The organism is Streptomyces sp. NPDC031225, assembly GCF_055570355.1.
The window spans coordinates 148402-206072 of record NZ_JBVIHJ010000002.1 but is presented as its reverse complement, the minus strand read 5'-3'; the positions used below and the strand labels follow the sequence as shown (position 1 = coordinate 206072).

The 57671-nt window shown below is 72.0% G+C and carries 41 protein-coding genes (1 of these 41 running past the window's edge); 27 read left to right on the top strand and 14 right to left on the bottom strand.

Annotation, left to right across the window (positions count from 1 at the left end):
• The 7 genes from ACZ48Z_RS03745 to ACZ48Z_RS03715 form a co-directional block, all read left to right on the top strand.
• A protein-coding gene (locus ACZ48Z_RS03745; RefSeq protein ID WP_468734162.1) for a protein kinase crosses the window boundary here: on the top strand, positions 1-2653 show its 3' portion. It extends 227 nt beyond the left edge of the window; only the last 2653 of its 2880 coding nucleotides appear in the window; the start codon falls outside the window, past its left edge; its stop codon occupies positions 2651-2653.
• A gap of 237 nt (positions 2654-2890) precedes the next feature.
• On the top strand, positions 2891-4633 hold the full coding sequence (locus ACZ48Z_RS03740) for a serine/threonine-protein kinase (protein WP_468734464.1): 1743 nt from the start codon (positions 2891-2893) through the stop codon (positions 4631-4633).
• 58 nt (positions 4634-4691) lie between these two features.
• Positions 4692-6332 carry a serine/threonine-protein kinase gene (locus tag ACZ48Z_RS03735; RefSeq protein WP_468734161.1) on the top strand — a complete coding sequence of 547 codons (1641 nt, stop codon included), beginning with the start codon at positions 4692-4694 and terminating at the stop codon, positions 6330-6332.
• Between the two features lie 91 nt (positions 6333-6423).
• Positions 6424-8067 carry a serine/threonine-protein kinase gene (locus ACZ48Z_RS03730; protein WP_468734160.1) on the top strand — a complete coding sequence of 548 codons (1644 nt, stop codon included), beginning with the start codon at positions 6424-6426 and terminating at the stop codon, positions 8065-8067.
• Between the two features lie 292 nt (positions 8068-8359).
• Complete coding sequence (locus ACZ48Z_RS03725; protein WP_468734159.1) at positions 8360-9988, top strand: serine/threonine-protein kinase; 1629 nt, start codon at positions 8360-8362, stop codon at positions 9986-9988.
• A 146-nt stretch (positions 9989-10134) separates the two neighbouring features.
• Entirely contained in the window at positions 10135-11748 is a 1614-nt protein-coding gene (locus ACZ48Z_RS03720) for a succinic semialdehyde dehydrogenase (protein WP_468734158.1), read from the top strand.
• A gap of 74 nt (positions 11749-11822) precedes the next feature.
• Entirely contained in the window at positions 11823-13601 is a 1779-nt protein-coding gene (locus tag ACZ48Z_RS03715; protein ID WP_468734157.1) for a GMC oxidoreductase, read from the top strand.
• A gap of 117 nt (positions 13602-13718) precedes the next feature.
• Here ACZ48Z_RS03715 and ACZ48Z_RS03710 read toward each other — a convergent pair whose 3' ends face one another.
• Positions 13719-14744, bottom strand: a complete 1026-nt coding sequence (locus ACZ48Z_RS03710; protein ID WP_468734156.1) for an LPXTG cell wall anchor domain-containing protein — start codon at positions 14742-14744, stop codon at positions 13719-13721.
• Positions 14745-14957: 213 nt separating this feature from the next.
• On the opposite strand from ACZ48Z_RS03710, the gene ACZ48Z_RS03705 reads away from it, so the two are divergent.
• Positions 14958-16070, top strand: a complete 1113-nt coding sequence (locus ACZ48Z_RS03705) for a hypothetical protein (protein ID WP_468734155.1) — start codon at positions 14958-14960, stop codon at positions 16068-16070.
• Positions 16071-16683: 613 nt separating this feature from the next.
• On the opposite strand, the gene ACZ48Z_RS03700 is transcribed toward ACZ48Z_RS03705, so the two are convergent.
• Complete coding sequence (locus tag ACZ48Z_RS03700; RefSeq protein WP_468734154.1) at positions 16684-16965, bottom strand: chorismate mutase; 282 nt, start codon at positions 16963-16965, stop codon at positions 16684-16686.
• Between the two features lie 321 nt (positions 16966-17286).
• Here ACZ48Z_RS03700 and guaA point away from each other — a divergent pair, with 321 nt between their 5' ends.
• Positions 17287-18861: a glutamine-hydrolyzing GMP synthase gene (gene guaA, locus ACZ48Z_RS03695; RefSeq protein WP_468734153.1), complete on the top strand. Its 1575-nt coding sequence runs from the start codon at positions 17287-17289 to the stop codon at positions 18859-18861.
• Positions 18862-18878: 17 nt separating this feature from the next.
• On the opposite strand, the gene ACZ48Z_RS03690 is transcribed toward guaA, so the two are convergent.
• Positions 18879-19346, bottom strand: a complete 468-nt coding sequence (locus ACZ48Z_RS03690) for a pyridoxamine 5'-phosphate oxidase family protein (protein ID WP_468734152.1) — start codon at positions 19344-19346, stop codon at positions 18879-18881.
• 139 nt (positions 19347-19485) lie between these two features.
• Here ACZ48Z_RS03690 and ACZ48Z_RS03685 point away from each other — a divergent pair, with 139 nt between their 5' ends.
• Entirely contained in the window at positions 19486-20292 is an 807-nt protein-coding gene (locus ACZ48Z_RS03685) for a class II aldolase/adducin family protein (RefSeq protein ID WP_468734151.1), read from the top strand.
• Here ACZ48Z_RS03685 and ACZ48Z_RS03680 read toward each other — a convergent pair.
• Positions 20289-21188: a DUF4429 domain-containing protein gene (locus ACZ48Z_RS03680; protein ID WP_468734150.1), complete on the bottom strand. Its 900-nt coding sequence runs from the start codon at positions 21186-21188 to the stop codon at positions 20289-20291. The two genes, ACZ48Z_RS03685 and ACZ48Z_RS03680, sit on opposite strands and share 4 nt — an antisense overlap.
• Positions 21189-21503: 315 nt before the next feature.
• Here ACZ48Z_RS03680 and ACZ48Z_RS03675 point away from each other — a divergent pair, with 315 nt between their 5' ends.
• Together ACZ48Z_RS03675 and ACZ48Z_RS03670 are read left to right on the top strand one after the other, a co-directional pair.
• Entirely contained in the window at positions 21504-22793 is a 1290-nt protein-coding gene (locus ACZ48Z_RS03675; protein ID WP_468734149.1) for a hypothetical protein, read from the top strand.
• Between the two features lie 100 nt (positions 22794-22893).
• A complete protein-coding gene (locus tag ACZ48Z_RS03670; protein WP_468734148.1) occupies positions 22894-23424 on the top strand; it encodes a DoxX family protein in 531 nt (176 codons plus the stop codon).
• Positions 23425-23530: 106 nt separating this feature from the next.
• Here the strand turns inward: ACZ48Z_RS03670 and ACZ48Z_RS03665 are convergent, their stop codons facing one another.
• Positions 23531-23800 carry a hypothetical protein gene (locus ACZ48Z_RS03665; protein ID WP_468734147.1) on the bottom strand — a complete coding sequence of 90 codons (270 nt, stop codon included), beginning with the start codon at positions 23798-23800 and terminating at the stop codon, positions 23531-23533.
• Positions 23787-25355 (bottom strand): PspC domain-containing protein, encoded by a 1569-nt coding sequence (locus tag ACZ48Z_RS03660; RefSeq protein ID WP_468734146.1) that lies wholly within the window; start codon positions 25353-25355, stop codon positions 23787-23789. Before ACZ48Z_RS03660 ends, ACZ48Z_RS03665 begins: the two co-directional genes overlap by 14 nt.
• Positions 25356-25533: 178 nt before the next feature.
• On the opposite strand from ACZ48Z_RS03660, the gene ACZ48Z_RS03655 reads away from it, so the two are divergent.
• Both ACZ48Z_RS03655 and ACZ48Z_RS03650 read left to right on the top strand, forming a co-directional pair.
• Positions 25534-26826, top strand: a complete 1293-nt coding sequence (locus ACZ48Z_RS03655; RefSeq protein ID WP_468734145.1) for an ATP-binding protein — start codon at positions 25534-25536, stop codon at positions 26824-26826.
• Positions 26823-27548, top strand: coding sequence for a response regulator transcription factor (locus tag ACZ48Z_RS03650; RefSeq protein ID WP_328749797.1), 726 nt, complete (start codon positions 26823-26825; stop codon positions 27546-27548). Before ACZ48Z_RS03655 ends, ACZ48Z_RS03650 begins: the two co-directional genes overlap by 4 nt.
• Before the next feature lie 3 nt (positions 27549-27551).
• Here ACZ48Z_RS03650 and ACZ48Z_RS03645 read toward each other — a convergent pair whose 3' ends face one another.
• Positions 27552-28613: a C40 family peptidase gene (locus tag ACZ48Z_RS03645; RefSeq protein WP_468734144.1), complete on the bottom strand. Its 1062-nt coding sequence runs from the start codon at positions 28611-28613 to the stop codon at positions 27552-27554.
• Positions 28614-29075: 462 nt separating this feature from the next.
• On the opposite strand from ACZ48Z_RS03645, the gene ACZ48Z_RS03640 reads away from it, so the two are divergent.
• Positions 29076-29429 carry a hypothetical protein gene (locus ACZ48Z_RS03640; protein WP_468734143.1) on the top strand — a complete coding sequence of 118 codons (354 nt, stop codon included), beginning with the start codon at positions 29076-29078 and terminating at the stop codon, positions 29427-29429.
• A gap of 238 nt (positions 29430-29667) precedes the next feature.
• On the opposite strand, the gene ACZ48Z_RS03635 is transcribed toward ACZ48Z_RS03640, so the two are convergent.
• Complete coding sequence (locus ACZ48Z_RS03635; protein WP_468734142.1) at positions 29668-30798, bottom strand: C40 family peptidase; 1131 nt, start codon at positions 30796-30798, stop codon at positions 29668-29670.
• A gap of 551 nt (positions 30799-31349) precedes the next feature.
• Here ACZ48Z_RS03635 and pcrA point away from each other — a divergent pair.
• Complete coding sequence (gene pcrA / locus ACZ48Z_RS03630; RefSeq protein WP_468734141.1) at positions 31350-33869, top strand: DNA helicase PcrA; 2520 nt, start codon at positions 31350-31352, stop codon at positions 33867-33869.
• A 33-nt stretch (positions 33870-33902) separates the two neighbouring features.
• Here the strand turns inward: pcrA and ACZ48Z_RS03625 are convergent, their stop codons facing one another.
• Both ACZ48Z_RS03625 and ACZ48Z_RS03620 read right to left on the bottom strand, forming a co-directional pair.
• Positions 33903-35462, bottom strand: coding sequence for a M23 family metallopeptidase (locus tag ACZ48Z_RS03625; protein ID WP_468734140.1), 1560 nt, complete (start codon positions 35460-35462; stop codon positions 33903-33905).
• Between the two features lie 275 nt (positions 35463-35737).
• The gene (locus ACZ48Z_RS03620) at positions 35738-36619 is read right to left on the bottom strand and encodes a lipase family alpha/beta hydrolase (RefSeq protein ID WP_468734139.1); all 882 of its coding nucleotides are present in this window, start codon (positions 36617-36619) and stop codon (positions 35738-35740) included.
• Between the two features lie 569 nt (positions 36620-37188).
• Between ACZ48Z_RS03620 and ACZ48Z_RS03615 the strand changes: the two genes are divergently transcribed.
• Positions 37189-37599 (top strand): cobalamin B12-binding domain-containing protein, encoded by a 411-nt coding sequence (locus tag ACZ48Z_RS03615; RefSeq protein WP_468734138.1) that lies wholly within the window; start codon positions 37189-37191, stop codon positions 37597-37599.
• 417 nt (positions 37600-38016) lie between these two features.
• On the opposite strand, the gene ACZ48Z_RS03610 is transcribed toward ACZ48Z_RS03615, so the two are convergent.
• A complete protein-coding gene (locus tag ACZ48Z_RS03610; protein ID WP_468734137.1) occupies positions 38017-39633 on the bottom strand; it encodes a DUF5691 domain-containing protein in 1617 nt (538 codons plus the stop codon).
• Positions 39634-39674: 41 nt separating this feature from the next.
• Positions 39675-41030 (bottom strand): SWIM zinc finger family protein, encoded by a 1356-nt coding sequence (locus ACZ48Z_RS03605; protein ID WP_468734136.1) that lies wholly within the window; start codon positions 41028-41030, stop codon positions 39675-39677.
• A 157-nt stretch (positions 41031-41187) separates the two neighbouring features.
• Here ACZ48Z_RS03605 and ACZ48Z_RS03600 point away from each other — a divergent pair, with 157 nt between their 5' ends.
• The 7 genes from ACZ48Z_RS03600 (at position 41188) to sucD (ending at position 51264) form a co-directional block, all read left to right on the top strand.
• Entirely contained in the window at positions 41188-42318 is a 1131-nt protein-coding gene (locus ACZ48Z_RS03600) for an ATP-binding protein (protein WP_468734135.1), read from the top strand.
• Between the two features lie 839 nt (positions 42319-43157).
• Positions 43158-45638, top strand: coding sequence for a DUF5682 family protein (locus tag ACZ48Z_RS03595; protein ID WP_468734134.1), 2481 nt, complete (start codon positions 43158-43160; stop codon positions 45636-45638).
• On the top strand, positions 45635-46822 hold the full coding sequence (locus tag ACZ48Z_RS03590; RefSeq protein ID WP_468734133.1) for a VWA domain-containing protein: 1188 nt from the start codon (positions 45635-45637) through the stop codon (positions 46820-46822). The genes ACZ48Z_RS03595 and ACZ48Z_RS03590 overlap by 4 nt, the downstream gene beginning before the upstream one ends.
• A 283-nt stretch (positions 46823-47105) precedes the next feature.
• Positions 47106-48083, top strand: a complete 978-nt coding sequence (locus tag ACZ48Z_RS03585; protein ID WP_468734132.1) for a hypothetical protein — start codon at positions 47106-47108, stop codon at positions 48081-48083.
• Positions 48084-48215: 132 nt separating this feature from the next.
• Positions 48216-48401 (top strand): hypothetical protein, encoded by a 186-nt coding sequence (locus ACZ48Z_RS03580; protein WP_468734131.1) that lies wholly within the window; start codon positions 48216-48218, stop codon positions 48399-48401.
• A 777-nt stretch (positions 48402-49178) separates the two neighbouring features.
• Positions 49179-50357, top strand: a complete 1179-nt coding sequence (gene sucC, locus ACZ48Z_RS03575; protein WP_468734130.1) for an ADP-forming succinate--CoA ligase subunit beta — start codon at positions 49179-49181, stop codon at positions 50355-50357.
• A 22-nt stretch (positions 50358-50379) separates the two neighbouring features.
• Positions 50380-51264: a succinate--CoA ligase subunit alpha gene (gene sucD, locus ACZ48Z_RS03570; RefSeq protein ID WP_468734129.1), complete on the top strand. Its 885-nt coding sequence runs from the start codon at positions 50380-50382 to the stop codon at positions 51262-51264.
• Positions 51265-51482: 218 nt separating this feature from the next.
• Here sucD and ACZ48Z_RS03565 read toward each other — a convergent pair whose 3' ends face one another.
• Positions 51483-52403, bottom strand: a complete 921-nt coding sequence (locus tag ACZ48Z_RS03565) for a SigE family RNA polymerase sigma factor (protein ID WP_468734128.1) — start codon at positions 52401-52403, stop codon at positions 51483-51485.
• A 96-nt stretch (positions 52404-52499) separates the two neighbouring features.
• Between ACZ48Z_RS03565 and ACZ48Z_RS03560 the strand changes: the two genes are divergently transcribed.
• Complete coding sequence (locus ACZ48Z_RS03560; RefSeq protein WP_468734127.1) at positions 52500-54176, top strand: cell division protein PerM; 1677 nt, start codon at positions 52500-52502, stop codon at positions 54174-54176.
• 49 nt (positions 54177-54225) lie between these two features.
• Here ACZ48Z_RS03560 and ACZ48Z_RS03555 read toward each other — a convergent pair whose 3' ends face one another.
• Positions 54226-55029: a hypothetical protein gene (locus ACZ48Z_RS03555; protein ID WP_468734126.1), complete on the bottom strand. Its 804-nt coding sequence runs from the start codon at positions 55027-55029 to the stop codon at positions 54226-54228.
• Positions 55030-55325: 296 nt separating this feature from the next.
• Here ACZ48Z_RS03555 and purN point away from each other — a divergent pair, with 296 nt between their 5' ends.
• Entirely contained in the window at positions 55326-55973 is a 648-nt protein-coding gene (purN, locus tag ACZ48Z_RS03550; protein WP_468734125.1) for a phosphoribosylglycinamide formyltransferase, read from the top strand.
• Complete coding sequence (gene purH / locus ACZ48Z_RS03545) at positions 55970-57544, top strand: bifunctional phosphoribosylaminoimidazolecarboxamide formyltransferase/IMP cyclohydrolase (RefSeq protein ID WP_468734124.1); 1575 nt, start codon at positions 55970-55972, stop codon at positions 57542-57544. Before purN ends, purH begins: the two co-directional genes overlap by 4 nt.
• Positions 57545-57671: the final 127 nt, after the last annotated feature.

The following is a 57671-nucleotide window of genomic DNA, read 5'->3' as shown; positions in this document are numbered from 1 at the left end:
GGGGCGGGGCGGTACCCGCCGGCCCACGGAGCCCGCGGTTCGGCGAGCCGTGGACGCCGCACAGGCCGCCGCGCGGATCCCCGACCATCCCCGGCTGGACCAGGTCTTCGACGTGTTCGCCGAGGGCGGTTCGCTGTGGGTCGTCAGCGAACTGGTGTCCGCACGGCCGTTGGCGGCGCTGCTCGCCGAGAAGCCGCTGTCGCCGTACCGGGCGGCCGAGATCGCCTCCGACGTCCTCATGGCACTGCGGGTGCTGCACGCGCACGGCTGGGTGCACCGCAATATCACCGCCCGCACGGTGCTCGTCTGCGACGACGGCCGGGTCGTGCTGACGGGTCTCGCGGTCGGCGCGGCGGAGGAGGCACTGTGCGGCTACGACCCGGTGCCGGCCGAGGCGGGCGAATGGGGCACAGGGGACGGCGAGTTCGGGACCGGGACGGGCAGCGGCGTCGGATCCGGGGCGGGTGACGGGTCGGCCGGGGGGAGTGCGGGCCCGGTCGAGGCTGCCCTTGGGCCGGACGGCGGGTTCCGTGGCACCGGCGGCCAGGGCGGAGCCGACGGCTGGGCTGTGACCGACGGTCGGGGCGCGGTGGACGGCCGCGGTGTGATGGATGGCCGGGGTGCGGCGGACGGGCGTAGGGGATCCGGTGGATACGGAGGGCCCGGGCAATCCGTGACCGCGGCCGGTGTGCCTGGCGGAGCGGGCGGTCCGGGGGCGAGTGGCGGGGCGCCGGGTGGTTCGGCCGGCTTCGGCGAGACCGATTCCGACCCCGAGGCGGCCCGGCGGGCGGCGATCGAGGCACGGGAGGCCCGTGGGCTGCCCAGCGCCGGAGTGGAGACCGCGGACGGGGGCGGTTCGTCTGCCGCACTGGTCCGACGGGAGGCCGACGGCGGTACGGACATCAGGGCGGCGCGGGCGGGAGCGATCGCCGCGTACCGCGCGGGCGCGCGGGCGGCGGCCCGGGTCCAGGAAGCGCAGAACAGCCGACCGGCGCTCTCCGGAGCCCGTCCGGTACCGGACGACGACCCGGCCGCCCAGGGCAACGGCACAGCTCGGACATACCCGTCGGCGGACGCCGCGGGCCAGTCGCCGTACCCGTCGGCGAACGGTTTCGCTCCGTCGCCGTATACCGCGACGGGTGGTGTGACACAGCCCCCGTATCCGGCCGGGAGCGGGGTGGAGCACCTGCCCGGCCGCCTTCCCCAGGGGCAGACCTCCTGGCACGGGGCCGCGCCGCGCAGCGGGGTCGCCGGGGTGGCACACGGGGGCGCGGCACCCGCGGTCGAAGGGCACGGTCCCGCGCTCGGCGCCGTGCCCGCCGGTGGTCCGGCGGCCGAGCGCTCCGGAGACCCCGCCCCCACCCGCTGGGAGGACCTCACCCCCGTGGCACCCCCCGCCCGCCGCGGACCGGCCACCGCGCTCGCCGCCGAGCGGGCCCGGCAGGCCCGGATGGCTGTGGTCGGGCCGGTCACCGAGCGGTGGGCGCCGGAGCAGGCCGGGCCGGTGCACGAGAACTGGCAGCTCGCCGCGCCCATCGGGCCCGCGACCGACCTGTGGGCTCTCGGGGCGTTGTTGTTCCGTGCCGTCCAGGGGCATGCGCCCTACCCCGAGGAGTCGACGGCCGAGCTGGTGCAGCTGGTGTGCGCCGAGCCGCCCGCCTTCGCGGAGGAGTGCGGGCCGCTGAGGCCGGTCGTGGAGTCGCTGCTGCGGCAGGACCCGACCGAGCGGCTGGAGTTCGAGGAACTGCGGGGCTGGCTGCGGTCGTTGGTGCGGTCCGCGCCGGAGCCGGAGGCCGGCGTGCATGTCGTCGCCGCGCCGCCCATGAACGCGAGCCGGCTGCCGATCGTGCGGCGCCGGGGCGAGTTGGTGCGCCGGCGGCGTGCCGGGCTGCCCGCGACCAGTGCGCACGGACGGCACAAGCGGGCCCGGGAGGAGGCCGCTCCGTCGCCTCGTCGCCTCGGCCGCAACCTGCTGCTGTTCATCCTCCTGGCGCTGGCCGCGGCGATCGCGTACGCCATGTACTTCATGCCCAGGTCGGACCCCGAGGACGAGGGCGCCGCCCAGCAGACCGGTGCCACCAGTCAGGCCGGTCCCGCGCAGTCCCCGGAGGCCAGCAGCGAGCCACGGCCCGACCAGACCACCCCCGAGCCGTCGAGGTCCGGCGGCGCCGCCGAGACGCAGACCGCAGGGCCCGAGGTCGCCGACGGGTTCGCCCTGCGCACGGACGCCGAGGGCTTCAAGGTCGCGGTGGCCAACGGCTGGGCCCGCACCCCGAGGAACGGCCGCGGCCAGGTGGTCTACTCGCAGGGCAGCTTCGAACTGATCGTCATCCCGGGCCGGGACACCGCGGCAGCGGACGGCAGCGACCCGATGGTCTATCAGCGCGAGAAGGAACCCGAGCTCCAGCCCTACCGTGACTCCAGCTGGGCCACCGCCACCGGGCTCAAGTCGATCCAGGTGGGCACGAAGAGCATGGCCGAGGGGCAGTTCACCTGGACCGGTGACGACGGGCGCGAGCTGTACGTGCGCAACCTCGCGATGCTGATCGGCGGGAAATATCACGTGGTGCAGGTCCGTGGTCCGGAGGCGGAGCGGGACGAGGTGAGCCGGCTGTACGAGCAGGCTTCGGCCACGTATCAGGTGACTGGCTGACGGTCGTCGGGGTCGTCGGGCACCGGGTGCCGGACGTCGACAGGCGGTCCTCGCGTGCAGGTCGGCGGCTGAAGAGTGCTGCCGTCGGACGCCGTACCGGCGCCCTCGGTTCACTGGTGCTTCGCGGAAGCGACAACCGTCACAGTGAGGTCTCCTTGACGCCCCCCTGGTTCCCCTCGACGGAGGCCGGTCCTTAGTCTGACTGGGTCAAGAGCATTGCGGGGAAACGTGAATCAGATGCAGGGCCTGCTCCTCGCGGGGCGCTACCGGCTCGCCGACCCGATAGGCAAGGGCGGCATGGGCCGGGTCTGGCGCGCCCACGACGAGGTGCTGCACCGGGCCGTGGCGATCAAGGAGCTGACCGCCGCGCTCTACGTTTCCGAGAGCGACCAGGGCGTCCTGCTCGCCCGTACCCGCGCCGAGGCCCGCGCGGCCGCCCGGATCAACCACTCGGCCGTCGTCACCGTGCACGACGTGCTCGACCACGACGGCCGGCCGTGGATCGTGATGGAGCTGGTCGAGGGCCGCTCCCTGGCCGACGCCGTCAAGGAGGACGGCCGGGTCGAGGCACGTGAGGCGGCCCGGATCGGCCTGTGGGTGCTGCGGGCCCTGCGCGCCGCGCACTCCGCCGGGGTGCTGCACCGGGACGTGAAGCCCGGCAACGTTCTCCTCGCGCAGGACGGCCGCGTCCTGCTCACCGACTTCGGCATCGCCCAGATCGAGGGCGACACCACCATCACCCGCACCGGAGAAGTCGTCGGCTCGGTGGACTACCTCGCCCCCGAGCGGGTCCGCGGCGCCGACCCAGGCCCGTCCGCCGACCTGTGGGCGCTGGGTGCCACGCTGTACACGGCGGTCGAGGGGCGGTCGCCGTTCCGCCGTACGACCCCGCTGACCACCATGCAGGCCGTCGTCGACGAGCAGCCCGACGAGCCGCGCAACGCCGGAGCGCTCGGGCCCGTCATCGCCGCCCTGCTGCACAAGGACCCCGCCGTACGGCCCGACGCGGTCGAGGCCGAGCAGATGCTCGCCGAGGCGGCGGAGGGGCGGCGGCCGAACGCGGCCCAGGCCTATGTGCCGACGCAACATGTGGGTTCCCACCATGAGCCGGGGGCGTACAGCGGATCCCCCAGCGGATCCCACGGCGGGCTGAACACATCGGCCACGGGTGCGCCGGTCAGCGGTGCGGCGTACCCCCCGGGCTCGGGACAGACGTACTCCTCGGGCCCCGGACCGACGTATGTCACCGGCACCGGCGCGCCGTACCCCCAGGGGACCGGTCCCACGACCATCGGGCCCCCGCACCAGGCCGGCACCGGTCCCGTGGCTCGGTCCGGGCGCCGTCGCCTGCGTTCCCTCGCGCTGGTCGTCGCCCTCGCCGCGATCGTCAGCGCGGGGACCGCGATCGCACTGCAGACCTGGGACGAGGGGCGCGACAAGGGCGGTTCGCCGACCTCGTCGAGTTCCTCGCCCAGCTCCACGCCGACGACGGACACAGGTGGCATCCCGGCCGGCTGGCAGCCGTACAAGGATCCCGTGGGCTTCACCGTGTACCTGCCCAAGGGCTGGAAGCGGTCGGTCTTCGGGACCCCCGCCAACGGACTCACCCAGATCGACTACTCGCCGGACAACGGCAAGCACTTCCTGCGGGTCGCCGAAGACACCTCGCCGGACTTCCTCGATCCCCTCGCGCACCAGCGCAACCTGGAACTGACGCTCAAGGGGCTCAAGGACTACGACCGCGTGGGCATGGTCGAGAACACCTACCGGGACCGCCCGGGCGCCCGGTGGGAGTACACCTGGACCGCGCTGGCGAAGGACGTCGACTTTCCCGGACCGCGCCGGGCCGTGGAGGAGACGTACATGTCCCGGGACGGCGTCGAGTACGCGATCTACATGTCGTCGCCCGCGGAGAGCTGGCCGACCACCAGAAAGCAGTTCAAGACGGTGCTCCAGAGCTGGATCGAGCCGAACAGCTGATGGAGTTGGCCGGTCACCGCCCCGGAGGGGATTCGTCCGCTGCGGCATGATGGGGCGCATGGGGACCGAGGGGGACACCTTCCGTGTGATCGCGGGCCGATACCGCCTGGAGGCGAGGATCGGGCGCGGCGGCATGGGCGTGGTCTGGCGGGCGACGGACCAGCTGCTCGGCCGGCAGGTCGCCGTCAAGGAGATCCCGCTCGACGAGACGCTCTCCGCCGAGGACGCCCGGCTCCAGCGTGACCGCACCCTGCGCGAGGCCGGTGCGGTCGCCCGGCTGCGGCATCCGCACATCATCGTGGTCCACGACGTCGTCGAGCAGGACGAACGGCCTTACATCGTCATGGAGTTGATCGACGGCGGTTCCCTCGCCGACCGGATCTCCGCGCAGGGTCCGGTGGACGCCGCCGAGGCCGCCCGGATCGGCGCCGACCTGCTGAGCGCGCTGCGCGCCGCGCACACGGCCGGGGTGCTGCACCGGGACATCAAGCCCGCCAACGTCCTCGTAGAGTCCGGCACCGGCCGGATCGTCCTCACCGACTTCGGCATCGCCCAGGTCGCGGGCGCCACCACGCTCACCGAGACCGGCTCGTTCGTCGGCTCGCCCGAGTACACCGCGCCCGAGCGGATGTCCGGCGCCGGCACCGGCCCGGAGGCCGACCTGTGGTCGCTGGGCGCGCTGCTGTGCACGGTCCTGAGCGGTGAATCGCCGTTCCGCCGCGACTCGTTGGGCGGCATCCTGCACGCCGTCGTCATCGACGAGATCCGGCCGCCCGCACAGGCCGGGCCGCTCCTTCCCGTCGTACGCGGCCTGCTGGAGCGGGATCCCGAGCGGCGGCTGGACGCGGTGGAGGCCGAGCGGATGCTGCGGGCGTTCCGGGAGACGGGGCGTACGCCGCCGCGCCGGGCGCCCGAGCGGTCGTACACGCCGACCCAGCGGGATGTCCCGCTACGGCGGTCCGCGGCCCAGCGTGAGTCCTCGCCGCGGCGGTCCGCGGCACCGGAGCGGTCGGGGGACGGCGGGTCCGCGGGACCGGCGCGGTCGGGGCGGCGCGTGCTCATGGCGGGGCTGCTGGTGGCCGTGGTGGCGGGCGCGGGGGCGTCGGCGGCGTTGCTGATGGACCGGGGAGACGGTGGCGGCCGTACGGCGACGAGCAGTTCGGCGCCCGGGACGCCCACGGGAGGTTCCGCGCCAGGGACGCCCACGAGCGGGTCGCCGGGAACGGCGCGGCCCACGCCCACCGCGACCCTCCCCTCCGCCCCGTCCGGCTACCGCGTCGCCGAGGAGCCCGCCGGGTTCGCGCTCGCCGTGCCGGACGGGTTCACCCGTCAGCCGCAGGGGGAGCGGGTCTTCTACCTGTCGCCCGGGGAGGTTTTCCGCCTCGGCATCAAGGTCACCGCCCCGCAGGCCGGCGGCCCGCTGGAGGTGATGCGGCGCGCCGCGGCCAAGGGTCCCGAGAGCAACCCCGGTTACCGTGCCGGCCGGGTCACCCCGACCACGCACCGCGGACACCCCGCCGCCCTCTGGGAGTTCACCTGGGACGGGTTCAGCGCGGCCGAGGGCGCCCGGCACACCTACGACCTGTGCTGGGAGGAGGACGGGCGGATGTACGACGTGTGGGTGTCGGCGCCGGTCGGGAAGGTGCGGGAGGCGAAGGAGTACTTCGATGTCGCGTTGGACACCTTCGTGCGGACATAGGGGGTGATAGGCCGCGTCGTGAGTCACGGGTCTGTGACCGGAATGCGTTCCCTGTGGAAGCGGAGGCGTCCGGCGCGATATGGATGAACCCATGAGCAGCAGCGGGGGAGTCGGCCATGAGTCCGACGACACGACGAGTTACGTTCTGCAACCTCCCAGGCCTCCGTTGGCCCAGACGTCGCCGCAGACGTCGGCCCCGCAGTCGGACGCGCATCCGGACCTGCGGTCCGCCGTGCAGCCCGAGCCCGGTGTCGGCAGGCTGATCGCGGGTCGTTACCGGCTGCTCGCCAAGCTCGGACACGGTGGCATGGGCACGGTGTGGCGGGCCAAGGACGAGACGGTGGACCGTGAGGTGGCCGTCAAGGAACCCCGCATCCCGGACCATCTTCCCGAACGTGAACAGGCGAACGCCTTCGAGCGGATGCGGCGCGAGGCGCGTGCCGCGGCCCGGCTCGACCATCCCTCCGTCGTGAACGTGTACGACGTGGCGGTCGTGGACGGCCGGCCGTGGATCGTGATGGAGCTGGTGAGGGGCCGTTCGCTGGGCGACGCGTTGCAGGAGGGCACGCTCGGGGCGCGGGAAGCGGCGAGAATCGGCCTCGACGTGCTCGGCGCACTGGAGGCCGCGCACGCGGCGGGCATCCTGCACAGGGATGTGAAACCGGACAACGTCCTGCTCGGCCGGTACGGCCGGGTCGTCCTCACCGACTTCGGCATAGCCCAGATCGAGGGCGAGACCAGCCTGACCGACACCGGAGGCTTCGTCGGCTCGCCCGAGTACATCGCCCCCGAGCGCGTCCTCGGCCAGCGTCCCGGCCCGGCGTGCGACCTGTGGTCCCTGGGTGTGGTCCTGTACGCGGCGACGGAGGGCGTCTCGCCGTTCCGCCGCAGCAACACCCCCGCGACCCTGCAGTCCGTCCTCAACGCCACACCCGCGCCGCCCGCCTCCGCGCACGGTCCGCTCGCCGACGCCGTCAACGGCCTCCTCCAGAAGGACCCGGCCCGCCGCCCGAACGCCGCGCAGGTCCGCGTGCTCCTGGAGGCCGCCGCCGATCCGCCCGCTCCCGAGCCCACGCAGCCCGTCCGGCTCGCGCAGGACCCACCGCCCGCCCGGGGCGTCCGGCTGGGCCGCAAGGGGTGGCTCGGGCTGGGGGCGGCGGTCGTCGCGGCCTCGGTGGCGGCCTATCTGCTGCTCGCGGATCCGTTCGCGGGACCGCTGCCGGACGGCTGGACGAAGAAACACACCAAGGACGTCGCCGCGACACTGGCGGTGCCGAAGGACTACCAGGCGGCCACGCCCGACCGGAAGACGGACAAGGGCCACTGGATCACGTACGCCGACTACAGCGGCAGCATCTGGATCGGCCTGAAACTGGAGCGCAGGGCCGAGGACACCGCCCACGGCATCGCGGGTTCCGCGGCCGCCGAGATGTACGACGACGACAGCAGGTTCAAGGAGAGCGGGGACTACGACCTCAGCATGCCGGAGGCGCCGAGGACCCGCCCCGAGGACCAGACGTACCAGGGCGGGAAGGCCGCCAGGAACACCGTCACGTACAAGACCACCGACAGTCAGTACTCCCGCCCGCGCGAACTCCAGATCTTCTACTACCGGACCGCCGCCGGCGACATGTACAAGCTCACCGTCAGCTATCCCGGCAAGGGCGACTTCACCCGGCGGGGGCGTGAGGTGGCGAGGGCGGCGATCGCGAACCTGGACGTGGACAAGCTCTGACCGCCGGGACCGGCACGCCAATTGCGTTGCCAGCGGCGGAAGTTGAGGTCCCCCTCTTCTGGGGCCGATGACGAGACGGCGGCCCAGCTGCGGCTGTACGTGGGCCTGGCGGGCGAGGTCGACGGCCTCCACACCTACACCGGAGTGCGCACCGCCACCCAGCTCGCGATGCTGCGTCCGGGCGGTACCGACGTCCGGCGCGAACCGGCCGGGCGATACGGGCGCACTCGCCCCCGCCACCGGACCGGGACCCGCGTCGACAAGAGGCGGCCCTGCGGGGTACTGATGAGGCATGAGTGATGTCGGGGGCTCCAAGGACCCCAAGGGCGTTCTGGTCGGCGGCCGTTACCGCCTCGTCGAGCGCATCGGTTCCGGCGGGATGGGGACCGTGTGGCGGGCCCGGGACGAGCTGGTGGAGCGTGAAGTCGCCGTCAAACAACCGCGGTTGCCCGGCGAGCCGGAGGACGAGGCGCATCGGCGGGCCGCGCACCGGCTGCACCGCGAGGCCCGCGCCGCCGCGCGGGTGGAGCACCCCTCCGCCGTGACCATCCACGACGTGGTGGTCGAGGAACAGGACGGGGAGGGCGGACTCCCCTGGATCGTCATGGAGTTGGTCCGGGGCGAGTCCTTGCACGAGGCGATACGGCGGGGGCCGCTCGGGCCCGCCGAGGCCGCCCGTATCGGCCTCGCCGTCCTCGGAGCCCTGCGCGCCGCGCACTCCGTCGGCATCGTGCACCGGGACGTCAAGCCCGCCAACGTCCTGCTCGGCCCGCACGGCCGCGTCGTCCTCACCGACTTCGGCATCGCCCAGGTCCAGGGCGAGGAATCCCTCACCGCGAGCGGGGAGTTCGTCGGCTCCCTGGAGTACGTCGCCCCCGAGCGCATGTCCGGCACGAACGCCGGGCCCGCCTCCGACCTGTGGTCCCTGGGCGCGCTCCTGTACGCCGCCGTGGACGGCCGGGCCCCTTTCCGCCGTACGACCCCGGAGGCGACCCTCGCCGCGATCCTCACCGAGGACCCACCCGAGCCGGAACGCGGAGGCCCGCTCACGGAGTTGATCGCCGGCCTGCTGGCGAGGGAACCGGAGGAGCGGCCGGGGGCGGAGGAGGTCGCACGGGTACTGACGGAGGTGTCGGGTCGCGTCGAGCCCGATCCCCACGTGAGCGACACCGAGGGCGAGCCCGACACGAGCGCCGCCGAGGCCGTCGTACCGGAAGACGCTCCCCCGACCGCCGTACCGGAGGAAGCCCCCACGACCCCCCTCCCGACCGCCGTACCGGAAGAGGCCCCCACAACCCCCCTCCCGACCGCCGTACCGGAGGAAGCCCCTACCGCCTCCCTCCCCCGAACACGCCCCCGTGCCCTCCTCCGTCTCGCGGTCGGCCCGGTCGGGATTCTGCTCGCCGGTGGGATATGGCTCGGTACCTCCTTCGCCGACGGGGCGGCGGGCGGGCAGGGCGGCTGGGTCGCGCACCGGGAGGCGAACGCGGACGCCGTCCTCTACCTCCCCCGGCAGTACCACTGGATGTACCTCACCGGCGAGGCAGGGGACTCCACCCGCCTGAACATCTACGGCGACGGCGAAGGCGACGGCGGCATCCGGGTCCTCCTCGCCGAGTACGACAAGGCCCCCGGGTCACCCCTGGACGAGGCCCGTGACACCGCGCTGGGCTGGGAGGGGCACGAGCGGTCCACCGGCCAGTACACCCGGACCTCATTCCACGGCGCCGAAGCCGCTCTCTCCGACGTCACCTACGACCCGCACGACCGGCCGACCCGGGTGATGCGGCTCATCGTCCGCACCGACGACGACCGCATGTACCAGCTGCGCGTCGACATGCCCAAGGGCACTCCCGAGGAGAAGAAGGGCACCGAGCTCTTCAAGGGCGCCCGCGACCGGCTTGAGATCGGGAGAATGTGAGACCCGGGTGATCCGGGTGATCGTCTCCGCACAACGCGCTGATCAGCAGGTTCTCTGCCACCGATCACTGGCGGTGTGTGTGCGGGAGGTGAATGCCCGTTACCGACGGGTACCCAAAGCCTCCGCTCCCGAATACCCTGCGGCTCATGACGGACGCGCAGGCCCCGGCCAAGACCGGCACGAACCCCACAGCCCCCGCCCCGGCGGGCGCCCGTACCGCCGCCGACGTGGTCACCCCGGAGCTGGTCGCCCAGCTCACCAAGGGAGTGACCGGTTCCGGCCGTACCGCCAACCACTCGCCGCTCACCGGCGAGAAGCTGGCCGATCTGCCCGAGTCGACGCCGGCGGACGTGGAGAAGGCCTTCGCGGCGGCCCGCAGGGCGCAGGCGGTGTGGGAGCAGACCCCCGTACGGCAGCGTGCGGCCGTACTGCTCCGCTTCCACGACCTGGTCCTGGAGCGCCAGGCCGAAGTTCTCGACCTCATCCAGCTGGAGACCGGCAAGGCCCGTCTGCACGCCCACGAGGAGGTCCTGGCCGTCGCGGTCGCCGCCCGGCACTACGGCCGCAAGGCCCCCGCCTATCTGAAGCCCAAGCGGCACGCCGGCGCGATGCCCACGCTCACGCGCGTCACCGAACTGCGTCACGCGCGCGGAGTCGTCGGCCAGATCGCCCCCTGGAACTACCCCCTCGAACTGTCCGTCGGTGACGCGCTCCCCGCCTTCGTCGCGGGCAACGCCGTCGTCATGAAGCCGGACACGGAGACCTGCCTGACCGCCCTGTGGGCCCGCGACATCCTCGTGGAGGCCGGCCTTCCCGCCGATGTCTTCCAGGTCGTCCTCGGCGAGGGCCCGGTCGTCGGCCCCGAGGTCGTCCGGCACGCCGACTACGTCTCCTTCACCGGCTCCACCCGCACCGGCCGCGAGGTCGCCCAGAGTGCCGCCGCCCGCCTGGTCGGCGTCTCCCTCGAACTCGGCGGCAAGAACGCCATGCTCGTGCTCGATGACGCCGACATCGAGAAGGCCGCCGCCGGTGCCGTCCGCGCCTGCTTCTCCTCGGCCGGCCAACTCTGCATCTCCATCGAGCGGTTGTACGTCCACGAGTCCATCGCGGACGCCTTCCTGGAGCGCTTCGCCGCCCGCACGAAGGCCATGCGGCTCGGCACGTCCCTCGCCTACGGCGCCGACATGGGTTCCCTGGTGGGGGAGCGGCAGCTGGACACCGTCACCCGGCATGTGGACGAGGCCGTCGCCAAGGGGGCCAAGATCGTCGCCGGCGGGGTGGCCCGCCCCGACATCGGCCCGTACTTCTTCGAACCGACCATCCTCGACGGCGTCACCGAGCCGATGGCGGTCTGCGGCGAGGAGACCTTCGGCCCGGTCGTCTCCATCTACCGCTTCAAGACCGACGACGAGGCGATCGCCGAGGCCAACTCCACGTCGTACGGCCTGAATTCCTCGGTCTGGACGAAGGACGGCAAGCGCGGCCGCGCGGTCGCCGCCCGCATCCGCACCGGCACGGTCAACGTCAACGAGGGCTACGCGCCCGCCTACGGCAGCGTCCAGTCCCCGATGGGCGGCATGAAGGACTCCGGTCTCGGCCGCAGGCACGGCTCCGAGGGCATCCTCAAGTACACCGAGGCCCAGACGGTCGCCCAGCAGCGGCTGCTGCCGATGGCCCCCTCGCTGGGCATGGACGACGAGGCGTACGCCCAGTTCATGAACCGGAGCCTGCGCCTGATGAAGGCCTTCCGGTTCAGGTAAGCGCTGTTGGGGGCGCGGGGAACTGCGCGACCAGCCACGAATCACCCGCACGCGAGACTCAACGAGGAGCACCCGTGCCTCAGGACACCTACGACTACGACGTACTGGTGGTCGGCTCCGGCTTCGGCGGCAGCGTCACCGCCCTTCGCCTCACCGAGAAGGGCTACCGCGTAGGTGTCCTGGAAGCGGGCCGCCGCTTCACCCGGGAGTCCCTCCCCAGGAACTCCTGGGACCTGAAGAACTACCTCTGGGCGCCGAAGCTCGGCATGTTCGGCATCCAGCGCATCCACCTGCTCGGCAACGTCATGGTGCTCGCGGGGGCGGGTGTGGGTGGCGGCTCGCTCAACTACGCCAACACCCTCTACGTCCCCCCGAAGCCCTTCTTCGACGACCCCCAGTGGCGTGACATCACCGACTGGCAGGGGGAGTTGACGCCGTACTACGACCAGGCCCGGCGCATGCTCGGCGTACGGCTCAACCCGACGATGACCCCCTCCGACGTCCACCTCAAGTCCGCCGCCGAGCGGATGGGCGTCGGTGACACCTTCCACATGGCGCCGGTCGGCGTGTTCTTCGGCGACGGCGAGGACGCCGGGGGCAAGAGCAGGGCGGCCCCGGGCGAGCAGGCAGAGGACCCGTACTTCGGCGGCGCGGGCCCCGCCCGCAAGGCCTGCATCGAGTGCGGCGAGTGCATGACCGGCTGCCGGCACGGCGCGAAGAACACCCTGAACGAGAACTACCTCTACCTCGCCGAGAAGGCGGGCGCGGTCGTCCACCCCCTCACCACCGTCGTGTCGGTCACCGACGACTCCCAGGGCGGCTACGCCGTCGCCACCCTCCCCACCGACGACCGCCGCAAGGACAGGGGTCGCACCTTCAAGGCCCGCCAGGTCGTCATCGCCGCCGGCACCTACGGCACCCAGACCCTCCTGCACCGCATGAAGGCGGGCGGTCAACTGCCGTACATCTCGGACCGGTTGGGCGATCTGACCCGCACCAACTCCGAGGCCCTGGTGGGCGCCCAGACCGACAACCGCCGCTATCGCAGGGCGACCGGCGCGCCGAAGGTCGACTTCACCCGGGGCGTGGCCATCACCTCGTCCATCCACCCGGACGAGAACACCCACGTGGAGCCGGTCCGCTACGGCAAGGGCTCCAACTCGATGGGCGGCCTCTCCATCCTCCAGGTCCCGTACGCGGAGGGCTCGTCGCGGGTGCTGGCCTGGCTGCGCAACGCCGCCCGGCACCCCCTCCTCGTCGCCCGCTCCCTCTCCAACCGCCGCTGGTCGGAGAAGACCATCATCGGCCTGGTGATGCAGTCGCTGGACAACTCCCTGACGACGTACCTGAAACCGGACGGCGTCGGCAAGGGCCTGCTCACCGCCCGGCAGGGCCACGGCGCCCCCAACCCCAAGCAGATCAAGGCGGCTTCCGAGAGCGCGTCCGCGATCGCCGCCGACATCAACGGCTTCGCCGGTTCCAACGTCGGCGAGCTGATGGGCACCCCGCTCACCGCCCACTTCCTCGGCGGCTGCCCCATCGGCTCCTCCCGCGACAGCGGCGTCATCGACCCGTACCACCGGCTCTACGGCCACCCCGGCATCTCGGTCGTGGACGGCGCCGCGGTCTCCGCCAACCTCGGCGTGAACCCCTCGCTGACGATCACGGCCCAGGCCGAGCGCGCGATGGCGTACTGGCCCAACAAGGGTGAGGAGGACCCGCGTCCGGCCCAGGGCGAGGCGTACGTCCGTCTCGACGCGGTCGAGCCGAAGTCACCGGCGGTCCCGGCGGACGCGTTCGGCGCGCTGAAGCTGCCGTTCCTGGGGATGCCGGCGGTGCCGAAGAAGTCGTAGGCCCCAAAGGCACGCAGAACTCCGTGGACACAGAGAAGGACCCGCACCCCCCTCCGAGTGCGGGTCCTTCTCTGTTCTCGCGTGAAGCTGTGGCTATCGCGTCACTGCGTCACGGGCTCAGGCGTGGGCGCCCGTCACGCCCTTGCGGCGCTTGACGGCGAACACCACACCGGTACCGGCGACGACGGCGAACCCGCCGACGAGGCCGAGGACCGGCAGGGCCGAACTCGAACCGGTCTCGGCGAGCTGGCCGTCCACGTCGATGTCGTTGACGTCGGAGATGGGGTTCTTGCCGCCGGTCTGCGGCTTGGAGTCGTTCGGCTTGCCCGCGTCGGAACCGGCCGGCAGGACCTCGAAGTAGTAGATGCCGGAGTTCTCGTCGCCGGAGATCCAGCAGGCGTCCTCGTCGGAGTACTCGGCGAGGCCGATGGCGATGCCGACCGCGCTCGGGACCTCACGGTCGACCTTCACCCGCAGCTGGTAGCTGACGGAGTCGCCGCCGCCGAGGCTGAAGGAGTTGAACGCGCCGCCCTCGCCGAACTCCGTGGCCACGTCGACCCAGCTGCCGCCCTGCTTCACCTGCACGGTGACCAGGTCGCTGTAGTCCTTCTCGAAGTCCCAGTCGACCGCGCCGACACCGACGAAGGGCTGGATGTCCTTGATCGTGTCGTCACCGGAGTTGTTGACGTTGAACTTGAAGTTCGTCCAGCCGCTGCCCGCCACGATGCTCTCGGGCAGTCCGGTCAGCGAGCTGTGCAGCACGTCGCTGTCGCCGATGACCGGGTCGCCGTTCTCGTCGACCGGGCACTCGTCGACGGGCTCGTCGCTCTCACTCGCGGAGGGGCTGCTGCTGGCGGTGGCCGAGCTGGACGCGCTGGCGCTGCTGCTGGCCGAGGCGGAAGCGGAGGCCGAGGCCGAGGTGGGGTCGGCGGCGGGCGTGCTGCCCGCGTCGGCCGGGGTGCTGTCGTCGGCCGCGGGGCTGCTGTCGGCAGGGGCCGGGGTGGTGTCGTCGGCGGCCGGCGTGGTCTCGGCCGCGGTCGGCGAGGGCGAGTCGTCCGCGAACGCGCTCGGCGCGGCGAACAGGGCCAGCGGCGCCATGGCGGCGGTCGCGGCCGCGGCGGCCAGTGCACGTCGAAGCTTCATGAAGACCTCGGAAGTCAGGTTGTACTGCGCTACCCGCAGCACGCGTCAGGGAGGCTTCCGCGTGTGGGGCGCGGGTGGTGCCCTTGATACGTGAGGTTTGATCCGCGACACCGGCCAAAGGTTGTGCGGGCATTCACAGAAACCTTATGTGGGCTGAGTCACATACAGGTTCTCCTTGTGAACAGGCTTTCGGAGGCCCTAGAACTGACCCACGTGTCAGAAGACGACAAGATCCCGGACGACGTCTGGGAAAAATTCACCCGTGACTCCGAACGGGACATCCGCGACTCCGCCCCCAAGGAACCGTCCGCGCGAGCCCGCGAAGTGACGGAACGGCTGCGGCGCAACGAAGCGCGCGGCGAACTGCCGGAGGGCTGGCGTACCGGGCCGGCCTGGCAGGAGAAGAAGAGCCGACGAGGCCTGTGGGGCGTCCTCGGTGTCGCCGTCGCGGTCGCGGTGGCCGTCGTGGCGGTGAAGCCTTCGCTGGTGCCGGGCGACCCCTTCGGCGGGGAATCCGCGGACGCCGGCGGTGGCGTGGCCTCCGCGCTGCCCGTGGAGACGGCGGCCCCGACCGCCGCGCCCTCCGCCGAGGCCCCCGAAATCCCCACCCTGGACGACCCGTTCGCCGGATCGCCGGCCAAGCGGTGGGCGGACGGCGCGGCCGGGATCGTCGTACCGAAGGCGAAGGCCGTCGGCGGCCGGTCCGCGGCGAAGACCGAGCGGGCGCTGGAGTTGACCAAGAAGCTCCTGGTCGAGTCCAACCTCGACCCGGCCACCATCCGCGGGGAGCGGCCCGAGGCGGCACTCGACGTCCTGGACCCGGTGCAGAAGGACGTCCGCGGGCTCCTGGTGACCGGCCTGAGCAAGCCGGACAAGAAGCACGACCCGCTGTGGATGTTCAGCCGCTTCGACCCCAAGGAGGTCCGGCTGGTCGGCGACGTCGTGAAGACCCGCGGCAGGATGACGTTCAAGGCCGGTGACGACGGCTGGGTCGTCGTGCACGCGGACTACACCTTCGTCTACCCGGTCGTCCAGACCAACGGTTCCACTGAGGTCACCCGCACCATCATCCGCCGTGTCCTCGACGTCGACATCCCCGACCCGGCCAAGTACCAGGTGACCCCGGGCAAGCTCAACGTCGTGAACTGGGACCAGGACATCAACAACTCGGCCTGCGACGTGTACGACGGCTATCTGCACCCGGACTTCGCGTCGTCCGAGCCGACCGGGGCGACCCCCACGGGACCGACGACGGACCCGTACGACCGCAGCGAGACCCTCGACCCGAAGCGTGACGGAGGCTGCGGAACGGTGTCCCGGGTCTGAGTGCGCGCAGGTCATGAGTGCGCGCAGGCGAAAGGCCCCGCGGGACGGAGCCGCGGGGCCCTTCTTTCGTCAGCACCGGCGTCAGGGCAGCGCCGGTGCCTGGGAGCGGCGCCGGGGGGTTGCGCCGCTTGCTCTCTGTGCCGTTGTCACTGCTGTGCCGCTGTTACCGCTGTGCCGTTGTCACTTCCGTGCCCTCGGTCGGCGCCCCGGCGCGCAGGGGGCGTGCGGCTGGTCTCGACCTTTGGCAGTTCCGCGACGCAATGCGAATGCGGGTGTCCGCGGAGGGATTTGGGGGCTTTCCAGACATCGTGCTGGATGGGCGCGGCCTCCGCAACCGTTTGACCCAGCCTTGTGCCGGTACTTGCCCCCGCCGGCCGGCCCCGGGCGTCCCCGGGGCCGACCGTTTCTCTTGGGTGACCGGGCTGCTGTCCCCTGCCGTCCGGTCACTGTCTGGAACGAGGTCCCACGACGCACTGCACGTTCCGTGCGCCTCATCGCTCCAGCGAGCCACGCGTGGTTCTGTCGGGCCCGCCCCTGGCTGGCACGGACACCACCACCAACGAGGTGTCCCACGTCCCGGTCACGCGCCGTACGGGTGAGTCCGGGCCCGAACTCAGATGCGACCGCGGCACAGTTCGAGCAGCGTCATGGCGAGGGGGGTGCCCGGCCTGCCGAGCGCGTCGCTGTAGCGGCCGAGGATCTCCATCTCGCGGGAGAGGTTCACGCGCCGGCCGCCGGAGGTGATCCGGGCCTCCTGGACGACGGCCGACACGGCCATGCGTTCCTGGATCAGACCGATGATCCGGTCGTCGAGCGCGTCGATGCGCTCACGCGCTCCGGTGATCACGTCGGCGGCCTCGGGGGTGCGGGCACCGGTCACGTCGATGGCGGTCATGGGGGCTCCTCTGTCTGGGGTGGACGGGGTGCCCCGGAGCGGCAAGGTCCGGAAAACACCAGGCGCCCCGGACCTTGTCGGCCCGGGGCGCCTGGGAAGTCGCTTGTCAGTTGCTCAAGCAGCACGACCATGGCAGCCGGCGGGCCGGGTGCCATAGGTAAACAGGAAGGTCGTCTGCGTGAGCATGGGAGCAGTATGCCGGGCACCGCGGGAGTGTCCAACCCGGTTCGCATCCTGAGACGGAGCTTGCCCCGAACCGGCCCCGCGCATCCCGGTAGACTCGGCCCCACACACACCTCGCTCACCGCCGGAAGGCAACCCGTGTCATCAGCGACCCCAGCCGCCCCCGACACCGTCCTGGTCGTCGACTTCGGCGCGCAGTACGCCCAGCTCATCGCCCGCCGTGTCCGCGAGGCCCGGGTCTACAGCGAGATCGTGCCGAGCACCATGCCGGTCGCGGAGATGCTCGCCAGGAACCCGGCGGCGATCATCCTCTCCGGCGGCCCCTCGTCCGTGTACGCGGAGGGCGCCCCGCGCCTGGACCGCGAGCTGTTCGAGGCCGGCGTCCCGGTATTCGGCATGTGCTACGGCTTCCAGTTGATGGCCACCACCCTCGGCGGCACCGTCGACAACACCGGCGCGCGTGAGTACGGCCGCACGCCCCTGCACGTTTCGAAGTCCGGTTCCACCCTCTTCGAGGGCACCCCCGACGAGCAGTCGGTGTGGATGTCCCACGGCGACGCCTGCTCCGCCGCCCCCGAGGGCTTCACCGTGACCGCGTCCACGGACGTCGTCCCGGTCGCCGCCTTCGAGAACGACGAGAAGAAGCTCTACGGCGTCCAGTACCACCCCGAGGTCATGCACTCCACGCACGGCCAGCAGGTCCTGGAGCACTTCCTGTACCGGGGCGCCGGTCTGAAGCCGGACTGGACCACCGGCAACGTGATCGACGAGCAGGTCGCCCTGATCCGCGAGCAGGTCGGTGACAAGCGCGCGATCTGCGGGCTGTCCGGCGGCGTGGACTCCGCGGTGGCCGCGGCCCTGGTCGCGCGGGCCATCGGCGACCAGCTGACCTGTGTGTACGTCGACCACGGCCTGATGCGCAAGGGCGAGACCGAGCAGGTCGAGAAGGACTTCGTGGCCGCGACCGGCGTCAAGCTGGTCGTCGTCGACGCGGAGGAGCGGTTCCTGACCGCGCTCAAGGGTGTCTCGGACCCCGAGGAGAAGCGGAAGATCATCGGCCGGGAGTTCATCCGGGTCTTCGAGCAGGCGCAGGCCGAGATCATCGCGGACGCGGGCCCGGCCGTGGAGTTCCTCGTCCAGGGCACGCTCTACCCGGACGTGGTCGAGTCCGGTGGCGGCACCGGCACCGCCAACATCAAGTCCCACCACAACGTCGGCGGACTCCCCGAGGACCTGGAGTTCCAGCTGGTCGAGCCGCTGCGCAAGCTGTTCAAGGACGAGGTCCGGATGGTCGGCCAGGAGCTGGGGCTCCCCGACGAGATCGTCCAGCGCCAGCCGTTCCCGGGTCCCGGCCTCGGCATCCGGATCGTCGGCGAGGTCACCAAGGAGCGCCTGGACCTGCTGCGCGACGCCGACGCCATCGCCCGCGAGGAGCTGACCGCGGCCGGCCTGGACCGGGACATCTGGCAGTGCCCGGTCGTCCTGCTCGCCGACGTCCGCAGCGTCGGCGTCCAGGGCGACGGCCGCACCTACGGCCACCCGATCGTCCTGCGCCCGGTCTCCTCCGAGGACGCCATGACGGCCGACTGGTCACGGCTGCCGTACGACGTCCTCGCGAAGATCTCGACCCGGATCACCAACGAGGTGGCCGACGTCAACCGTGTCGTGCTCGACGTGACGTCGAAGCCGCCGGGCACCATCGAGTGGGAGTAGGCCCTAGCCGCGCATGATCATGTGCGTTTGACCGTGCGCAGGGGCTCACCGGGCTTCCAGATCTCGACGACCAGATACGTGTCGTCCTCGACGTGGGTCCGCACGACCTCCGTCAGCTCGGTGCGGAAGAGGTGGAACGGCTCCGGCGGTTCCACCTCTGTCGTGTACGCCCGTTTCGTGTCGCCGTCCTCCACCTCGAACGCCCGACCGGCGATCCGGACATCGCCCCCGCCGAGGGACTGCCCCTCCCCGGGGTTGGCCTGGAGCGCGAACCGCGGGTCGCGTCGCAGGTCGAGCGCCTTCAGAGAGTCCGGCATCATGCCGAGCCACAGCTCACCGCCGAGGAAACGGACCTCCAGGCCGCTGGTGCGCGGGGAGCCGTCCTTGCGGAGCGTGACGAGGACGTGGTGCGTGAAGGCACCGAAGCGGCCTTCGACGGTCCTGGCCAGGTCGGGTTCGGCGGAGGAGAAAGCTTCCCAGTTCATAACGGTCAGTCTTCCGCCGATACCCGACATCTTCTGTCGGGTATTCGTTGCGTGCGTCATCTTTACAAAACAGCCCTGTTCTCTTGCCCTGACTGACGGTAACTTCCGCCCCGTAAAGCCCCCCAGTGCTGGAGGACACATGCACGGGACGCCCCTCGGACCCAATCCGCCGATGCCGCTGCCCACCGAGAAGCTTCAGTTCGCCATGCCGCCGATGCACGACTCCGTCGAGGAGGAACGCCGGCACCGCAAGGAGCGGCTGGCCGGCGCGCTGCGGATCTTCGGCCGGCTCGGCTTCGAGGACGGGGTCTCCGGACACATCACCGCGCGCGACCCCGAGTTCACCGACTGCTTCTGGGTCAACCCCTTCGGCATGCCCTTCAAGCACGTCACCGTGAGCGACCTGGTGCTCGCCAACTCCGACGGCCAGGTGCTCGACGGCCGCTACCACGTCAACCAGGCGGCGTTCACCGTGCACTCCCAGGTGCACGCGGCCCGCCCGGACGTCGTCGCCGTCGCCCACTGCCACTCCGTGCACGGCAGGGCGCTGGCCGCGCTCGGTGACCTCCTCGACCCCCTCACCCAGGAGAGCTGCGCCTTCTACGAGGACCACGCGCTGTACGACGCCTACACCGGAGTCGCCGTCGACGCGGAGGAGGGCCGCCGGATCGCCACCGCGCTCGGGTCCCGCAAGGCGCTGGTGCTGCGCAACCACGGACTGCTGACCGTCGGGGACTCGGTGGACGCGGCGGCCTGGTGGTTCGTGTCGATGGAACGGTCCAGCCAGGTACAACTGCTCGCCCGGGCCGGCGGAAGACCGGTGGTCATCGATCACCGGGCGGCGGTGGCCACGCGGGAACAGCTGGGCGGGGACCTGGTGGCGTGGATCAACTACCAGCCGATGTGGCAGGACATCAGCAGGAGCGAACCGGATCTGCTGAGCTAGAAACCTCGCAGTACGGCTTTCTTCGTCATGGTGAACTCCTCGTCCGTGAGCACGCCGTCGCGGTGCAGCTCACCCAACTCCCGCAGCCTGCGCAGGAGTACGTCGTGATGGTCGTCCGGTGGCGGCGCGGCGGACGCCGTCAGCCGCGGGCGGGCGGCACGTTCGCCGTCGTACGCGATGACGTCGCGGGTCGAGGGGTGCGGGAGCCGGGCCGTGACCGCCGTCGCGACGAGGGCCGTGAGCAGGTCGCGGCGGGTGCTGCCCCACAGGTCGAGGGCGTACGGGTCCTTCTCGGGCGGCAGTTTCGAGAACGACGTCTCGCGGGTCACGAACCGCATGAAACCGTCCTCGTACCCGGCGTTGGGCAGCCACTCGACCTGCACGAGGTCCCCCACGTCGATGATCCGCGGGCCGGTCGCGCGCTTGACGCGGTCGGAGGTGTCGGCCCAGTCGATGCGGACCCGGATGCCGTCGAAGGAGACCGTGCCGTCGGAGGAGCGCACCGAGACCGGGACCGGCGGTCCGGGGAGCAGATACGTCTTCGTCGGCTCCTTGGGGACCTGGTCCAGGAGGAGGGAACGGCGGATCTCCTCGGCCACGTACTCGGCGACCCCGGCCCGGTCGACGTCCACGATCAGCCGGTACGGGTCGGCCGGATCCGGAAGCCGGCCGCCGGTCGCGTGCAGCAGCGGGTCCGCCCCCTCGCGCAGCCGCATCCGCAGCCGTCCGCGCTTGCGTTCCGGTTCGAACGCCACACCCGAGATGGCCTCCAGGGGCACGGCGATCTCTCCGTACGTCTGCCGGAACAGCGGCACGGAGCGGTGAAGTCCCGGCGTGATCCTGACCGTCGTGCCGTCGAAGACCCAGGTTCCGTCACGCTGGATGATCTCGGCCATGGGGAAATTCTCGCAGCCGGGTCAACACGGCGGGCCCCGCTTCACCCGCGCTGACCAGACCTGGCGGACGGGTGCTGTGTGCCGTAGGGCACAATTCGCTGTCATCGCCGGGGTGTTGTCGGCGGTCGTTCGTGGGGTTGCGGCCGGATTCGCGGCGGGCGGCGGACCGCGAGGGGCCTGGGTCCGCAAGGCGGAGCGGGCTTGTGGGTGTCCCGGTCGACAGAGAGCGCGATCGATGGGTTGTGCGGTCGGTAGGCCGTGGGGTCATGTGGGGCCAGAGGTTCACGAGCGTTGGTGGGAAGGCAGGCGTGGGGCGTGGCGGTGCAGGAAGCGAGACAGGGCGCGGACGGGGGTGCGTTCGGCGGTCCGCACGAGGGCGGCTGCACCTGTGGGGACTGTCCGCACGGGGCGCGGGCCGGGCACCGTCGGGCGGTGGCCGAATTCCTGGTGATGCGGGACGGGTTCGCGTCAGGGCAGGGGTTGCCCGCGGCCGTGGCGCACTCCGCGTCGGCCTCCCGGCAGTGGGTCTCGGAGGAACTGACCCAGTCCGCGGAGGTCGTGGCCGAACGGGGGCGGGCGGAGGGCGCCGCCTGGCTCGCACGGCTGTGGCGCCGTACGGCGTACGCGGTGTGGGCGGGTGTGGTGGCACTGCTGCTCGTCCAGGCGCTGACCGCCATCGGCGCGGGGTGGACCGCGGCACGCACGGCCGGGCTGCTGGCGGCGCTGGTGGTGGCGGGCTCGCTGACCGTGGCGTCCTGGTTCCACCGGGCTCGCGGCGGTGTGCTCGCGCCGGTGATCGGTGAGGACAACCGGCTGTCGACCTCCCGGGCCGTCGCGGTGGCCTGGGTGCTGTTCGTCGCCTACGCGGTACTGGTCCTGGTGGGACGGCTGGCCGCGGCCTCCGACACCCGTCAGCGGGACGCGCTGATCTCGGGGCTCGAACTGGCCCGTGGCGCCGGTGTGGTGACCGTGCTCGCCGTGGTGTGCGGGATCGCCGTGCTGGTGCGGCGGGTGGTCGGACTGCGGGTGCTCGGACAGCGGTTGCAGAAGGTACGGGCCGACCGGCCGCGGGCCGCCGACCTGCTGACGGACGACTCCGGTCGGGGCACCTTCGCCGACATCCAGTACGTCGTCATCGGCGCGGTCGCCCTGCTCTTCGCCTCCGTGCGGCTGGCGCGGCGGCCGGACCAGTTGCCGGACCTGCCGTGGGGACTGGCGGTGGTCGTGCTGGTGTCCGCGGCGACCTATGTGGCCGGGAAGTACGCCGAGGGCGGGCGGCCGGTCATCCTGTCCGTGGTGCGGTCCCGGGAGGCGGGCGACCTGGACGGGCCGATCCGCACCGGGGACGACATCGAGATCCGGGGCGCCGGGTTCGTGCCGCCGGGGGCCCAGCGGGCGGACCGGCTGGCCCGGATGGTGGTGCGGATCGGGCCGGTGAACGTGCATGTGCCGTTGGTGCCCGTGGCCGGAGGGTTCAGCAACCCCACGGACGACGTCCTGACCGTGCCGGTGCCGGCGGACGTGGAGCCGGGCCGGGTGGAGGTGCAGGTGGTGACCGCCACGGGGGCGGAGACGAACCGGTACGCGATCGATGTGACCGACTGAGCGACGAAAACTCGTCGCCACGGCATTGAGCACAGCCGCTCCCTCCTGCGTATCGTCTGGTGAGGGGTCTAGGCACGCTGGTGAGAGGCGGCTCGGAGCGATGACTCACAGTTTCCGTACGGACACGCACGCCCCCTACTACGACGAAGAACGGTCCTGGCGGGACAGCATCAGCCAGTACGCCCTGCTGCCGTTGCGCATCTTTCTCGGTGTCACCTTCATCTACGCCGGCCTGGACAAACTGACCAACAGCGCCTTCATGAAGGGCTCCGGATCAGGCTCCATCGGCGACATGATGCGCTCTGTGAGGGACTCCTCGGCCATCCCCGCGCTGGTCGACCTGTCCCTGAAGAACCCCGTCGGCTTCGGCTACGCCATCGCCTTCGGCGAACTCGCGGTCGGCATCGGCACCCTGCTCGGCATCCTCGCCCGCCTGGCCGCACTGGGCGGCGCGCTGATCTCGCTCAGCCTGTGGCTGACGGTGAGCTGGGCCTCCGATCCCTACTACTACGGCAACGACCTCGCCTATCTGATGGCCTGGCTGCCCCTCGTCCTCGCGGGCGCCTCCGTGTTCTCCGTGGACGCCGCCTTGCGCTCCCGACGACGGCAGCGGGCGGCGGGCTACCGGTAGCTCCGGTCGGCGGAGCCGGTGGCGGCGGTAGCGGCGGTACGGCCGACGCTCGCCGCCTTCGCCGCCGGTCCCGTGATCAGCCGTGCCGTGATCCCCTGCGCCGTGCTCAGCGCGGTGCTGGGGGCGGTGCCGGGGGCGGTGCCGTCCGGTCGACGTCGGCCGGTGCGCTCACGCGGCGGCTTCCGCGTCGGTTGCGTACCGTCCGGGTCAGGAGGCCCACCGCACCCGCCAGACAGAGGCCGCCCACGACCATCGGGATCACCGCGAACCACGGGGTGTCCCAGGCGTCGCCCGCGTCACCGACGTAGGTGATGCCCGCGACGGTGAAAACGAGGCCGGCCACCAGCCTTCCCGGCTGGAACTCATGACGCAGCACGGCGCACCTCCGCCTGGCCGATCCCCACCCGCAGGTCGAGGTCGAGCGTGCCGGCGTTCTTCGGGTCCGGAGTCGGTGACAGGGTGATCTCCTTGTGCTTGCCCGGTTCCACGTCCACGTCCGCCTGCTCGTCGCCCGGCAACTGGATGTCGCCCACCCCCACGTCGATGCTCGCCTTCACGGTCACGCCCGGCGGCACGATCACCACCAGCCGGCCGACTCCCACGTCGGCCTGGGCCGCCACCGTCCTGCCCTTGACGACATCGAGGCGGGTCAGGTCCAAGGTGCCCACCCCGGTGCCGAGTTCGTAGTCCTGGCGGACGTCCGTCACCGCTGCCGGTGTCCAGGTCGTGCGGACCCAGTGCGTGGTGATGTCCCTCGGGAGGGCGGCGGACGTGGCCAGCAGGCCCGCCGTGATGATCGCCAGGAAGACCGAGCCCGCTCCTGTGCGGCCCAGGAAGGAACTGACGGCCACGCCCACGCCGAGGACGATCAGTGCGCAGGCCAGGCCCGTCTGCAGACTCGTGCCGAGAGGGTGCTCCTCCCAGGTCGCTCTTGTGCCGATGCCGCCGGCCAGCAGGGCGAACAGGAAGATCCAGCCGCCTGTCCAGCGCGGGCCGCGAGGCGTGGGCTGACGGACGAGGGCCGCGCGGGTGTCCTCGCGACGGCTCCACGGGGTGCCGAGGCCGATGGCGACGGCCGCCGCGATGTCGCGTTCGCGGGAGTCCCGCGGGCCCCACAGATACCCGGTGCCGCCGACGTGGGTGCCGTCCTTGACGATGGGGTCGCGCCACCAGGAGGGGGAGCCTGCGGGCACCGGCGGGGCCTGGGCCTCCGGCGGGGCGTCGGCGACGGCCTGGGCGGAGAGCGGGTCCGGGTCGGGGGTGCCGCGGTTGCGTGACCAGTAGCCGGCGCCCGCGAGGAGCAGGGAGAGGACCACGGCGAAGGTCAGCACGCCGGTGTTGCTCAGCATGGTGAGGAACACCCCGCAGCCGACCAGCGCGAACAGCACGCCGGTGAGGGCCTGGCCGTCCACCCGGCCGGTGAGCAGCTTGCGCACCTCGTTCTCGTCCTCGTCCTCGTACGGGACGAAGAGCCAGGCGAAGCCGTAGAAGATGAGGCCGATGCCGCCGGTCGCCGACAGCACGGTCAGCGTGATCCGGAAGATCACCGGGTCCATGTCGCACTGCCGCCCGAGCCCGGCGCACACCCCGGCGAGCACCTTGTGCGGCCGGTCCCGCCGGAAGCGGAGGGGGGCGGGGGCGGTGTCGGGGGCCGGTGTCGGGTCCTGGGGCGTGCCCGGTGCGGCTGATGTGCCCGCGGCCCCTGGAGTGCTTGGAGTGCCTGGAGTGCCTGGGGTGCCCGGGTTGTCGCTGGGCTTCCGTTCGTCCGTCGGCTCCGTGTCGGAGCGCCCGCCCCCCGTCGTGCCCGCTGTCGTGACTCCTTCTTTCCGCACGCCCGCCCGCCCGTGCGCGCGGGAACTCTCGCCGGGGCCGGTGCTCGGGTCCGGGCCTCCGCCGGATCCGGCGCCCGTGGCGTGCTGGTGATCTGTCATGTGTCCATGGTGACGGGCGAGAGGGCGTGGCGGGAGTCGGAACGACCCTGGCCGGACCCTGATATCGGCCCTGAGAGGGGCGGGGGAAGCGTTCGGAAGGCACGCCGGTCGAAGATCAGGGGAGTCTCGGGGGCCAACCCTGATGCCCCCGCACCCCGGCCGTGTGACCATCGATGGCATGCCGGAAGCCGCAACAGCGCCCCTCGTCGAACCGCGGCCGCCGCGCAAGCTCTACCGCAGCAGTGACGGACGCTGGCTGGGTGGTGTGGCGCGGGGGCTCGCCGGGCACCTCGGGCTGCCCGTCATCTGGGTGCGGCTCGTCTTCGTCGGCCTGTTCATGGCGGACGGCCTCGGCGCCCTGCTGTATGCCGCGTTCTGGTTCTTCGTGCCGCTCGGCGTCGGCGGGGTCGGCGGCCAGCGGCCTCCGTCCCTGGTCTCCACCGAGACTTCGCCGGACGGCCGCCGCAGACTCGTCGCCCGCCGGCCCGACAAGGGCCAGATCGTGGCCCTGCTCCTCATGGTCGTCGTGGCCATGGTCTTCGTCGGCAACGTCAACCTGGGCAACGGCGCCAAGGCGTACCTCTGGCCGCTCGTCCTCGTCGGCGCGGGGGTGGCCCTCGTCTGGCGCCAGGCGGACAACGCCCGCAGGGCCCGCTGGATGGAGGTGGGACGCCGCCGGCGCACCCTGACGCTGCTGCGTGCCGCGGGCGGAGTCCTCCTCGTCACCGCCGGTGTCACCGGCGTCTTCGTCCTCCAGGGCTCCGCAGCCCACCTCGGTTCCGTCCTCCAGGCGGCCCTCGCGGTCCTCGTCGGGATAACACTGCTCGCGGGGCCGTATCTCGTCCGCATGACGCAGGACCTCTCGGAGGAGCGCCTGATGCGCATCCGCGCCCAGGAGCGCGCGGAGGTCGCGGCCCATGTCCACGACTCGGTGCTGCACACCCTGACCCTGATCCAGCGCAACGCGGAGAACGCGAACGAGGTCCGCCGCCTCGCCCGCGCCCAGGAGCGCGACCTGCGCACCTGGCTCTACAAACCCGAGGGCACCGGCAAGGACGAGGCCGACGAACCCACCGACCTCGCCGACGCCGTGCGGCGCAACGCCGCCGAGGTCGAGGACAAGCACGGCGTCCCCATAGAGGTCGTGGTCGTCGGCGACTGCCCGCTCGACGAGAGAACCGGCGCACAGATGCAGGCCGCGCGCGAGGCGATGGTGAACGCCGCCAAGTACGGTGGCGAGGGCGGCGCCGTACAGGTCTACGCCGAAGTCGAGGGCAGGACAGTCTTCGTGTCCGTGCGGGACCGCGGCCCCGGCTTCGACCTCGATTCGATACCCGCCGACCGGATGGGTGTCAGACAATCGATCATCGGCCGCATGGAGCGCCATGGCGGCACGGCCCGGCTGCGTGCGGTGCCGGACGGCGGCACGGAGGTCGAGCTGGAGATGGAGAGGGCGGAGAAGACGTCATGAGTGACCCCACCGAGGCGAACACGGACCCCGTAGAGCCGACGCCGGCCGAAGGCGCGGGCGGGCGGCACGTGCGCGTGGTTCTCGTCGACGACCACCGCATGTTCCGTACCGGCGTCCAGGCCGAGATCGGCCGGACCGAGGAGACCGGGGTCGAGGTCGTCGGGGAGGCCGCGGACGTCGACCAGGCCGTCACCGTCATCACCGCCACCCGCCCCGAGGTCGTCCTCCTCGACGTCCACCTCCCGGGCGGCGGCGGGGTCGAAGTGCTGCGCCGCTGCGCCCCGTTGATGGCCGACGCCGAGCAGCCCGTCCGCTTCCTCGCCCTGTCCGTCTCGGACGCGGCGGAGGACGTGATCGGAGTGATCCGGGGCGGGGCGCGCGGCTATGTGACGAAGACGATCACCGGCACGGACCTCGTCAACTCCGTCTTCCGGGTCCAGGAGGGCGACGCCGTCTTCTCCCCGCGGCTGGCCGGGTTCGTCCTGGACGCCTTCGCCTCCACCGACGCCCCGCCGGTCGACGAGGACATGGACCGCCTCACCCAGCGCGAGCGGGAGGTGCTGAGGCTCATCGCGCGCGGCTACGCCTACAAGGAGATCGCCAAGCAGCTGTTTATCTCGGTGAAGACGGTCGAGTCCCACGTGTCGGCGGTACTGCGGAAGCTGCAGTTGTCCAACCGCCATGAGCTGACCCGGTGGGCGACGGCACGCCGGCTGGTCTGACGCTCACACCACCCGGGTGGCCCCCGCGAACGGCATCTCGTCGATGGGCGCCACCCGCACCGGCGCCGACGGGTTCGGGGCGTGGATCATGCGGCCGTTGCCGATGTACAGGCCGACGTGACTGATGCCGGAGTAGAAGAACACCAGGTCGCCGGGGAGGAGTTCGGAGCGGGAGACGCGCCGGCCGGCGTCGATCTGCGAGTAGGTCGTGCGGGGCAGGGAGATGCCCGCGGAGCGGTACGCGGCCTGGATGAGCCCCGAGCAGTCGAAGGCGTCCGGACCGGTGGCCCCCCACACGTAGGGGCTGCCGAGTTTGGCGTAGGCGTAGGAGACGGCCGCCGCGGCACGGGAGTTGGGGGCCTCCGCGGTGGCCGCGCCGGGCGGCGGCAGTTCGTCGCGCGCGCCGGTGGAGGCCCGTGACGCACGGGACCCGCTCTCGCCGGGCTCCACCCCGGCCCCGGCCGGCAGTTTGGACAACAGCCTGCGTGCCGCGTCGAGCTTTCCGGTGATCGTCTTCTTGTGGCGCTTCAGCTCCGCCTGACGTGACCGGAGCGAGGCCAGTTCGATGTGCGCGGCCCCGCGCAGCTGCTCGATCTCTCGCAGTTGGCGGCGGACGTTCGCCACGGAGGTCGCCTGGCGGGCACCGGCCCGTTCGGCGAACTCGGCGCCGTCCAGGTAGTGGTCGGGGTCGTCGGAGAAGGCGAGCTGCATCGCGGGGTCGAGTCCACCGCCGCGGTACTGGGCCGCGGCGATCGAACCCAGCTCGTCCCGCGCCTCGTTGAGCCGCCCGGTCCTGCGTGCCGCCTCGTCCCGCAGGGAGTCGAGACGGGTCTCGGCCGCCCGCACCTTCTCCTTGGCACCGTTGTACTTCTCGGTGGCGGCCTCCGCCTCCTGGTACAGCCGGTCCACCTTCGCCTTGACCTGCGTCGGCGAGAGCTGCGGCTCGGCGTGTCCGGTCCCGTCGAAGCCCGTCGCGGTGGCCGTCCCCGCGAGGGCGATCGTCGCTGCCGCACGGACCGTATGGCCGCCGGCCGAGCGTGGGCGGGGCTTGCGGTGCACTGCCACGTGGACTGCACGTCCTTTCGTCGACCGCCCGCCCCGGGCTCACCGGCCGTACGACGCCAGGGGGGAAGCGGCCGTACGACCGCCCGGGAGCGGTTTGCGCGTCCGGCGGCGGCCCACACAGGGGGAGCGGACCGCCGCCGGACCTTCTCGGCGGTGGTGGCCGACTGCCGCCCCTGGCCCGGGCGGCGGTGGGGAGCCGGTCACCTGGTGGAGGACGCTAAACCTGACTGTGTCCGGGAGGTAACGCGTTGTGCGGAACTGCTGCCAGGGGATCGCCGGGTGATCGAAGCTGAGCGTGATTCCGGGGCGGCGCCGTCGACTTCGCGCGGTGCACTGACCGAAGTCACCGTTTCCGGGCACCGAGGGGTGACGGGGTGCTATGGGCCGCATATATGCAAGATCGGGTCATGTGAGGCGGGGTGGTGTCGGGCCGGTGTCCGCCCCTGCATAAGCTCCGGCCTCATGGACGTACTCATCCATCTCTTCGTCGGCCTGCACATCATCGGCATCGCCTCACTCCTGGGCGGCTTCCTCACCCAGATGAAGGCGATGGGCCGGGGCACTGCCCGGTTCGTGCCCGCGATGCTGCACGGCGCCGCGACGATGCTGGTCACCGGGGTGATCCTGGTCGGCCTCAACCAGGCCGACGACCAGCACGTCAACAACATCAAGATCGGCGTGAAGCTGGCCCTGCTGATCGTGATCCTCGGCCTCGTCTATGTGAAGCGGGACGAGGAGAAGATCGACAAGAGCCTGTTCGGCCTGGTCGGGGCGCTGACCACGGCCAACGTCTTCATCGCGGTCCTGTGGACCTGAGCGCGGCGCGCCGCTCCTGAGGTGACGGCCGTCCTGGCCGCCGCCGCGGACGGCGGACTCGGTGGCAGGCGGTACGGCGCGCCAGGCCGGGCGACGACCGTACACGCGCGTGCCCAGGAACCGGCTGCACGCGCGTGTGCAGCAGCCCGTCACGCGCGCGTGCGTGCGGCGTCGAACGCATGGCGCGCGTACGGCGGACAACCCGGAGACAGGGCCGCCCGCCTGCCCGGGGGGCGTCTCAGGCCGGACGCACCACGCTGTGGATCGCCGACTCGCCGTCGTAGTAGATCGACTCCTCGCGGACGTACGCGCCCGGCTTCGGGGCGTGGATCATCATGCCGTTGCCGATGTACAGGCCGACGTGGCTGATGTCGTCGTAGAAGAAGACCAGGTCACCGGGCTGGGCGTCGGCCAGGGAGACCGTGGTGCCGGCGTCGGCCTGGTCGTAGGTGACGCGGGGGAGGGAGACGCCGGCGGCCTTCCAAGCGGCCTGGGTGAGGCCCGAGCAGTCGTAGGAGCCGGGGCCGGTGGCGCCCCAGACGTAGGGCTTGCCGACCTGTGCGCGGGCGAAGGCGAGGGCTTTGGCGGCCTTGGTGGCGTACGAGGAGTCGACCGTGGGGGACGTGCTCGGTGCGCTCTCCTGTGTGGTCGCCTCCTGGGCGGCGGCCTGCTGCTGCGCCGGCTCGGCGGCTTGGCGGGCCGCCTCCTGCCGCTTCTCCTCCTCGATCGCCGCGAGGCGCGTTTTCTCCTGCGCGTTCAGCTCCGAGAGCAGCTCACGCGCGCGAGCGAGCTTCTTCTGGACCGTCGCCTTGGCGGTCCTCAGGTCGCTCTGCGTCTCGTTGAGCGTCTCAAGGCTCTGGGAGGCCTCCTGGCGCTTCTTCATCGTCGCGGACTGCTCGGAGGCGTAGTCGTCGACCGCGCCCTTCTGCTGGCTCGTCAAGCGGCCCATCAGCTGCGTCCGGTCGAAGTAGTCCTGCGGGGTGTCGGCGAGCAGGAAGGTCGCCGTGCCGGGCGCGGCGGCGCCGGTGCGGTACTGGGCGGCGGCGAACGAACCGAGTTCCTCGCGCGCCTCGTTGAGCTTCTGGGTCCGCTGGGCGACGTCGTCGAGGAGCGTGTCGACCTGCTTGCGCTGCTTGGCCGTCTTCTCCTTGGCCGAGTTGTAGCTGTCGGTCGCCGACTCGGCCTGCCGGTAGAGGTCGTCGACCTTCTTCTCGACCTCTTCGAGGGTCGGCCTGTCATCGGCGGCCGGCGCGGCATTCGCCGACTGGGACAGCAGGGCCACGGAGGTGAGGGCGGCCGTTGCGAGGGCCGGGGTCCGTACGCCTGCTACGCGCGTTGCGGCGGGACGCGACTTGCGGTGCGACGCCAAGGGAGGCGACTCCTTCCAGTGCTCCGCCTACCGGGTTCGTGGTGGGGTCCCCCCAGGCCGTTCGGGCGCCGGGAAGGTTCGGGCGAGGTGCTGCGGAAGGTTTGCCCTACGGCGCTCCCGTGCGTGGGAGTCGGCCGATTCACCCCGAGTTCGGTGGGTCCCCGGCTCCGGGCGCTCGGCGGCGCTGCGGACTCGGCGGAGGCCGTGCGGTCCGGCGACGTTCGCCGGTGGGGGTCGTACGGCCTGCTCAGCACGGTAACCAACTGGTGTGGTCCTTGTGAAGGTTGGTGTTCGATATGCCCGATACGTTTTCGTGACCTTGGCCCCATCGGTCGCTCTGCGTGGCCGATACGCAGTGATCTGCGGAGAATGATGCGCATTCTCATCGAGGCGGGGTGACAGGGGGTGCGGCCGTGAGGTGCCGCCGTCGGTCCTGGCGACGGCGAGGCCCGGAAGATCCCCGGATCCCGAGCGGTGTCCGGCCCCGGATTCCGCCGATGTTCTCGGGGCGGCGGCGGGCTGTCAGTGGCGCACCCTAGACTCGGAGAGCGATGAGCAGCCTCTTTGACGACAGCTTCCTGGCGGACCTCCAGACCCCTCGCGGGCACGTGGAGGAGCCTCCGCCGCCGCCCGAGGACGAGCACGGACCGGAGACCGTTCCGGACGACCTGTTCGGCGGGAAGTTCGACGTGCCGCCGGACCGGGACGCGTACTACCGCGACGGCGCCCCCCGCCCGGTGGTGGACCCGGCCGCGCTCCTGGACGGGCTGAACGAGAACCAGCGCGCGGCCGTCGTGCACTCCGGCACCCCGCTGCTCATCGTGGCCGGCGCGGGCTCCGGCAAGACCCGCGTGCTCACCCACCGCATCGCCCACCTCCTGGGCGAGCGGCATGTCCACCCGGGCCAGATCCTCGCGATCACCTTCACCAACAAGGCCGCGGGCGAGATGAAGGAGCGCGTCGAGCAGCTCGTCGGCCCGCGCGCGAACGCGATGTGGGTGATGACCTTCCACAGCGCGTGTGTGCGGATCCTGCGGCGCGAGAGCAAGCGGCTCGGCTTCACCTCGTCGTTCTCGATCTACGACGCCGCCGACTCCAAGCGCCTCATGGCCCTCGTCTGCCGTGACCTGGACCTCGACCCCAAGCGCTTCCCGCCGAAGTCCTTCAGCGCCAAGATCAGCAACCTCAAGAACGAGCTGATCGACGAGGAGGACTTCGCCGCCCAGGCCTCCGACGGCTTCGAGAAGACCCTCGCCCAGGCCTACGCCATGTACCAGTCCCGTCTCCGCGAGGCCAACGCGCTCGACTTCGACGACCTGATCATGACGACGGTCAACCTCCTGCGCGCCTTCCCGGACGTCGCCGAGCACTACCGCCGCCGCTTCCGCCACGTCCTCGTCGACGAGTACCAGGACACCAACCACGCCCAGTACGCGCTGGTCAGGGAGCTGGTCGGAACCTCCGAGCACCCCGTCGACGTACCGCCCGCCGAGCACGACCTGCCGCCCGCCGAACTGTGCGTCGTGGGCGACGCCGACCAGTCGATCTACGCCTTCCGCGGCGCGACCATCCGCAACATCCTCCAGTTCGAGGAGGACTACCCGCAGGCGACGACGATCCTCCTGGAGCAGAACTACCGCTCCACCCAGACGATCCTCACCGCCGCCAACGCCGTCATCGAGCGCAACGAGTCCCGCCGCCCCAAGAACCTGTGGACCAACGCGGGCGCGGGCGCGCGCATCACCGGCTATGTCGCCGACACCGAGCACGACGAGGCGCAGTTCGTCGCGGAGGAGATAGACCGTCTCACCGACGCGGGCGACGCGAAGGCCGGTGACGTCGCCGTCTTCTACCGCACCAACGCCCAGTCCCGTGTCTTCGAAGAGATCTTCATCCGCGTCGGCCTGCCCTACAAGGTCGTCGGCGGCGTCCGCTTCTACGAACGCAAGGAGGTCCGGGACGTCCTGGCCTACCTGCGTGTCCTCGCCAACCCCGAGGACTCCGTGCCGCTGCGCCGGATCCTCAACGTCCCCAAGCGGGGCATCGGCGACCGCGCCGAGGCGATGATCGACGCCCTGTCCCAGCGCGAGAAGATCAGCTTCCCGCAGGCGCTCAAGCGCGTCGACGAGGCGTACGGCATGGCCGCGCGGTCGACGAACGCCGTCAAGCGGTTCAACGTCCTCATGGAGGAGCTCCGTACGATCGTCGAGTCCGGCGCCGCACCGGCGACCGTCCTGGAGGCGGTGCTCGAACGCACCGGCTACCTGGCCGAGTTGCAGGCCTCGACCGACCCGCAGGACGAGACCCGGATCGAGAACCTCCAGGAACTCGCCGCGGTGGCCCTGGAGTTCGAGCAGGAAGCCGAAGAGGCCGGACAGGCCGGGGAAGCAGGGGAGGGGGACGCGGCGGCCCCGGTCGGGCTGGCGGCTTTCCTGGAGCGGGTCGCCCTGGTCGCCGACTCCGACCAGATCCCCGACGAGGACGACGACGGCTCCGGCGTCATCACCCTGATGACCCTGCACACCGCCAAGGGCCTGGAGTTCCCGGTCGTCTTCCTCACCGGCATGGAGGACGGCGTCTTCCCGCACATGCGCGCCCTCGGCCAGCCCAAGGAGCTGGAGGAGGAGCGGCGCCTGGCGTACGTTGGCATCACGCGCGCGCGTGAACGGCTGTATCTGACGCGCTCCGCCCTGCGCAGCGCGTGGGGGCAGCCGTCGTACAACCCGCCCTCCCGCTTCCTGGAGGAGATTCCGGCGCAGCACGTCGACTGGAAGCGCACCGGGGCGACCGCCCCGGTCTCCTCCCGCCCGGCGTCCGGTGTGGCGGCCTCGCTGTCCTCATCCCGCTCCCGCTCCTCGGCGTCGGGCGCGTCCGGCTTCGCCACGCGCAGGGGTTCGGAGAAGCCGGTGGTCTCCCTGGCCGTCGGCGACCGTGTCACCCACGACCAGTTCGGACTCGGCACGGTGGTCGGGGTCAAGGGCACGGGGGCGAACGCCGAGGCGACGGTCGACTTCGGGGAACCCAAGCCGAAGCGGCTGCTGCTGCGGTACGCGCCGGTGGAGAAGCTGTAGGCAGGTGCCCCGGAGGGGCCTGGGCCCAGGGTGTTATGCGGGGTTCAGGCCGTGGCTGCGCAGCCACGGCAGCGGGTCGATCGCGGAGCCGCCGGCCGGCCGTACCTCGAAGTGCAGGTGCGGGCCGGTCGAGTTGCCGGAGTTGCCGCTGTACGCGATCGGGTCGCCGGCCTGGACCGTCGTACCGGAGGAGACGCGGTAGCTGGAGAGGTGGCAGTACCACGTCTCCGTGCCGTCCTTCGCGGTCACGATCATCATGTTGCCGTAGGCGCTGTTCCACTGCGTGCGGACGGTGCCGTCGGTCGCGGCCATCACCGTCGTGCCGTACGAGACGGGGAAGTCGATACCGGTGTGGACGGACATCCAGTTGACGCCGGCCTGGCCGAAGTAGGCGCTGAGGCCGTGCTGGGCGACCGGAAGCGCGAACTTCGGGCGCAGCCGCTCCTTGCGGGCCGCCTCCTCCGCCGCCTTCCTCTTCTCGGCCGCCTGCTGGGCCTTGAGGTCGATGCGCTCCTGCGTACGGCTGGCCCGGTCGGCGAAGTCGTCCGCACCGGCCGAAAGGCTCTGGAGCTGGCTGTCCAGCTTGTTGTTCGCGGCGACCGGCGCGACGGCGGTGGTGTCCGCCAGGGTCGTCGACGTGTCCTTGTCGTCGCCGGTGAACGTGCCGACCGAGGCTGCGGCGATCCCCGCGACACCCATGACACACGCCGAGGGGACGGCGATCGTCAGCAGCGCGGAACGCTTGGCGGGCATACGGCGACGGGAGCGGCCCGCGTTGCGCGCGGCCACGCGTGACCCCGGGGCGGGGGCCGGAGCAGAGGCCGGGGTGCCCTCTTCCTGGTCGTCCAGGAGCGGGGCGTCGTCGTCGTGGACGGCGGGCAGTTCGCCGGTGGCGGTGAGGGCGTTGGCCGACTCGCCGTCGTGCGAGGCGTGTTCGGCGTAGGCGTCGCCGTAAGGATTCGCCTCGGCGTACGCGTGGGTCTCGTCGTAGTTCTGGCTCTCGTCGTGCTCGACCTGCTCGAAGACCGCCGTGCCCTGCGAGTCGGCCGCCGTGCCGTCGGAGTTCCACTGCGTGGCGTCGTACGCCCCGGTGTCGAAGGCCTGCGTGCCCCATTCCCAGTGCTGGGTCTGGTCGGCCTGGCCCGCAGCGGGGTCGGGTTGCTGCCAAGCGCGCGCGTCCCAGTGACCGCTGGAGTCGGGGCCGTTGGCCTGCGGGGGGATCGCGGAGAGCTGCTGGTGTTCGGCGCCCCACTGCGTGGCGTCGTACGCGCCGGTGTCGTTGGCGGCGTGGTGCTGGGCCGCGTACATGTCGTAGTTCAGCGTCTGGTGGCCGCCCGTGGACCACGTCGAGGCGTCGTACGAACCGGTGTCCTCGCCCGGCATGTTGCCGAAGAGCGGGTCGGTCTCGAAGCTGCCGGTGGCGTGTGCGCCGGTCATGCCTGAGGCGTCGAAACCGGGGGCACCGTAGGCACCGTACGTGGTGATGTCGTCGTACTGGGCCTCTTGTGTGCCGTACGTCGCGTAGGGCGACGAGGCGGCGTCGGAAGCCGGAGCCGGAGTGGTCAGAATCCCCGACGGGTGACGGTCGTTCACCAACTTCTCTTTCGCCTCGACAACAGGGGCTGCCAGAGCAGTGCGGTGACTGTACCCGCCGGTATGCGGGCGCGACAATCTTCAACTGGTTTTAGGCGCGCAGGAAACGGGCATTCGGCTGTGTTTCGGGGGACTGCGGGCGTGACTTTGGCCCTGTGTTCGAAGGTTGTTCGAGGTGGATGCGGGGTCGATCCGGGGCCTTTCCGGGTTCGGCTCGCGATTCGGTGGCTGTCGACGAGCTGTCGGCGGCCTGTGTCCGGTGGTCGATACGACCGTTACGCCACGGTCAGTCCGCCCGCCTGGCCGCCCACGCGGCCGGCCGTCTCCTCGCCGGCCCGCGCGGTGTCGAGCACCTGCCGTATGCCGGTCGCGACGGCCGGGTGGACGGGCAGGGCGAGATGTCCGATCCCGCTGACCCGGACGTTCTCCGCCTGCAGGTCGGCATGGTCGATACAGGCGGTCTCCAGCGGGTCCATCAGGTGGTCGAGATCGCTCCAGAAACTCACGAAGTGCGTACGGCAGCCCGGTGCCGGGCGGGTGAGCTCCTCCAGCAGCTCCGAACCGGGGCGCATCTGGCGCACGATCGGGTGCGCGTCCGCCAGCGGCACCACCCGGGTGCCGGCGTGCGGGGTGCCGAGTGTCACCAGCGTGCGGACCCGTGCGTCACCGCCCAGACACTGCACGTAGTAGCGCGCGATCAGGCCGCCGAGGCTGTGGCCGACGATGTCGACCCGCGTGCTGCCCGTGCGCTCGCAGATCTGCTCTATGTGGCGGCCGAGCAACTCCGCGGCGGAGCGGATGTCGCAGGTCAGCGGGGAGTAGTTCAGCGACTCGATCTGCTGCCTGCCGTGCTGGGCGAGGCTGCGGCGCAGAAGCACGAAGACGGAGCGGTTGTCGATGAAGCCGTGCAGCAGGACGACCGGGGGCTTGGCCTCCACCGGCAGCTGCGCGGCGCCGTCCTCCGGTGCGGGAAGCGGGGACAGGGGGGCGCGGCGTTCCTGGGTGATGCCGGAGGGATAGAGGAGGAGATGCCCCGCGAGGATCGCGATCTCCAGGGCGGTCGCCTTCAGGAGGGCCAGGGAGAGTCCCGCCAGCCTGCCGGGGAGCAGGCGCTGGCACAGCGGGAGGAGCGGCAGCGCCGCCTTGGTGACCTTCATGGCCGACCTCCTGTCGGCACACGGGAGGACGGCTCCGTCCCCCGTGTGCGCTCATGGGAAGTCGCGGCGAAGGTCGTCGTAGACGTCGACTGAGCGCGAGTGGGGCGCGCGAGGTGGGTGGGGCGAGCGGCGCGGAGTTCCGGGGCCACCGGGTGAGGCGGCGGAGTGGACGGAACCGGTGGTGCGGGTGATGCATGTGGTGCTGACGGTGCCGATGATGCCGGCAGTGCCGATGGAGCCTCTTGTGTTGGTGGTGCTGGTGGTGCGCCGGTGACTTCACGAGATGCCCTGTCGGTGTGGCGACGAGGCTCCCCGCTGTCGTGCCTTACCTGTCCTGCGTGCCCTTCGTGCCGTCGCCGATACGTCTCACCGCCGCGTCGCGCGGCCTGCGGCGCGGCGGTGAGACGACCTCGTTGCGGCTCCCGTACGTGTCCCACCATGTGATTTCCCCCTCGGCGCCCACCACGAAACTGCCGGTTGCGGGACGGTGGCGATAACGTTCGTTCACATTCCCGGTCTGTGCGGTACTAGTCGGTAGAAATGGACTCAGTCGCTTCATGGAGGCAGTGATGGGTGTGGCAGCCGGACCGATCCGCGTGGTGGTGGCCAAGCCTGGACTCGACGGCCACGATCGCGGAGCCAAGGTGATCGCGAGGGCACTGCGCGATGCCGGCATGGAGGTCATCTACACCGGTCTCCACCAGACTCCCGAGCAGATCGTCGGCACCGCGATCCAGGAGGACGCCGACGCGATCGGCCTCTCCGTCCTCTCCGGCGCCCACAACACGCTCTTCGCCGCGGTCATCGACCTCCTGAAGGACCGCGACGCGGCGGACATCCTCGTCTTCGGCGGCGGAATCATCCCCGAGGCCGACATCCCTCCCCTCAAGGAGAAGGGCGTCGCGGAGATCTTCACCCCGGGGGCGACGACCCGGTCGATCGTGGACTGGGTCCGAGCGAACGTGCGTCAGCCGGCGTAGCGAGTCGGCGGGGCTTGAGCCTTGTGTCCGGTGTTGCTGTTCTTTGAGGTGGGGCGTCGGGTGGGTGGAGGTGCTTTGGTGTGGCTGATTGCGCCGTTCCCCGTTCCCTGTGCCCCTGTCGGGCGGGCGCAGGCGGCAGCCGCGAGTGTGCCGTCCGCCCCTTGCGGATGTGCACGTGCCCCGTCGGCGTCACTCGCTCTCCAGCCGAGGGGGCTTCAGTGTTCGTGCCGGGTGGGTGCAGGCAGCAGCCGCGCTGCCCGACCGGGCCCCTTTCGGGTCACACGCCCTCCAGTTCCCCTCGCATAGCCGCCTGGCGCCCCGTGGGTGGCAGCTGTTGGGGCTGGTCGTGCGGGCTTCAGTGTTCGTGCCGGGTAGGGGCAGGCAGCAGCCGCGCTGCCCGACCGGACCCGCCTCGGGTCACGCGCTCTCCAGTTCCTCCGACATCACGGCCCGCAGACGCAACGTGGTGACCAATCGCTGAAACGCCTCGGCCCAGTAACCCCCCGCCCCGGGGCTCGCGTCCTCGCCCTCGTCCGGCACCGCCATCAGTCCCTCCAGCCGCCCCGCCTCCGCCGGGTCGAGGCAGCGCTCGGCCAGCCCCATCACCCCACTGAAGCTCCACGGATAACTCCCCGCGTCCCTGGCGATGTTGAGTGCATCGACCACCGCCCGCCCCAGCGGCGCGGCCCACGGCACCCCGCACACGCCCAGCAGCTGAAACGCCTCCGACAACCCGTGCGTCGCTATGAAACCGGCCACCCACTCGGCCCGTTCGGCGGAGCCCAACGTGCTCAGCAGCTTGGCCCGCTCGGCCAGTGAGACCGCCCCCGGTCCTCCGGCCTCAGGCGCCGCGGGCGCCCCGAGCAGGGCCCGCGCCCACCCGGCGTCCCGCTGCCGCACGGCGGCCCGGCACCACGCCGCGTGCAGTTCGTTGCGCCAGTCGTCCGCCACCGGCAGTGCCACGATCTCCCCGGGCGTCCGCCCACCGAGCCGCCCCGGCCACACCCCCAGCGGCGCCGCCTCCACCAACTGCCCGAACCACCAGGACCGTTCACCCCTCCCCGTGGGCGCCTTGGGTACGACTCCGTCGCGCTCCATGCCCGTGTCGCACTCGTGCGGGGCCTCGACGACGATCGTCGGGGTGTCCAGGCCGCGGTCGACGGCCACGCACGCGCCGGCCCTGACCGCCATCCGAGACGCCAGCGCCGAACCCGGCAACGCCGACAACAACTCCGCGGCCGTGGCCCGTACGTTGCGGCTCCGGTCGGCCAGCGCCTGCTCCAGGAACGGCTCGTCGTCCGGGCCCAGCCCCATCCGCAGCGAATCGAGGAACATCAGCCGGTCCTCGGCCCGCTCCGTCGCCCACGTCGTGGCGAGCAACTCGCGTGCGGCGGTGGCCTTTCGGGACCGGATCGCCGCGAGGAGCGCGACCCGCTCCGCGAACAGTCCCTCCTCCCACAGCTGTCGGACCCCGGCGGTGTCCTCGGGGGGCGGCAGCGCCGCACCGCCGCCGGGTGTCGCGCGCAGGGCGAACCGCCAGTCCGGGTTCAGCCGGGCGAGCCAGGTGGCGCGTGGTCCCGCGAAGGCCAGTGCCGCCGGCCGCAGATCCGTACGGCCCCGGGCCGCGTCCAGCAGTGCGGGCAGCAGGTGCGGGGGTGCCGCGTAGCCGCGGGTGTTCGCCGTCGACAGCCACTGCGGCAGCAGCTCCATCAGATCCGGTGCCGTACCCCTGCGGCCACTGCCTCCGCCGCCCGTGCCCGTCCGGTCGGCGAGCAGGATCGCGAGCCTGCGTGCCGCCGCCGCGGGCAACGCAGGGCGCGTGTCCTCGGGCGCCGGCTGCGGCCGCTCCGCCGCCCGCGCCGGCCGCAGTCCGGCCCGCCGCCGTACGGTCTCCACGGCCGCCGCGTCCAGCAACGCCATCGGCGCCTCCGGGCCCGGCGCGAGGCCGGGCGGCGTCCGGCGCGCGGTGCCGAGCAGGGCCGAGGTGACCAGCTCCTCCCAGGCGTCCGGTGCGGGAGCGGAGGGCTCGTTCATACGGTTCCTTTCGGTCCGGTCGGAAGCTTGAGCTGTCCCCGTCAGCACAGTCGCACCGCCTCGCCCGCCCCCTCCGGCCAAGCTGTCAGCGGGGTGAAGCCGCGGTGGCCGCACTCGCCGAAGACCTTGACCGGGGCGCCGCCCGAGAGCGCGACCAGGCGCCACAGGCCGGGCCGGGACCGGGCGGCGGCCGTCAGCGGCAGCGCCGAGTCGCCGTCGGCGTCCACCAACTGCCAGGAACTGCCGTCCGGGGCCGGTATCACCCGGTCCAGGGTCACGGGGACGGAGTCCAGCCACGGGTCGTCCCGCAGCGCCTCGCCGTAGCGGGCCGCCGCCTGTTCCGTCGTCACCCCCGGCGGCCGGGTCACCGCGGGAGCGGGCGGTGCGAACTGCTCGCCGAGGCTCGCCCGCAGCTGCCCGGAGCCGGGATGGGCGGACACCTCCGCGTCCAGTTCCAACCCCACCGGCAACGCGAGTTCGGGGGCGCGGCCGGCGGCGCCGTAGGAGAGGAGCAGTGCCGTGCGGTCCGAGTCCGTGCCGTGCAACCAGATCCGCCGGGTCGTGAGTCGGGTGTCCGCCGTGTCGTACTGGGCGAGGACCAGCCAGCGGTCCCGTATCGGCGGGCCGTCCGCCGAGGTGGGCAGGCCGATACGGGACCGGACCGTCGACGCCAGGCCGTCCGGCAGCCGCTCGCGGCGCAGCCAGCCCTGGTCGAGGAGATGGATGAGGGCGCACTCCTCCAGGAGCCGCACCGGCCAGCCCGGTCCGGACGACGGGATCGCCCCCAACTCCCGTACGCGGGCGGCCAGTCCCGGCGCCTGGGCGTCGACCATGCGGGCCGCCGTCTCCTCCCACATGCCGTACCCCGCCTGCTCCGCCCCCGCCAGTCCGCCCCGCAGCAGGTCCGCCAGCCGCTGCTCCAGCTCCGTCGCCCCCGCCGTGATCCGCGCGGCCCGGCGCTCCGCTCTGCGCCGCGCCGCCTCCGGATCACCGGACCCGGCGACGGCACCCGCGGCCGCCGCCGTCCGCTTCTCCTGCGCGCGCTGCCTTCTCCCCTCCGTCCACTGCTCCGCCCAGTCCGGCACCGGCCCCGGCGGCACCGCGCCCTCCCCGCCCGCCCAGAGCAGCAGCAGCCCGAGGGCGTGCTTGCACGGGAACTTGCGGCTCGGGCAACTGCACTTGTACGCGGGCCCCGCGGCGTCCGCGATGTCGATGACCGTCTGATACGGCTTGCTGCCACTGCCCTTGCACAGCCCCCACACCGTCCCCTCGTCGGAACTCCCCGCCTCGGACCACGGACCGGCCGCGCCGAGTTTGCTGCCCGCTTTGCGTGACGCGGGGTCAGGAGCCAGTGCCAGCACCTGATCCGCCGTCCAGCGCACCCCCTGCTGAGTCATGTCATCGAAGGTAGATCCCCCCACTGACAATCGGCCCGGGCCGTGCTCCCGCAGACCGCCTCGCGAGCACGTTTCCGCAGGTGGGATCGCATTGTCAGTGGCGTGGTGCACGGTTGGTGACAGATCCGAACCGGCCGAGCTGGAGGGGGCCTCAGCCATGACTGTGTCTGTTGAACCGACGTCCGTGGAACCGAAGCAGGGCGAGCCGGCCGAGGTGTTGCGGCCGCATGCCGAGGACGCCTTCGCCGGTGAACTCGCCGCGCTGGCCGCGCAGGACGACCGTCCGCGCCCGGCCCGCTGGAAGCTGTCACCGTGGGCGGTGGCGACGTACCTGCTCGGCGGCGCCCTCCCGGACGGCACGGTGATCACCCCGAAGTACGTGGGCCCGCGCCGTCTCGTCGAGGTCGCGGTCACCACTCTTGCCACCGACCGCGCCCTGCTTCTGCTGGGCGTGCCCGGCACCGCGAAGACCTGGGTCTCCGAGCACCTGGCCGCCGCGGTCAGCGGCGACTCCACCCTGCTCGTACAGGGGACGGCGGGCACGCCGGAGGAGGCGATCCGGTACGGCTGGAACTACGCGCAGCTGCTCGCCAACGGCCCGAGCCGTGACGCCCTCGTGCCCAGCCCGGTGATGCGGGCCATGGCGGACGGGATGACGGCCCGGATCGAGGAGCTGACCCGCATCCCGGCGGACGTGCAGGACTCACTGATCACGATCCTGTCCGAGAAGACCTTGCCGATACCGGAGTTGGGCCAGGAGGTGCAGGCGGTCCGCGGCTTCAACGTCATCGCCACGGCCAACGACCGCGACCGCGGCGTCAACGACCTCTCCAGCGCCCTGCGCCGCCGTTTCAACACGGTCGTGCTGCCGCTGCCGGAGAGCGTCGAGGCCGAGGTCGACATCGTCTCGCGCCGCGTCGACCAGATCGGCCGCTCCCTCGACCTGCCGGCCGTGCCCGACGGTGTCGCGGAGATCCGCCGCGTCGTGACGGTCTTCCGTGAACTGCGGGACGGGGTGACGTCCGACGGCCGTACGAAGCTCAAGTCGCCCAGCGGCACGCTGTCCACGGCCGAGGCCATCTCCGTCGTCACCAACGGGCTCGCCCTCGCCTCCCACTTCGGCGACGGCGTCCTGCGGGCAGGCGACGTGGCCGCGGGCATCCTCGGCGCCGTCGTCCGCGATCCGGCGGCCGACCGTGTCATCTGGCAGGAGTACCTGGAGGCGGTCGTCCGCGAGCGGGACGGCTGGAAGGACTTCTACCGGGCCTGCCGGGAGGTGAGTGCGTGAACGACTCCCTGGGGCGGGGCCGCGTGGGTGGCGGAGCGGAGAAGCCCTCACCGGAGGCAAGGGGTTCGATCGTCGTCCGGGGCGGCGGGGGTACTGGGGGACGGATGCCGGGACGTCGGCACGGGCTGGCGAGAGGCGCGCAGACAGGGGGATGGCTGTGACAGGTCTTGAGTGGTACGGCCACGGTGAGGGGACCGGGACCGGGATGGTCGGCGAGGACGACTCCAAGTGGCCTCGGAGGGGAGGGGGACGGAGTGATGGGCGCCCATGAGGTCGGGAGCGCGGGGACGAGTCGCGGCGGAGGGTCCGAGAGCGGCGGGTGCGGGAGCGAGGGAGTGACGGGGGTCGGCGGCCCGGCGGGCGGGGACGGGGTTTGCGCTGAGGAGTCGCGGAGTGGGGGTGTGGCTCGGGTCGCGGAGTTGGGGAGTGGGGGTGTGGCTCGGGTCGTGGAGTCGGGGAGCGGGGACGGGGTTCGGGCTGCGGAGTCGGGGAGCGAGGACGGGGTTCGAGTCGAGGAGTCGGGGAGCCTGGACGCCGTTCGGACTCTGGAGTCGCACAGCGCGGACGTGGCTCGGACCGCGGAGTCGGGAAGCGCGGGTAGCTCTCGTGTGGACGCGTCCGGGGGCGGAGAGGCGGCCGGTGTCGACGTGCGGCAAAGTCGGGCGGCCGGTGTCGACGTGCGGGGGAGCCGCGGGGCTGGTGACGACGTACCGGAAAGTCGGGGGACCGGTGCTGACGTGCGGGGGAGCCGCGGGGCCGGTTCGGGGGTGTTGTTGCTCGGGGTGCGGCATCACGGGCCCGGGTCGGCGCGGTCCGTGCGGGCGGCGCTGGACGCGGCCATGCCACAGGTCGTGCTGATCGAGGGGCCGCCCGAGGCCGATCCGCTGATCCCGCTGGCCGCCGAGGAGGACATGCGGCCGCCGGTCGCCCTCCTTGCCCATGCCGTGGACGAACCCGGCCGTTCGGCGTTCTGGCCGCTGGCCGAGTTCTCCCCGGAGTGGGTGGCGATCCGCTGGGCGCTGGAACACGCCGTCCCGGCCCGCTTCATCGACCTGCCCGCCACGCACACGTTGGCCTGGGGGAGGGACGAGGGGCCCGCCACCGTGACACCGGACGCGCCCGGTGCGGAACCGTCCGGTGAAGGCCCGGCCGCCGAGGACGGTGCTCCGGCCGACGAGCCCGCCCCTCACGACGCCGTACGGGTCGATCCGCTCGGTGTGCTGGCCGAGGCCGCCGGATACGACGACCCCGAGCGGTGGTGGGAGGACGTCGTCGAGCACCGGGGCGCGGGAGAGGGCGACGTGTTCGAGCCGTTCACCGTGCTGGAAGAGGCGATGGGGGTGTTGCGGGAGACGTACGGGACCGGGGGGCACGACCGGGACCTCGTCCGGGAGGCGTACATGCGGCTCCAGGTACGGGCGGCGCAGCGGGAGTTCGGGGACGACGTGGCCGTGGTGTGCGGGGCTTGGCACGTGCCCGCGCTGCGTCGGAAGAGCACCGTCGCCGCCGACAGGGCGCTGCTGAAGGGGCTCCCCAAGGTCAAGGCGGACATGACGTGGGTGCCGTGGACGTACCGCAGGCTGTCGCGGCACAGCGGCTACGGCGCGGGGATCGCCTCGCCCGGTTGGTACGGGCACCTCTTCGGCGCGCCGGACCGACCCGTCGAGCGGTGGCTGACCAGGGTGGCGGGGCTGCTGCGGGACGAGGACCGGCTCGTGTCGTCGGCGCATGTGATCGAGGCCGTACGACTGGCCGAGACGTTGGCGGCGATGCGCGGCCGGCCGCTGCCCGGTCTGACCGAGACGACCGACGCGGTGCGGGCGGTGATGTGCGAGGGCTCGGACGTCCCGCTGGCTCTGGTGCACGACCGGCTGGTTGTGGGCGACGTTCTGGGAGAGGTGCCGCAGGCGGCGCCCGCGGTGCCGTTGCAGCGGGACCTCGACCGGATCCAGCGGCGGCTGCGGCTCAAACCGGAGGCGCTGGAGCGGGAGTTGGAGCTCGACCTGCGCAAGGAGACCGACGCCGAGCGCAGCAGGCTGCTGCACCGGCTGCGGCTGCTGGGCGTGGCATGGGGTGAGCGGGCGGTCTCGCGGGGGAGCACGGGCACGTTCCGGGAGACGTGGCGGCTGCGGTGGGAGCCGGAGTTGTCCGTGCGGGTCGCCGAGGCGGGGGTGTGGGGCACGACCGTGCTCGCCGCCGCGACGGCCAAGGCGGAGGCGGATGCCGTCGCCGCGCCGGGCCTCGCCGACGTCACGGCTCTCGCCGAGTGTTGTCTGCTGGCCGAACTCCCGGGCGCCCTGCCGACGGTGATGCAGGTCCTCGCCGATCGAGCCGCGCTCGACACGGACGTCGGCCACCTCGCCCAGGCCCTGCCGGCCCTCGTCCGCTCCCTGCGTTACGGCGATGTGCGCGGCACCGACACCGGGGCACTGGCGGAGGTCGCGGCAGGCCTCGCCGAACGGGTCTTCGTCGGCCTGCCCCCGGCCTGCGCCGCACTCGACGCGGACGCGGCGGACGAGATGCGCCGCCATGTCGACGCCGTGCACGCAGCGGTGGGACTGCTGGGTGAGATGACGGCGCCGGGACAGGGCGACGACACGAGTGCCGCGCCCGCCGGCATACCGGGACGGGACAGCCGGGACGACCCCGCGGCCGTACCGGCGCAGGGTGTTCCGGACCGCGCTGCCGTGTCGGCGGTGGACGCCGCGGGACTGCGAGGCCGTTGGTTCGTGGTGCTCAGGGTGCTTTCCGGGCGGGACACCGTGCCCGGTGTCGTCCGGGGGCGGGCTGTGCGGCTGCTTCTGGACGACGGGGAGCTGGCGCAGGACGACGTGGCGCGGCTCATGGGGCTCGTGCTGTCGCCGGGGACGCCGCCGGGTGACGCGGCTGCCTGGATCGAGGGGTTCGTCGGGGGCGGCTCGGGGGGCGGAATGCTGCTCGTGCACGACGAGCGGCTGCTCGGACTGGTGGACGCGTGGCTCACCGGGGTGTCGGCGGAGGCGTTCACCGATGTGCTGCCTCTGCTGCGGCGCACGTTCTCGGCGTACGAGCCGGGAGTGCGCCGGACGCTGGGCGAGCTGGTCCGGCGGGGTCCGGAACAGCGGGGGAGCGCGGCGGGGACCGGCACCGGGATACCGGGCTTCGGGGACGACCTCGACATCGGCCGCGCGGACGCCGTGCTGCCGGTGGTGCGGCTGCTGCTCGGCCTGGACGACGACCCCGGTGACCATGCGGGCCACGTCGATCGCGCCGACCCGGGCGGGCGTGACGGCGACTTGGCGGACAGCGACGACAACGACCTTGCGGGGGTGGCGGGATGACGACCGATGAACCGCGGACGGCGAGCGGCGGGGGCGACCCGGCCGACGAGCGGTTGCGGCGCTGGCGGCTGGTGCTCGGTGGGGACTCGGCCGACGGAACCGGGCGCGAGCTCAGCGGTCGGGACGCCGCGATGGACGGGGCGCTGACCGCGCTCTACGGCAGGGGGGACGGGAAGGGGCAGACGGGCAGGGACCGTTCGGCGGGGCTCGGGGCGTCGGCACCGTCCGTGGCGCGGTGGCTGGGGGACATCCGGACGTACTTCCCGTCCTCGGTCGTCCAGGTCATGCAGCGGGACGCCATCGATCGGCTCGGGCTGTCCACGTTGCTCCTCGAGCCGGAGATGCTGGAGGCGGTGGAGGCCGACGTGCATCTCGTCGGCACGCTGCTGTCGCTCAACAAGGCCATGCCGGAGACGACGAAGGAGACGGCACGGGCGGTCGTGCGCAAGGTCGTCGAGGACCTGGAGAAGCGGCTCGCCACCCGCACCCGGGCCACGCTCACCGGCGCCCTCGACCGCAGCGCGCGGATCAACAGGCCGCGCCACCACGACATCGACTGGAACCGCACGATCTCGGCCAACCTGAAGCACTATCTGCCGGAGTACCGGACGATCGTGCCGGAGCGGCTGGTCGGGTACGGCAGGGCCTCACGGTCGGTGAAGAAGGAGGTCGTCCTCTGCATCGACCAGTCGGGGTCGATGGCGGCGTCCGTCGTCTACGCGTCCGTGTTCGGGGCGGTGCTGGCGTCCATGCGGTCGATCGACACGCGGCTGGTCGTCTTCGACACGGCGGTCGTCGACCTCACCGACCAGCTCGACGACCCGGTGGACGTGCTGTTCGGGACGCAGCTCGGCGGCGGCACGGACATCAACCGGGCGCTGGCGTACTGCCAGTCGCAGATCACCCGGCCCGCGGAGACGGTGATGGTGCTGATCAGCGACCTCTACGAGGGCGGGATACGCAACGAGATGCTCAAGCGGGTCGCGGCGATGAAGGCGTCGGGGGTGCAGTTCGTGACGCTGCTCGCGCTGTCGGACGAGGGGGCGCCCGCCTACGACCGGGAACACGCGGCCGCGCTCGCCGCGCTGGGTGCACCCGCCTTCGCCTGCACACCCGACCTGTTCCCGGAGGTGATGGCCGCGGCCATCGAGAAGCGGCCGCTCCCGATACCGGACACGGCGTGAACCCGGTGCGCCCGTTGGAGATTTGTCGACCTGGTGACCTGCTGCTTCGGCCTGCGAAACGGATATGACTACGCATCGGTAACAGGGGCTTGCGCAACCTCGGGCGCGCCGTGCAAGGATCGGAGTCTCCACAGTCTTCACGCTTCCGTTCCGTTTCCCCTCCCTTCCCTTTCGCCTGGTTCCGTCACATGGAAGGTTCCGACCTCTCTTGGCCCCGTCAGCAGCATGTCCCGGTGTCGCTGTGCGCGTCCTGCGCGTGGCGATCGGACGGCGTGCACTGCAAGTGGGGCTGCTTTTGGGCGGGTTGCTCGTGCTCGGCTTCCTCTGGGGGGAGCAGGCGCAGGCGGCGGACGGTATCGGGGCGTTGCCGGGCAGCGCGGTCGCCGGGCTGGTGAAACCGGCGGCCGAGGGCGCGGACGACGTGGCTACGGCCGTGGGGCCGGGCGCGGCTGCGGACCCGGGCGTGGGCACGGTCGCCGGCACACGCGTGGGTCCGGCGAAGGGCAGCGCCCTTGAGCCGGTTGCCCCCGTCTTCAGTTCGGCCGAGCCCGGCCATCGCCGTGCCGGTGCCTTCAGCCCCCGTAACCCGGTGCCCGACACCGTTCCCGACGCGCTCACCGACGTGCTCGCTCACCCGGCCGACGGCAAGGTTCTCCGTCCGGTGACCGAGGACCTCGTGGGGGTGGTGGGGGACCAGGTCGTGCGGCCGGTCGGAGAACTGGTCGAGACCGTGACCACGGGGTTGACCGGGACGGTCGGGATGTCGCCGCCGGCCTCGCTGCCGGAGTTGCCGCCGCTGCCGTCGTTCCCGCAGTCCCCGACGTGGCCGACCCTGCCCGGGGTTCCGGTCCGGACCCTGCCAGTGCCGACGCCGGTCACTTCGGCGCCGCGGTTGCAGCCGGGTGGTCACGCGGCAACGACGTCGGCCGATGAGAAGGGCCCCGTGGGCGCCGATGCCGGGTACGGGCCGCGGTTCTCCGGCCGGGACACCCTGACCGAGACTGTCACGCACACCTCCGCCCACCGAACCACCTCCTCCACCGCCGCTCCTGCGCCCGGGCACCGGGTGCCCTCCGACACCCCGGGCGGTGCCCTCGGCGGCAAGCCGGCGGTGGACAACGGCTCCTCGCGACACGGCGACGCGTATGCCGTCACCCTCATCCACCGGGCGGTGCCGTGGCTCGTGCCCGGTGCCGCCGCGGATGTCGACGCGGCCGGGACCCGGGACAGGCACCGGGACATCCCCGTCTTCCCCGGCTAGGACGCGTTCAGGGCAGGCCTTCCACCTTCCCCGCTGCTGATCTGCCGCGCGGGGACGGAACAGGTCTGACCCCACCGGGTCCATGCCTCATGCCTTTCCAGGCCCCTCACGATCCAGGGATCTGACGCACTCATGAACAAGAACTTCCGCCGTTCCATCGTCATGGCGACCGGAGTCACCGGTGACGTCGTGCCGCTCGCACGCGCTGTGGCCAGGTACGCCACTCACCTGGCGGACGGCGTCACCCGAACGGCGTGCTCGGCCCAACCCCTCCACCCGGGGCTACGCGCAGCGCAGGACCCCCACTCCCGCGACTGATCTCCCCACATCGCCGTGGGCATCCCGCGGCGAACCACTGACTCCGTGAGGCGACGGCCCCCCGGACGGCCGAATGCCGTCGGTCTGTCCACGCCGGAACCTCACGGGCGGGGCGAAGAGGTCCCCATTGGGGTGGGGATCAACGCCCCAGGCCCCTCACAGGGCCTGATCAAGGGCCTCACCGGGTAACCCCATCCCGGTGAGGCCCTTCCCCACGGCCGCCCCACGACCCCTACGGCACCCACGGCCCGACCGCGCCCACGGCCCGGCCTCGTCGCGGCCCCGTCGTGGCATCCGAGGCACCCACGGCCCCCGTCACCGCGCCCACGGCCCAACCCCGCCCGGTCGTAGCCCAAGCGCGCTTCCGTCGCCCGCCCCGGATCCGTCAAGGCCCGCCACGGACCCCCAGCCCCCCCCAGGGCCCCAAAACCGCCAGCACCGCCGACACTCCCAGGCGCTCCCAGGCACTCCCGCGCCCTCACCGCGGCCTCCCGCCCCCCGTCCCTGCACCCCCCGCTCCCGTACCCCCTCGACCCCTCACACACGGCACCCCGTGCCAGTGAGTGCGGCATCATGTGACAGGTATCACCGCTCAGGTGTGACCCTCGATTTAGGGGCCTCCCGCAAGCAGCGATAACCTGCGAGACGGACATGCCGCGCGCTCGGACACCGTGTGCGCCTCCCTTGTGACTGACATACGAAGCGGACGTCACGTTGCCCTCGCGGCACGCCCACGCAGACAACGAACCGCGAGATCACTGATAGGGACGGAAGCGCGTGGACCTGTTCGAGTACCAGGCGAGGGACCTCTTCGCCAAGCACGATGTACCGGTGCTGGCCGGTGAAGTCATCGACACGCCTGAGGCGGCCCGCGCAGCCACCGAGCGCCTCGGTGGCAAGTCCGTCGTCAAGGCCCAGGTGAAGGTCGGCGGCCGCGGCAAGGCCGGCGGCGTCAAGCTCGCCGCCACCGTCGACGAGGCCGTCGAGCACGCCACCAACATCCTCGGCATGGACATCAAGGGCCACACGGTCCACAAGGTGATGATCGCCGAGACGGCCCCGGAGATCCTGGAGGAGTACTACGTCTCCTTCCTCCTGGACCGTGCCAACCGCACCTTCCTCTCCATCGCGTCCGTCGAGGGCGGCATGGAGATCGAGGAGGTGGCGGAGACCCGCCCCGAGGCCGTCGCCAAGACGCCGATCGACGCCAACGTGGGTGTGACCCCCGAGGTCGCGCGCCAGATCGTCGAGGCCGCGAAGTTCCCGGCCGAGGTGGCCGACAAGGTCGCGAACGTCCTGGTCACCCTCTGGAAGACCTTCGTCGAGGAGGACGCCCTCCTCGTCGAGGTCAACCCGCTGGCCAAGGTCGCCTCCGGTGACGTCATCGCCCTCGACGGCAAGGTCTCCCTCGACGAGAACGCCGAGTTCCGTCAGCCGGAGCACGAGGCCCTCCAGGACAAGGACTCCGCGAACCCGCTGGAGGCCGCCGCCAAGGAGAAGAACCTCAACTACGTCAAGCTCGACGGCGAGGTCGGCATCATCGGCAACGGCGCCGGTCTCGTCATGAGCACCCTGGACGTCGTCGCGTACGCCGGTGAGAACCACGGTGGCGTGAAGCCGGCCAACTTCCTCGACATCGGCGGCGGCGCGTCCGCGGCCGTGATGGCGAACGGCCTGGAGATCATCCTGGGCGACCCCGACGTCAAGTCGGTCTTCGTCAACGTCTTCGGTGGCATCACCGCGTGCGACGAGGTCGCCAACGGCATCGTGCAGGCGCTGCAGCTGCTCGCGGACAAGGGCGAGGAAGTCACCAAGCCCCTCGTCGTCCGCCTCGACGGCAACAACGCCGAGCTGGGTCGCAAGATCCTCTCCGACGCCAACCACCCGCTGGTGCAGCGCGTGGACACCATGGACGGCGCGGCCGACAAGGCCGCCGAGCTCGCGGCTGCGAAGTAAGGGAAGAGGGACAGACACAGCCATGGCTATCTTCCTCACCAAAGACAGCAAGGTCATCGTCCAGGGCATGACCGGCTCCACGGGCATGAAGCACACCAAGCTCATGCTCGCCGACGGCACGAACATCGTCGGTGGCGTGAACCCGCGCAAGGCGGGCACGTCCGTGGACATCGACGGCACCGACATCCCGGTGTTCGGCACGGTCGCCGAGGCGATCGAGAAGACGGGTGCGAACGTATCCGTCCTCTTCGTACCGCCGGCCTTCGCCAAGGCCGCCGTCGTCGAGGCCATCGACGCCGAGATCCCGCTCGCGGTCGTCATCACCGAGGGCATCGCGGTCCACGACTCGGCCGCGTTCTACGCGTACGCCGGGTCCAAGGGCAACAAGACCCGGATCATCGGCCCGAACTGCCCCGGTCTCATCACCCCGGGCCAGTCGAACGCCGGCATCATCCCGGGCGACATCACCAAGCCGGGCCGTATCGGCCTGGTGTCGAAGTCCGGCACGCTGACGTACCAGATGATGTACGAGCTGCGGGACATCGGCTTCTCCTCCGCCGTCGGCATCGGTGGTGACCCGATCATCGGCACCACGCACATCGACGCGCTCGCCGCGTTCGAGGCCGACCCCGACACCGACCTGATCGTGATGATCGGTGAGATCGGTGGCGACGCCGAGGAGCGGGCCGCGGCCTTCATCGCGAAGAACGTGACCAAGCCGGTCGTCGGCTACGTCGCGGGCTTCACCGCGCCCGAGGGCAAGACCATGGGCCACGCCGGCGCCATCGTCTCCGGCTCCTCCGGCACGGCCGCCGCGAAGAAGGAGGCCCTTGAGGCCGCGGGCGTCAAGGTCGGCAAGACGCCGACCGAGACGGCCAAGCTGGCGCGCGAGATCCTCGCCGGCTGAACAAGTACCCCGCTGTACGTCTTTGGGCTCGTTCCGTCATTCGGGGCGGGCCCATCGGCGCGTTACGGGGTGCCGGGTTCGGTCGTCGGGCGGCTGCGGGTGCGTCGTGGCCGGTCGCGCAGTTCCCCGCGCCCCTAGGTGGGTACAGCCGGGCAAGTGTCGACCTCACCCACTCAGGGGCGCGGGGAACTGCGCGACCGGCCCCCACCGGCCCGCGCTCAGCGACCGTCCGGTACCAGCCTCTCCGGACCGCTCGCCATCGACTCCCGCAGCTTCTCCCGCAGTTCCGCCTCCGCCTCCGACAGCGGACCCTGCCCCACCCGCGGCGGCACGCCCTGGATCTCCGCCCCCGGCGCGACCGGCGGCTCGTAATGCGTGGGAGCCGTCCGCAGCGTGAGCGCCGTCGTGCCGATCAGCGCCACCGTGAACGCGATCGCCGCCCGGGTCCAGAACCGTGCCCGGCGCTCGCTCCCGGTCCTCACCGCGAGCGGCTGCGCGGCCCGCAACCGTTCCACGGAGGCCAGCACGGTCAGGCCGTCGTGCAGGTCGGACGGGTCGGCCAGATCGGGAAGCCGGGCCGCGATCGCCGAACGCGCGTTCATCAACCGGTACGCAGTCACCGGTGTACTCGCCTCCGTCTCCGCCGCCGTCTCGGGAAGGTCGAGGCCGACGCCGTCGTACAGCAGGAGCGTGCGCCGCTGTGATGGCGGGAGCTGCAGGAGTACGGCCATCAGCGCGCGGGCCGACGGGTCGGCGACGGGTGCCTCGGGGTGGCGGTGGCGAGGGCGGAAACGGTGCCAGGGGGAGAGGGCGTACTCGTACGCCATGATCCGCACCCAGCCCGCCGGGTCCCGGTCCACCGCCACCTCGGGCCAGCGCTCCCAGGCGAGTTGGAAGGCCCGTTCGACCGACTCGCGGGCGAGTCCGCGGCGGCCGGTGAGCAGATACGCCTGCCGGACGAGCGCGGGGGAGCAGAACGCGTACAGCGCGTCGAAGGCCTGAGCGGGCGTCAGGGGGGCGGCGGGGGACTCGGGTTCGGGCCGAGGTTCCGTGGGCTGCCACTGAGGCCCCGTCTGATGTCCTGTCTGGTGCCCCGTCACCTCCGGCGCGGAGAGGGGGGTCGCAGGGTTCTGCGTCACAGGGCGCCCCTTCGGACGAAAAAGTACATAGTCGTATATTGGGCGACACATCGGTGGTTCGCTTGTTACGACGAGAAAGCGCGTGTCGTTGGGAGCATGGCGGTCGTGATCCAGATGACCGCTCGCCGCACGTCGTTGTCGCCCCTGCTCATCCGGTTGCGCGACCGGACACCCGGCCTGGCCGCCGGCCTCCTGGGCGGCGCGGTGGCCGCCGGGCTCGGACTCGGTTCGTTCGCCGTGCTCGTGATCGTGCTGTGGATCAGTTCGCCGTATCCCGACAGCGGGCCGGGCGGCGCGCTGCACGTGGCCGCCGCCCTGTGGCTGCTGGCGCACGGGGTGGAACTGGTCCGCGCGGAGACGCTCTCCGGTGTCCCCGCCCCTGTCGGTCTCACCCCCCTGCTGCTGCTCGCGCTGCCGTTGTGGCTGGTGCACCGGGCGGCGCGGGACGCGGCCGGCGGGGACGAGGAGTCGCCCCTGGTGCCCGCGCGGACGGCGTGGGCCGGGGTCGTGCTCGGATACCTCGCCGTCGGCGCGGCCGCCGCGCTGTACGCGTCGGGCGGGGCGCTGCGGCCCTCCTGGGCGTGGACCTGCGTGTGCCTGCCGGCCCTCGTCATGGGCGCGGCCGGGGCAGGGGTGTGGACGGCGTACGGCCGGCCCTCCGAGGCGGTGGACGCCGTACTGGTGCTGCTGCCCGCGAGTGCACGTCGGCTCGTGCTCGGGGTGGAGGCGCGGGCCCGGCTCGGCGCGGCGGCTCGGGCCGCGGGGGCCGGGGCGGCGGTGCTCGTCGGGGGCGGGGCGGTGCTGCTGGGGGTGTCGCTGGTGGTGCACGGTGGGACCGCACGGGCGTCGTTCCTGCAGTTGACGGAGGGGTGGTCGGGCCGGTTCGCCGTACTGCTCCTCTGCGTGACGCTGGTGCCGAACGCCGCGGTGTGGGCGGTGAGTTACGCCGTCGGGCCCGGGTTCGTGCTCGGGGCCGGGCATGTCGTGGGGCCGCTGTCGTCGGATCCCGCGCCGTTGCTGCCGCCGTTCCCGTTGCTGGCGGCGGTGCCGGAGGCGGGGGCCGGGGGGCCGGTGCACTGGGCGGCGGGGGCGGTGCCGTTGGTGGCCGGGGTGGTGGCGGGCTGGTTCGTGGGGCGCGCCGGCAGCGGGCGCCCGGGGGGTACGGAGGGCGCGGCGTGGTCGCGGCGACGGACGGCGGGTGCCGCCTGGTGGGCGGCGGTGTTGTGCGCGGCGGCGGTCACCTTGCTGGCCGCGTCGGCCGGAGGGCCGCTGGGAGAGAGCGCGCTGGCCCGGTTCGGGCCGGTGTGGTGGCAGGTGGGCGGAGCGGCGCTGGCATGGCTCGCCGGAGCGGCGGTGCCGGTGGCCCTCGGGGTGCGGGCCTGGCGGTGCCGGACCCGGGGCGGGGTACGGGGGTGGCTCCCGCGGCGGAAGACGACGGCCGCGCCCGGGACCGGACCGGTGGAACCGATGAATCCGGTGAAGATGCCCGCCCCGCAGGACCCCCTCCCCCACAACCAGGACGAGACCGACGACCGAGACGGCACCTATGACCGAGACAGCCTCGACGACCGAGCCGACGCCTACGACCAGGACGACACCTACGAGCCGTACGACTTCCTGCCCGCCGCGCCCACGGCGGGGACCGGTCCCTCGCCGACGCCCTGGCACGAGGACGTGTCACGCGAGAACCGCTGGGCCGCACTGAAGGAGGCGGCCACCCCCCTGGAGAAACCCCTGACGAAACCCCTCGAGAAGCCCCCGGCCGCCGACTGACCGTCGCCGGGACGCGGAGGTCGGGGGAGGTCCGGGGAGCTCCGAGGCGTCAGTTGTCCATGCCCGGCAGGTTGCGCACTCCCTTGGGGAGCAGGTCGGAGCAGGACTGCTCCGCCGCGTTGGTGAGGGCGTCGTTCCGGCAGGTGTAGTAGTCGCTGTACGCGAGCTGCATGACGAAGCCGGCGGCCACCAGGACGATCGCCAGGGAGGCCGTGACCAGGCCGCTCATCGCCGCCGTGGTCTGCGGGCGGGCCGACTGCGGCGGCGTCGGGGTGTCGGGGTCGGTGGCGCCGGGCTTGGCGCGCAGGGCGCTGATGGCCCAGTACAGGGCAGGACCGCCCAGCAGCAGGGCCACGTACGGCCAGCCGAAGAGGGCGAAGAAGAAGGCCCACATACCGGAGAGCAGCGAGTAGCGGGCGCGGCGCTGGGCGGGGTCCGTCGGGTCCCAGCGCTGGTTCGGACCCGAGGTGCCCTGGCCTTCGGGGCCCCCGCCGGGACCGGCGCCCGGGCGCTGCCCGAAGCCGCCGTCGGAGCGGCCGGGCTGGCGGTCGCTCCACTGACTGCCCCACGGCGTGTGGCCGCCGTTTCCGTTGTCCTCGCCCTGGCCCCGGTCGTCGTCCGAGCCCTCGGGACGGCGCGGCTGCCACGGACGGTCCGGGGTGCCCTCGGGCGGCGGGGCGAACGGGTTGTCCTCGTCGGCCGTACCGCCCCGGCCGCCGTTCTTCTTGCCGGAAGGGCCCGAGGGCGCGTCCGGCGGCGAGGCGGGCTGTTCCCGCAGCAGCATGCCGCTGCGCTCCCCTCCCTGCACGGACTGCCGGGGGAGTGTGAGGAGTCGCAGGCTGCGGTCCGACATCAAGTGAGCGTCTTCCCCTTGAAGGATGTGGCGTGCACGGCTACGTGAAACGAACGGGAACGGTTCGTCCGGCCCGCCGACGCGAGCCGTCATCCCGTGAACGCGGCGCACGCCATCCGCGTTCCCGTACCGGTCCCTCCCAGACGCTACCTTCCGGCCACGCCCCCGTCCCGTGGGGGCCTTCCGGTGTGCCGGTATCGTTGCTGACGTTCGGCCGCTTCGTAGACTTCCCCGTATCCGGGGGCCCGAAGCATTCGTACGACCGTACAAACGCTCCCCCGAGAAAGGGCCCCGCCGTGGCCGCCAAGCCCGTGGCCGAGCAGGCCAAGCCGGTCAAGCGCCTGGTCGTGCTGGTCTCCGGATCCGGTACGAACCTCCAAGCGCTGCTTGACGGCATCGCGAAGACCGGGCCCGAGGCGTACGGCGCCGAGATCGTGGCCGTCGGCGCCGACCGGGAGAACATCGAGGGGCTCGCGCGGGCCGAGCGGGCCGGGCTGCCGACCTTCGTGTGCAGGGTCAGGGACCACGGGACCCGCGAGGAGTGGGACGCCGCGCTCGCCGAGGCCGTCTCCGCCCACGCACCCGACCTCGTGGTGTCCGCCGGGTTCATGAAGATCGTGGGCAAGGAGTTCCTGGCCCGCTTCGGCGGGCGGTTCGTCAACACCCACCCCGCGCTGCTGCCCAGTTTTCCGGGGGCCCACGGAGTGCGCGACGCGCTCGCGTACGGAGCCAGGGTCACCGGCTGCACCGTCCACTTCGTCGACGACGGCGTCGACACCGGTCCGATCATCGCCCAGGGCGTGGTGGAGATCCGGGACGAGGACGACGAGAGCGCTCTGCACGAGCGCATCAAGGAAGTCGAGCGCAGACTGCTCGTCGAGGTCGTGGGGCGGCTCGCCCGCAACGGCTATCGCATTGAGGGACGAAAGGTAGTTATCCAGTGACCGCCGAGAGCATCGAGAACGGCAAGCGGGCCATCCGTCGCGCGCTCGTCAGCGTCTACGACAAGACCGGGCTCGAAGAGCTCGCCCGCGGGCTGCACGAGGCCGGTGTGGAGCTCGTCTCCACCGGGTCCACCGCGGGCCGTATCGCCGCCGCCGGTGTCCCCGTCACCAAGGTCGAGGAGCTCACCGGCTTCCCCGAGTGCCTGGACGGGCGCGTCAAGACCCTGCACCCGCGCGTGCACGCCGGCATCCTCGCCGACCTGCGGCTGGACAGCCACCGCGAGCAGCTCGCGGAGCTGGGTGTCGAGCCGTTCGACCTCGTCGTCGTCAACCTCTACCCCTTCCGCGAGACCGTCGCCTCCGGTGCCGCCCCCGACGAGTGCGTCGAGCAGATCGACATCGGCGGCCCCTCCATGGTGCGTGCCGCCGCGAAGAACCACCCGTCGGTCGCCGTGGTCACCAGCCCCGCGCGGTACGCGGACGTCCTCGCCGCGGTCAAGGACGGCGGCTTCGACCTCGCCGTCCGCAAGCGGCTCGCCGCCGAGGCCTTCCGGCACACCGCCGAGTACGACATCGCGGTCGCCAGCTGGTTCGCCAGCGCCTACGCCCCCGCCGACGAATCTCCCTTCCCGGACTTCATCGCCGCGGCCCTGGAGCGCAAGAGCACCCTGCGCTACGGCGAGAACCCGCACCAGCCCGCCGCGCTCTACGTCGACGGCACCGGTGTCGGTCTCGCCGAGGCCGAGCAGCTGCACGGCAAGGAGATGTCGTACAACAACTTCACGGACACGGATGCCGCCCGCCGTGCCGCGTACGACCACGCCGAGCCGGCCGTCGCGATCATCAAGCACGCCAACCCGTGCGGTATCGCGGTCGGTTCGGATGTCGCCGAGGCGCACCGCAAGGCACACGCGTGTGACCCGCTGTCGGCCTTCGGCGGGGTCATCGCCGTCAACCGGCCGGTGAGCAAGGAGATGGCGGAACAGGTCGCGGAGATCTTCACCGAGGTCATCGTGGCGCCCGACTACGAGGACGGCGCCCTCGAAGCCCTCGCCAGGAAGAAGAACATCCGCGTGCTGAAGGCCCCGGCCGCGCCCGCGCACCCCGCCGAGGTCAAGCCCATCGACGGCGGCGCGCTCCTCCAGGTCACCGACCGCCTCCAGGCCGAGGGCGACGACCCGGCGAACTGGACCCTGGCCACCGGCGAGGCCCTCGGTGCCGCCGAACTGGCCGACCTGGCGTTCGCCTGGCGGGCCTGCCGGGCCGTCAAGTCCAACGCGATCCTCCTCGCCAAGGACGGCGCCTCGGTCGGCGTCGGCATGGGACAGGTCAACCGGGTCGACTCCGCGAAGCTGGCCGTCGAGCGGGCCGGTGCCGAGCGCGCGCAGGGCTCGTACGCGGCCTCGGACGCCTTCTTCCCGTTCCCGGACGGTCTGGAGGTTCTCCTGGAGGCCGGTGTGAAGGCGGTCGTCCAGCCGGGCGGCTCGGTCCGTGACGAACTGGTCGTCGAGGCCGCCAAGAAGGCCGGCGTCACGATGTACTTCACGGGGACGCGGCACTTCTTCCACTGAGACACCTGAGCGTGGGGGGGGGGGGGGGGGGGGGGGGGGGGCCGGGCGGCCCCCCCGCCCCCCCCGCCCCCCCCCCCACAGCGTGGGCGCCACCTCGCGCCGGCCCTCCCCTCCCCCACCTCTCCAT

Excerpts from the sequence above, each read along its gene's own strand:
- ACZ48Z_RS03605 (WP_468734136.1), bottom strand. The coding sequence starts at position 41,030 with ATGACTCAGCAGGGGGTGCGCTGGACGGCGGATCAGGTGCTGGCACTG.
- ACZ48Z_RS03710 (WP_468734156.1), bottom strand. The coding sequence starts at position 14,744 with ATGAAGCTTCGACGTGCACTGGCCGCCGCGGCCGCGACCGCCGCCATG.
- ACZ48Z_RS03655 (WP_468734145.1), top strand. The coding sequence starts at position 25,534 with ATGCCGGAAGCCGCAACAGCGCCCCTCGTCGAACCGCGGCCGCCGCGC.
- ACZ48Z_RS03670 (WP_468734148.1), top strand. The coding sequence starts at position 22,894 with ATGACTCACAGTTTCCGTACGGACACGCACGCCCCCTACTACGACGAA.
- ACZ48Z_RS03735 (WP_468734161.1), top strand. The coding sequence starts at position 4,692 with ATGGGGACCGAGGGGGACACCTTCCGTGTGATCGCGGGCCGATACCGC.
- ACZ48Z_RS03560 (WP_468734127.1), top strand. The coding sequence starts at position 52,500 with ATGGCGGTCGTGATCCAGATGACCGCTCGCCGCACGTCGTTGTCGCCC.
- ACZ48Z_RS03660 (WP_468734146.1), bottom strand. The coding sequence starts at position 25,355 with ATGACAGATCACCAGCACGCCACGGGCGCCGGATCCGGCGGAGGCCCG.
- ACZ48Z_RS03730 (WP_468734160.1), top strand. The coding sequence starts at position 6,424 with ATGAGCAGCAGCGGGGGAGTCGGCCATGAGTCCGACGACACGACGAGT.
- ACZ48Z_RS03595 (WP_468734134.1), top strand. The coding sequence starts at position 43,158 with ATGCCACAGGTCGTGCTGATCGAGGGGCCGCCCGAGGCCGATCCGCTG.
- ACZ48Z_RS03700 (WP_468734154.1), bottom strand. The coding sequence starts at position 16,965 with ATGACCGCCATCGACGTGACCGGTGCCCGCACCCCCGAGGCCGCCGAC.
- ACZ48Z_RS03685 (WP_468734151.1), top strand. The coding sequence starts at position 19,486 with ATGCACGGGACGCCCCTCGGACCCAATCCGCCGATGCCGCTGCCCACC.
- pcrA (WP_468734141.1), top strand. The coding sequence starts at position 31,350 with ATGAGCAGCCTCTTTGACGACAGCTTCCTGGCGGACCTCCAGACCCCT.
- ACZ48Z_RS03620 (WP_468734139.1), bottom strand. The coding sequence starts at position 36,619 with ATGAAGGTCACCAAGGCGGCGCTGCCGCTCCTCCCGCTGTGCCAGCGC.
- ACZ48Z_RS03610 (WP_468734137.1), bottom strand. The coding sequence starts at position 39,633 with ATGAACGAGCCCTCCGCTCCCGCACCGGACGCCTGGGAGGAGCTGGTC.
- ACZ48Z_RS03590 (WP_468734133.1), top strand. The coding sequence starts at position 45,635 with ATGACGACCGATGAACCGCGGACGGCGAGCGGCGGGGGCGACCCGGCC.
- ACZ48Z_RS03555 (WP_468734126.1), bottom strand. The coding sequence starts at position 55,029 with ATGTCGGACCGCAGCCTGCGACTCCTCACACTCCCCCGGCAGTCCGTG.
- ACZ48Z_RS03680 (WP_468734150.1), bottom strand. The coding sequence starts at position 21,188 with ATGGCCGAGATCATCCAGCGTGACGGAACCTGGGTCTTCGACGGCACG.
- ACZ48Z_RS03640 (WP_468734143.1), top strand. The coding sequence starts at position 29,076 with ATGGACGTACTCATCCATCTCTTCGTCGGCCTGCACATCATCGGCATC.
- ACZ48Z_RS03720 (WP_468734158.1), top strand. The coding sequence starts at position 10,135 with ATGACGGACGCGCAGGCCCCGGCCAAGACCGGCACGAACCCCACAGCC.
- ACZ48Z_RS03725 (WP_468734159.1), top strand. The coding sequence starts at position 8,360 with ATGAGTGATGTCGGGGGCTCCAAGGACCCCAAGGGCGTTCTGGTCGGC.
- sucD (WP_468734129.1), top strand. The coding sequence starts at position 50,380 with ATGGCTATCTTCCTCACCAAAGACAGCAAGGTCATCGTCCAGGGCATG.
- ACZ48Z_RS03580 (WP_468734131.1), top strand. The coding sequence starts at position 48,216 with ATGAACAAGAACTTCCGCCGTTCCATCGTCATGGCGACCGGAGTCACC.
- ACZ48Z_RS03600 (WP_468734135.1), top strand. The coding sequence starts at position 41,188 with ATGACTGTGTCTGTTGAACCGACGTCCGTGGAACCGAAGCAGGGCGAG.
- ACZ48Z_RS03615 (WP_468734138.1), top strand. The coding sequence starts at position 37,189 with ATGGGTGTGGCAGCCGGACCGATCCGCGTGGTGGTGGCCAAGCCTGGA.
- ACZ48Z_RS03690 (WP_468734152.1), bottom strand. The coding sequence starts at position 19,346 with ATGAACTGGGAAGCTTTCTCCTCCGCCGAACCCGACCTGGCCAGGACC.
- ACZ48Z_RS03740 (WP_468734464.1), top strand. The coding sequence starts at position 2,891 with ATGCAGGGCCTGCTCCTCGCGGGGCGCTACCGGCTCGCCGACCCGATA.
- ACZ48Z_RS03650 (WP_328749797.1), top strand. The coding sequence starts at position 26,823 with ATGAGTGACCCCACCGAGGCGAACACGGACCCCGTAGAGCCGACGCCG.